We start from the raw sequence: 57,671 nt of genomic DNA, 5'->3' as shown, positions 1-57,671 counted from the left end.
AGGTAATTGTTTGATATTTAAATCTTTTACTTCATTCCCGAATCAGGAATGGGCGCCATTATGGACCAGATGATGCAGCCTGACAAGCCCCCTTTCTCGCTTTTTCATCTTAATCAGACCGACTGCTATAAATTTCTCCAAAAAGCATGTTTAACAAGCAGAATTCAGCACGTTAGAGCGAATAACAGCCCTATGTACATAGGAAACGTTTGCAGTATCATTAATTGAGAACGATTACCATTTACACTTACAAAGGATGTTGTTTTATGCCTCTACCTCGTTTCACTCGCAATATTCTGGCGACCAGCCTACTACTCGCCGCCAGTGGCACATTTGCTGCCGACACTGTTTCCACCGGCATCCCCGTTACCGATAGCATCAATACTCAGACACTGAATAAGAATCCGCAGAATGTCGTGGTTTACGATCTGGCCATGCTGGATATTCTTGATGTGCTGGGAGTAAAGGTTTCCGGCCTGCCGTTACCTAAGGAAAAAGGCAGTTATCCGGCCTATCTCAGTAAGTACGAGTCAGACAGCTACTACAACGTTGGCAATCCGTTTAAGCCCGATTTCGAGGTGCTAAAACAGCATAAGCCCGACCTGATTATCGGCGGCAGCCGCGCATTTGAGTCAACCGATAAATTACGCGCTGTCGCACCCACGCTGGATCTGACCGTGGATAATGCCCATCTGCTGAGCAGTCTTGAAGATCGCACACGTACCTTAGGCAAGCTGTTTGATAAACAGCAGCAGGCAGAGCAGGCACTGGCCTCATTTAACAAGGATATTCAAAAAAACGCGCCCGCTGGCGGAAAAAGCCGGCACCGCGATGACCGTCCTGGTGACGGGCGATAAGCTGATGGCCTATGGCTATGGCGACCACTACGGCTTTATCTTCGATCTGCTTGGCTTTAAAGAAGCGACCCAGGTCGAGGGCAAAGGCCGTTTCGGTGAGATCGTTGATGCTGCCCGCATCAAAAAAGCAGACCCGGAGTGGATCTTCGTGATCGACCGCAACAGCGCCATCGGTCAGGGACCGGCGAATGCGGAAAAACTGCTGGGCGATCCGCAGGTGCGTGCAACCAGAGCGGCAAAAGACGGCCATATTGTTTATCTGGACGCCAAAGCAATCTATTCAGCAGGTGGGTTAACCGCCTATGACCAGCAGGTTAAGCGCATTTATGGCGTACTGAGCAACAGCCAGTAATACCTCAGGGGCGGTGGAGACATCGCCCTGATATTTCGCTGGGCTTTGCAAGAAATACGACGGTTTTTAAATTCGCTGGCGCAGAAATCTGTCGGATATCAGGGAGAATTTCAGGCATAAAAAAAGACCCGTTAGGGTCTTTTTTTACTATTCCACCGCTTGCACGGCGGAACAAAATTTGGAGCGGGAAACGAGACTCGAACTCGCGACCCCGACCTTGGCAAGGTCGTGCTCTACCAACTGAGCTATTCCCGCTTAGTCGTAGCGATGTAATTTCTTCACCGGTACGGGGAGCGCATTATACGGAGATTTCCCCCCTGCGCAATCCCATCATCGTAAAAATATGGACTTTTCTTTCCGACTGCTGATAAAGCCAGCAAAAAGGTGAATTTATCAGCAAAACAGGTGAAGAATGTGGCTGGCAGCCGTTAAAAAGAATGTTCAACGCCCCACCCGCCACCGTTATTATCACAGCTGGATAAAGTGCTCGCGGTAGTAGGACAGCTCGGCTACGGATTCACGGATATCATCCATCGCCTGATGCGAACCCTGCTTTTTAAAGCCCGGCAGGATTTCAGGCTTCCAGCGACGCGCCAGCTCTTTCAGCGTGCTGACGTCCAGGTAGCGATAGTGGAAGTAGGCTTCCAGTTCAGGCATGTACTTAAACAGGAAACGGCGATCCTGGCCGATACTGTTGCCGCAAATTGGTGAGCTGTTCGCAGGCACCCACTCTTTGAGGAATTCGATGGTGGCCAGTTCGGCCGCACGATCGTCATGCTGGCTGGCCTTCACGCGTTCAACCAGTCCGCTGTTGGTGTGCGTACGCACGTTCCAGTCATCCATCAGCGCCAGCTGGGCGTCGGACTGATGTACGGCAAATACCGGCCCTTCAGCGAGAATATTCAGATTGGCATCGGTAACCAGCGTGGCAATCTCGATAATACGATCCCGTTCCGGGTCCAGGCCTGTCATTTCAAGATCAATCCAAATCAGGTTATTAGCATTCGCGGTCATAGTGCATCTCACTGTGGTCAAAGCGGCATTGTCGTTAATTAGCGTGTATGATAGACGTTTTGCCCCTCAAGGGCGAAACATGCCTGATTTGTGTGAGGAACAGTGAGTAAAAACAAACTATCCAAAGGTCAACAACGTCGCGTAAGTGCTAACCACGATCGCCGCCTGAAGCAGCGTGCCGATAAGCCCGAACCGGATGACAGCCTGTTCGGCGAGGCGCGTGATGGCGTCGCGATCAGCCGGTTTGGTATGCACGTAGACGTAGAAGATGCGGATGGTTCAGTTCACCGCTGCAACATTCGCCGCACCATCCGTTCTCTGGTTACCGGCGATCGCGTGCTGTGGCGACCGGGTGCTGAAGGTGGCGCAACGGTCAAAGGCATTGTTGAAGCCGTACACGAGCGGACGTCGGTCCTCACCCGCCCGGATTTCTACGATGGCGTCAAACCGATCGCCGCCAATATCAATCAGATCGTTATTGTTTCTGCGATTCTGCCCGAGCTGTCGCTGAATATCATCGATCGCTATCTGGTCGCCAGCGAAACACTGGACGTTGAACCGCTGCTGGTGCTGAACAAAACCGATTTGCTGGATGAAGAAGGCCGTAAATTCGTCGATGAGCAGATGGATATCTATCGCCATATTGGCTACCGGGTGCTGATGGTTTCCAGCCATGAAAAACAGGGCCTTGCCGAGCTGGAAGAAGCGCTGACCGGGCGCGTCAGCATCTTTGCCGGCCAGTCCGGCGTCGGCAAATCGAGCCTGCTTAACGCCCTCCTCGGCCTGGACCTCAGCAGCAATGAGATCCTCACCAACGACGTTTCCGACGTCTCCGGCCTTGGCCAGCACACCACCACTGCGGCTCGTCTTTATCACTTCCCACACGGCGGCGATGTGATTGACTCCCCCGGCGTTCGTGAATTCGGTTTATGGCATCTGGAACCGGAACAAATTACCCAGGGATTTGTCGAATTCCGTAAGTATCTGGGCGGCTGTAAATTCCGCGACTGCAAGCATGATACCGATCCGGGATGTGCCATCCGTGAAGCAGTAGATAACGGCGAGATCGACGAGTCGCGCTTCGTTAACTATCACCACATTCTGGAAAGCATGTCTGAAGTTCAGGCGAAAACCCGTCGAAGCTTCAACGCTGACAAAGATTGACCGTCTTTCCTTTAAGATGCTGATGGATGCAGACCGCCAGAATACGCTGCGCCATATTGCTGACTGAACGCGCCCGGACAGGCATTAGCCTTAACCGACGGGCGCTGTTACAATCCGCCCCCATTAATTTTTCGCTGTCTGATTAAGCCAGGAGGCTCACGTGTTGGATCGTATTAAACTCGGCCTGAATAATTTATTGCCTAAAAAGGCCCTGACTGAACTTGCCGGCTGGGGTGCCAGCAAACGCGGCGGATGGCTGACCAAAGCGGTCATCGACGTCTTTGTATGGTTCTACAAAGTCGATATGAAAGAGGCGCAGAAGCCGGATACCGCCAGCTATCGTACCTTTAACGACTTTTTTGTCCGTCCGCTGCGCGATGACGCACGGCCGCTGATTGCCGATCCAAACCTGCTGGTGCTGCCTGCTGATGGCGCCATCAGCCAGCTGGGCCACATTGACGGTGACCAAATCTTCCAGGCCAAAGGCCACACCTACTCGCTGGAAGGCCTGCTGGCAGGCAATGAAAAGATGACGGAGATGTTCCGCAACGGTGAGTTTGTAACGACCTACCTTGCACCGCGCGACTATCACCGCGTGCATATGCCGTGTAACGGTATCCTGCGTGAAATGATCTACGTTCCCGGCGACCTCTACTCGGTGAATCCGCTCACCGCACAGAACATCCCGAATCTGTTTGCCCGTAATGAGAGAGTCATCTGCCTGTTCGATACTGAATTTGGCCCGATGGCGCAAATTCTGGTCGGTGCCACCATCGTTGGCAGCATCGAAACCGTCTGGGCGGGCACCGTTACGCCACCGCGTGAAGGCGTGATCAAGCGCTGGAGCTTCCCGGGTGCGGATGCCGAGGGTTCCGTTGTACTCCTGAAAGGCCAGGAAATGGGCCGTTTCAAACTGGGCTCTACGGTGATTAACCTGTTTGCCGAAGGTAAAGTAAAACTGGCTGAAAGCCTGGCTGCGGAAAGTAAAGTCCGCCTGGGCGAGACGCTGGCCATCGCACTGCAAAAAGACAGTGCGGAAGACGTTCTCCATCATCCATAGCGGATTGCCATGTCACGCCTGATTCTCTCTCTTTTGTTAGGCTGGAGTCTTCTCCAGCCGCTCTATGCCGCCAGCGCACCGGATGCCGCGCAAATCAAACAGGAACTTGAACAGGCGAAGTCAGACAAAACGACTGCGAATCAGGCGGAAATTGTCGATGCCCTGCAGTCAACCCTGAACTGGCTGGACGAGCAAAAGTCCTCGCTGGATAAAACGCAGGAATATCAGCAGATCATCGATGATTTCCCCAAGCTTTCTCGTGATTTACGCCAGCAGATCGCCAGCCTGACCGACAGCAATAAACAGCTGCGCAGCAATATGAGCGCGGCCGATCTCGATCAGGAGATCCTGCAGGTCAGCAGTCAGCTGCTGGAAGAAGGTCGCCTGTCGCAGCAGGAGCAGGATCGCGCCCGTGAAATCAGCGACTCTCTGTCCCAGCTGCCGCTGCAGCAAACCGACGCCCGCCGCAGCCTGAGCGAGGTGGAGCGCCGCCTGCAGGGTCAGCCGACGGCAACCACGCCGCTGGCGCAGGCACAGCTGTCAGCACGCCAGGCGGAATCGGCGGCACAGAAAGCACGTGTTGATGAACTGGAACTGGCGCAGCTCTCCGCGAACAACCGCCAGGAACTGGCGAGAATGCGGGCGGAAGTCCACCAGCTCAAAGCCAGCCAGCTGGATGCCTATCTGCAGGATCTGCGCAATCAGCTTAACGGCCTGCGCCAGCGCGAAGCCGAAATGGCGCTGGCCCGCACCGAACAGCTGGCAGAAAACAGCGGTGATATGCCCGAGGGCATCGCCGAACAGTTCCGCGTTAACCGCGAGCTGTCCGCAGCACTGAATCAACAGGCGCAGCGGATGGACCTGGTGGCGTCGCAGCAGCGTACCGCCGCCAACCAGACGATTCAGGTCCGTCAGGCACTGAGCACGCTGCGCGAGCAGTCGCAGTGGCTGGGCATGTCCAACGTTCTCGGCGAAGCGCTGCGGGCACAGGTTTCGCGCCTGCCCGATATGCCAAAGCCGCAGCAGCTGGACAACGAAATGGCGCAGCTGCGCGTGCAGCGGCTGCACTACGAAGATCTGCTGGAGCGCCAGCAAACGCTGAAGCAGCTGCGTCAGGATGACAACAGTAATCTGACCAGCGAACAGCGCCGTATTCTGGATGCGCAGCTAAAAACCCAGCGCGAGCTGCTGACATCACTCCTTTCCGGCTGCGATAACCTGATCCTCGGCGTGACCAAGCTGAAGGTTGGCAACAGCCAGCTGGTTGATGCGCTGAATGAAGTCAAAGAAGCCACCCACCGCTACCTGTTCTGGACCGCCGACGTCAGCCCAATCAGTATCAGCTATCCGCTTGAACTGGCGCGCGATCTGCAGCGTCTGCTCTCGCTGGATACCCTGGGGCAGCTGGGCGGCGCGCTGGTAATGATGGTCACCAGCCGCGAAACGGTGATGCCGATTCTTGGCGCTATTCTGCTGGTCGGTTTCAGTATCAGCTCGCGCCGTCACTTCCGTAACTTCCTTGAGCGCGCCTCCAGCAAGGTTGGCAAAGTCACCCTCGACCACTTCAGCCTGACGCTACGCACCGTGTTCTGGTCCATTCTGGTGGCTCTGCCGCTGCCGGTACTGTGGGCCGCACTGGGTTATGGCCTACAGCACGCCTGGCCGTATCCGATTGCCGTCGCCGTCGGCGATGGCGTTACCGCCAGCGTGCCGCTGCTGTGGGCCTTTATGATCAGCGCGACCTTTGCCCGCCCGCAGGGACTGTTTATCATCCACTTCCGCTGGCCGCAAACCCGCGTGGCCCGCGCAATGCGTTTCTATACGCTCTGTATTGGCCTGGTCGTGCCGCTGATGATGGTGCTGATCGCCTTCGATAACCTTGAAGACCGCGAGTTCTCCGCTACGCTGGGCCGCCTGTGCTTTATTCTGATTTGCGGTGCGCTGAGCCTGGTCACCGTCAGCCTTAAACGCGCCGGGATACCGCTGCACCTGGATAAAGAGGGTAACGGCGAGAATTTCATTAATAACATCCTGTGGAATGCGATGATTGCCATGCCGCTGATTGCCGCACTGGCGTCTTGCATTGGTTATCTGGCAACGGCTCAGGCGCTGCTGGCAAGGCTGGAAACATCGGTGGCAATCTGGTTCCTGCTGCTGGTGATCTACCATATCATTCGCCGCTGGATGCTGATTCAACGGCGCCGTATCGCCTTCGATCGTGCCCGCCACCGCCGCGCCGAGATCCTTGCCCAGCGTGCACGCGGTGAGGAAGAAACCGCCGCGCAGCAGACCGCCGCTGACAGTATCGACGTCGAAGAGCCGGTGATCGATCTTGATGCTATCAGCGCTCAGTCGCTGCGGCTGGTACGCTCGATTCTGACGCTGATAGCACTGGTGTCGGTGATTGTGCTCTGGTCAGAGATTCATTCCGCATTTGGCTTCCTGGAAAATATCCGCCTGTGGGACGTCAATACCACGATTCAGGGCGTGGAAAGCCTGCAGCCGATAACGCTCGGTTCGGTTCTTATTGCCGTGCTGGTGCTGATTATTACCACTCAGCTGGTGCGCAATATGCCCGCTCTGCTGGAGCTGGCGTTGTTGCAGCACCTGGATCTCACACCGGGGACCGGCTACGCCATTACTACCGTTACCAAGTATCTGCTGATCCTGATCGGTGGGCTGACCGGATTCTCGATGATCGGCGTTGACTGGTCGAAACTTCAGTGGCTGGTCGCAGCGCTGGGTGTGGGACTGGGCTTTGGCCTGCAGGAGATTTTCGCCAACTTTATCTCCGGCCTGATCATCCTGTTTGAGAAACCGATTCGTATCGGCGATACCGTGACCATTCGCGATCTGACCGGCAGCATCACCCGTATTAATACCCGTGCAACCACCATTACCGACTGGGATCGCAAAGAGATCATTGTGCCGAACAAGGCGTTTATCACCGAGCAGTTTGTGAACTGGTCGCTCTCCGACTCGGTGACGCGCGTGGTGCTGACTATCCCGGCGTCGGCGGAAGCCAATAGCGAAGAGGTCACCAACGTGCTGCTACAGGCGGCTCATCGCTGTAGCTACGTGCTGGAAACACCGCAGCCGGAAGCCTTCCTGGTTGATTTGCAGCAGGGTATTCAGCTGTTTGAGCTGCGTATTCATGCCGCAGAAATGGGGCACCGTATGCCGTTGCGCCATGAGCTGCATCAGCTGATCCTGCGCGGCTATCAGGAACACGGGCTGGAGATGCCGTTCCCACCGTTCCAGGTGCGAATGGAAACGATTGGTCGTAAAACGCCAGCCAGCAACGGCGCGCCGGTGGCCAGAACCTATAAATCGGGTGGCTTATAAGCTGCAACCGCATCAGGCGTCAGGCGTCAGGCGTCAGGCGTCAGGCGTCAGCAGGTCGCGAATTAGCTGCAGTTCAGGATTTCAGATAACGATATCGAATGCGACAGATCCCGAAACGGGATCTGTCGCTGAGAAGGGTCTGCTACTTTATCAGCAGCGATCTACCGTAAAGGCAATCACGTCGCTCAGCTGTTCGGCTTTTAATGCCAGCATGATAATACGGTCAACGCCCAGCGCCACGCCGGAGCACTCCGGCAGGCCGTGCGCCAGCGCATCCAGCAGATTGTTATCGATCGGCTGTTCCGGCAAGCCCGCTGCCGCGCGCTTTTTATTATCCTGCATAAAACGCTGACGCTGTTCGCGGCTGTCGGTCAGCTCGCGGAAACCGTTCGCCAGCTCAATTCCCTTAAAGTAAACCTCGAAGCGTTCCGCCACGCGGTGATCTTCCGTGCTGATCTCCGCCAGCGAAGCCTGGGTTGCCGGGAAGTGATACACGAAGGCCGGGCGATCTTTACCAATCTCCGGCTCTACACCGAGCATAAACAGCAGCTGCAGCAGCGTATCGCGATCTTCTTCGCGGTTTGCCAGATCGCCCGCCCCAAGTTTTTCAGCCACTTCACGCAGCTGGACCTTATCGGCAGAAAGCGGATCGATCTCCAGATGGCGGATAAACGCCTGCTGATAGGAAAGGGTTTCTGCCGGCGCGCATTCCAGCACCTGCTGGAGCAGATCGTCCACCTCATTCATCAGGCGGTACATATCATAATGCGGGCGATACCACTCCAGCATGGTGAATTCGGGGTTATGGTGGCGCCCCATCTCCTCATTGCGGAAGCTGCGGCACAGCTGATAAATCGGTCCGCTGCCCGCGGCCAGCAGCCGCTTCATATGATATTCCGGGCTGGTCATCAGATAGAGATCGATGCCTGCCGATGCGCCCGGTCCCACAAAACGGGTCTGGAACGGGAACAGGTGGACGTCGGTGACCGTGGCCTGGCTCATCGCCGGGGTTTCCACTTCCAGTACGCCACGATCGGCAAAGAAACGCCGGATTTCAGCCATGATCGCCGCTCGTTTTAATAAATTAGCGATGGATGCACTCGGCTGCCAGCTGGCCGTTTCGCTCATCTTTTCTACTCCAAAGTCAGTCAGGGCAAGAAGTCTACCTGTACGTGGCGTCGCACACAATTCTACGTGAAATAAAACCGTTTCTTACGGCAAATCACCCTTTGTACGCTTTTTCTACACTACCCGCCCAAATACCCGAACACATCAAGTTAGCGCATTTTTAGCCAAAGTATACTGGGCACAGACTGGCGAAAGAACTTCGCCAACACTATGAAAATACTATAAAAAGTTAAGCAGGGAGGAACATGTGCAAATCCTGACTGTCGACATGGTCATTGTCGGTGCGGGGGGTGCCGGACTGCGCGCCGCCATTGCTGCCGCAGAAGCTAACCCGAGGCTGAAGATAGCGCTGATCTCTAAGGTCTATCCGATGCGAAGCCACACCGTTGCCGCCGAAGGGGGGGCCGCCGCCGTCACCACTTCACAGGACTGCTTTGACTCTCACTTTCACGATACGGTTGCCGGCGGCGACTGGCTCTGTGAGCAACCGGTCGTAGATTACTTTGTGGAACACTGTCCGCAGGAGATGGCCCAGCTTGAGCGTTGGGGATGTCCGTGGAGCCGTCAGCCGGATGGCTCCATTAGCGTACGCCGATTTGGCGGCATGAAGAACGAGCGCACCTGGTTTGCCGCCGACAAAACCGGCTTCCATATGCTGCACACCCTGTTCCAGACGTCGCTGCAGTATCCGCAAATTCAGCGGCTGGATGAGTATTTTGTCCTCGACCTGCTGGTCGACGACGGCGTTGCCAGCGGCCTGGTCGCGCTGAGTATGATGGAAGGTACGCTGGTTGAGGTGCGCGCGCGCTCGGTTATCCTCGCTACCGGCGGCGCGGGGCGTGTTTATCGCTACAACACTAACGGCGGTATTGTCACCGGTGACGGCATGGCGATGGCCTTCCGCCACGGCGTGCCGCTGCGCGATATGGAGTTTGTGCAGTATCACCCAACCGGCCTTCCCGGCTCCGGTATCCTGATGACCGAAGGCTGCCGCGGCGAAGGCGGTATTCTGGTGAATAAAGACGGCTATCGCTATCTGCAGGATTACGGCATGGGTCCTGAAACCCCCATCGGTCAGCCGAAAAATAAATATATGGAACTGGGACCGCGGGATAAGGTTTCTCAGGCGTTCTGGCATGAGTGGCGCAAAGGCAACACCATCGCCACCGCGCGCGGCGACGTTGTGCATCTGGATTTACGCCATCTCGGCGCGAAAAAGCTGCATGAGCGGTTGCCGTTTATCTGTGAACTCAGTAAAGCTTACGTCGGCGTCGATCCGGTCAGTGCGCCGATTCCGGTGCGCCCCACCGCTCACTACACGATGGGCGGCATCGAAACGAATGCACAGTGCGAAACCCGAATCCAGGGGCTTTTCGCCATCGGTGAATGTTCTTCCGTCGGCCTGCACGGTGCTAACCGGTTGGGTTCAAACTCGCTGGCAGAACTGGTGGTGTTTGGCCGCCTGGCGGGTGAGCAAGCTGCACAGCGCTGCGCTCAGCCGCATTCCATCTCCGATAACGCCATCAGTGCCCAGAGCAGCGACATCGAACGCCGTTTGCACGCGCTAACCCATCAGTCCGGCGGTGAAAACCTATCGGCGCTGCGTGATGAAATGGGCATGGCGATGGAAGAAGGCTGCGGTATCTATCGTACCCCGGAACTAATGCAGAAGACGATTGATAAGCTGGCCGAGCTTAAACAGCGAGTCGAAAACGTGGCGATTACCGACAGCTCCAGCGTCTTCAATACGCAGCTGCTGTACACGATTGAGCTGAAGCACGGTCTGGACGTTGCGGAATGCATGGCCCATTCGGCATTTGAGCGCAAAGAGTCTCGCGGTGCGCACCAACGGCTGGATGAAGGCTGTACCACGCGCAATGATGATAAATATCTGCAGCACAGCCTGACCTTCTTTAATCCACAGGCTGCACCTACCGTCGCCTGGGACCCGGTCACCATTACCCATCTGCCACCGGCACAGCGCGTGTACGGTGCCGCATCGGAGGATAACAGCCAGAAGGAGCCCGTAAATGAGTGATAACGCTCTGCGTAAAATCGATATTCTGCGCTACAACCCGGAAAGAGATCGGCTGCCGCGCCATGAAATATTCAACGTGCCCTGGGATGAGCAAACGTCGCTGCTGGATGCGCTGGGCTATATCAAGGACAACCTCGCTTTCGATCTGTCCTACCGCTGGTCCTGCCGAATGGCCATCTGCGGTTCCTGCGGAATGATGGTCAACGGCGTGCCGAAGCTCGCCTGTAAAATTTTCCTGCGCGACTATCCGCAGGGAATGAAAGTTGAGCCACTGGCTAATTTCCCCATCGAGCGCGACCTGATTGTAGATATGACCCATTTCATCGAAAGTCTGGAAGCCATCAAGCCGTGGATTATCGGCAACGCTGGCGATGCCGCTCAGGGTCCGGGGCGCCAGACGCCTGCGCAGATGGCGAAGTACCATCAGTTTTCCGGCTGTATTAACTGCGGTTTATGTTACGCCGCCTGCCCGCAGTTCGGGCTTAACCCGGAATTTATCGGCCCTGCGGCTATCACCCTCGCCCATCGTTACAACCTGGACAGCCGGGATCGCGGCAAAGCACTGCGCATGCCGCAGCTAAATGGAGAAAACGGCGTCTGGAGCTGTACCTTTGTCGGCTACTGCTCCGAAGTTTGTCCAAAACACGTCGATCCGGCGGCAGCGATTCAGCAGGGGAAAATAGAGAGTAGTCGGGACTTCATGATCGCCACGCTGAAACCTCATTAAGGGAGACCGATATGACGACAAAACGCAATCCTTACTGCCGCCCGGTTGAGTCCGGCTGGTGGCGCTCTCTGCCCTTCTACCGCTTCTATATGCTGCGGGAAAGCACGGCGATTCCGGCGTTGTGGTTTAGCCTGGAGCTGATTTTCGGCGTATTTGCCCTTAAGCACGGTGCGGAAAGCTGGGCGAGCTATGTGGCATTTTTACAGCATCCCGTCACGCTATTGCTTAACGTGCTGGCGCTGATCGCCGCACTGCTGCACAGCAAAACCTGGTTTGATCTGGCCCCCAAGGCGTCGATCATTATCGTTAAAGGGGAGAAGCTGCCGCCGGAACCGCTGATTAAAGGGTTATGGATCATCATGGTCATCCTCAGTCTTGCGGTACTGGCCGCAGCGCTGTGGGCGTAAGGAGCATAAATGAAAGCATTACCGCAACGTTCTGACGAACCGATCTTCTGGGGGCTGTTTGGCGCAGGAGGTATGTGGACGGCGATGTTCAGCCCGGTGCTGATCCTGCTGGTCGGTCTGCTGCTACCTGTAGGCTGGTCGCCGGAAGAAGCATTCAGCTACACGCGAATTATGGCTTTCGCGGCCTCTTTCCCCGGCCGTGTGATCCTGCTGCTGGCCATCATACTGCCGCTGTGGTGCAGCATGCATCGCCTTCATCACGGACTGCACGATCTGAAAGTGCATATTCCCGGCAGCAAATGGCTGTGCTACGGGCTGGCCGCGATATTGAGCGTAGTGGCATTAATTGGCGTGATTACGCTGTAGTGTCGGCCGCTGATGCTGATGCTGATGCTTATGCTGAGAGAGAATATCGACCTGCGGAGGCAGGTTTTGAAAGGATTGTCAGGCCAGCACCCTGTACTGGCCTGACAAGCTGATTACTGAGTACTTTTTTGAATTGCCTTACCGCCCGCCTCAACGTCTTCGCCCACGCCACGCGTGGTGTTACAGGCTGTCAAAACGGAAGAGAGAACCAGAACGGAAAGAATGGCTAAAATACTTTTCTTCATGGCAATTTCCTTTTAATCATTAATAAAGAACAGCGCTTTAAGCATAGCCGTAATTTATTCAATTGCCCTGAGGGCGCTGAGAAAAAGGAAAAGCGTGCGGATAAGGGTCCGATGAACCGAACCCTTACTGATTAAGGCTTACTTTACGCGTGAAACGTATTCGCCAGAACGGGTATCAACTTTAATCACTTCGCCAATCTGTACGAACAGAGGCACTTTCACTACCGCGCCGGTGCTCAGCGTAGCTGGCTTGCCGCCGGTACCTGCGGTATCACCCTTCAGGCCAGGATCGGTATCGGTAATTTCCAGCTCAACAAAGTTTGGTGGCTGAACGGCGATTGGACGACCGTTCCACAGAGTTACGATGCACTCCGCGTTATCCAGCAGCCATTTTGCCGCTTCGCCTACGGTCTTCTCTTCAACAGGGTGCTGTTCGAAGGTTTCCGGGTGCATGAAGTGGAAGAACTCACCGTCGTTGTACAGGTAGTTCAGGTTGGTATCTACTACGTCAGCGCCTTCAGCGGAGTCGGTAGACTTGAAGGTTTTCTCTACGCGAGTACCGGTCAGCAGGCGGCGCATTTTTACGCGCGCGAATGCCTGGCCTTTACCTGGTTTAACAAACTCGCTGGCTTCGACGGCATAAGGCTCGCCTTCGAACATGATTTTAAGACCGGGACGGAAATCGTTGCTAGAATAAGTCGCCATAAAGGCCCTCTACAATTTTATTACTGGTACTAAGCCAAAAAAATGGCACACATTGTAACCCTAAATACCCCTGCACGAGAAGATTGGTTGCATCAACTTGCCGATGTAATCACCGATCCCGATGAATTACTGCAACTTTTAGCGTTGCAGAATGACCCTGAACTCGCTTCAGGCCATGGCGCACGCCGGCTTTTCGCACTCAGGGTGCCGAGAGCGTTTGCTGCGCGCATGCACAAGGGCGATCCGCAGGACCCCCTGCTGCTACAGGTGATCACCTCGCAGCAGGAGTTTGTTGATGCGCCAGGTTACAGTACCGATCCGCTGGATGAGCAGAGCAGCGTGGTGCCGGGTCTGTTACATAAATATCGAAATCGTGCGCTGTTGCTGGTCAAAGGCGGCTGTGCCGTCAACTGCCGGTACTGCTTCCGCCGCCATTTCCCCTACGAAGATAATCAGGGTAATAAGCGCAACTGGCAGCAGGCGCTCGAGTATATCCGACAGCAGCCAGAACTGGATGAGATTATTTTCTCCGGCGGCGATCCTTTGATGGCGAAAGATCACGAACTGGACTGGTTAATCGGCGAACTGGAACGCATTCCGCATATTAAGCGTCTGCGCATTCACAGCCGTCTGCCGGTAGTCATCCCACGGCGCATTACCGAAGCGCTTTGTCAGCGCCTGGCGCAATCGCGTTTGCAAACGTTGCTGGTGAGCCATATTAACCACGCGCAGGAAATTGACGATGACCTGCGTCACGGTATGCGCATGCTGAAGCGCGCAGGAGTCACGCTGCTGAATCAAAGCGTGCTGCTACGCGGTGTGAACGATAATGCCCCTGCACTGGCAGCACTGAGTAATGCGCTGTTTGATGCTGGCATCCTGCCGTACTACCTGCACGTGCTGGATAAAGTTCAGGGCGCAGCGCATTTCTATGTTGATGACAACCGGGCCCGCGCTATCGTACGTGAACTGCTGGGTATGGTGTCGGGCTATCTGGTGCCGACGCTGGCACGAGAAATTGGTGGCGAACCGAGTAAAACTCCGCTCGATTTACAGCTGCGGCAGGAATAACTATTACGACAAGAGCAACGATTCTGCCCCCCTGTCTTCAACAAAAAGGGTGACCCTCATGGCCACCCTCTTTCACTTTCAATGTAGATCGCAATGTATCAATGCGCTTACGGGCACTTATACACCTGGCCGCTCATCTTACTGTCGAGAGGTGCGAAGCTTGACCAGATATTCTGCGTTGGGCTGGTTGCACCGTAAATCACGTTACCGCCCATTTCAGCCGCACGGTTGCGCAGGTCGTTTGCCGCACCGCGCAGCGAGCTGCCTTCTCCACCCGAGCCGGAGAACCAGTTACTTTGTGAGCCGGTAACGTTACCCAGAAGCTGGCAGCTGCTGGCTGGCTGCTGGTCGGTAAAAGTCACACGCTCACCCGCAGAACTCAGAGTATTAGAAGAGCTACAGCCCGCCAGCAGCAGTGCCGCAACGGAGAGTCCCAACAAGTTAATCCGCATTATAATCCCCATTTATTATCATCAGAGTCAGGCAGACGTAAGGTGAGCCTTAGGCATCCTTTACCTGCGAAAACAGCATCATTCAGGCTACGACGTGCGCACCTACTTATACCCTTTTCGGCAGTAAAAAAAAACAGTCATGAGGTGCCACTGCGTGGTGGATACCGGCGAGGGTTGTCAGGCCTGCGTGCATTAAAACGTCACACAAGGGTTACTACCTGTATATTCTTCGTTAGAATATGCGAGAAAAGGGGCGTTATAAGACCATAAACGCGCGACGTCAGTCAGAATAGGATGCCATGAAAAAACGCTAAGTTAGAAAAAAATCAATCAATAAAAATCCAAAAACCTCACAAAACAGCCTGATTAAAAAAACCTTTAATGAGAAACATAAAACCAAAAACACCATAAAAATAACATTTAACAGTTACACAACAGATATATTTCATGAGAATACAGAAAAACACTCAATTTAAAAACAGAAAAAAAAACCAAATACTCGCATCGCTGCGACATTAAAAACCATTCAAGGAAATTTAATTTTTAATAGATGACCTCCATACGAAATCCGTATAACATTTATCGCGTTATGAAGCAAAGACCATAACAACGAAGGATTGAATAAACAACCTGCTGCTTCAGTGGTACGTTTATTCTTATAAATCTATCCGGTAAAGGAATATACTAATGAAAAAGATGACAATTCTTGTTTCTGCTGTCGCGGCGATGGCAGCCGTCAACGTAGCGAACGCAAACTCAACGGCAACCATGAATATTACGGGTAAAATTGTTCCACCAACGTGCAATATCAGCTTCAATGGTGGAACCTCGTCATCACTGAACATGGGTGCAATCAGCCCAGGCCTACTTTCAGAAGATGAATTCAGTGCGCTACCTGAATTGAAAGCCAACCTGTCGATTAGCTGCCCGGCAGCCACCCTAGTTGGCTTTAAAGCAAAAGATGTCTCAGATGGCGCGCAAAACGTTAAAATTACGGGTATGGATGTGGAAGAGTTGTTTAGCCTTGGCAGTACAGAGAGCGGTGCCTCTATTGGCGGCTATATTGTCACAATGGAAAGCGGAACGATTGATGACTCAAACATCGGCCACTTCCTGAGCTCATTTTCCGGAAAGGAGTGGGATGACATGAATTCCGGAGCCGCCCTCGATCCCACCAGCACCGTTATGTATAGCTGGTCCAGCATAAACCAAGTCCCACAGATGGGACGTCAGCACCAAATTAATCTGGTAATCAAGCCTTACATCAATGCAATGAAGGAATTAGGTACCAGCGACACTATCGAACTGAATGGCCAGGCGACCTACGATATTGTCTATCTGTAATTGCGCCTTTTTTTAATATCAATGCGGGGAACCCACGGGTTCCCCTCTTTATTATGACCAGAGGCATTATGAACTTCCGAATTTATATTAAGACTATCTTTTCTTTGATAATCTTCTCCACAACGTTTCCTTCAAATGCAATTATGAAGCCTGAATCATCGATGCTATTTATTGAAGAAGCGAAAGGCGGCGGAAGTATGAACGTTAATAACCAGGAGGATCGTGAAGCATTGCTCTACGTGAAAGTCCTGAATTTACCTGACGATCCTCAGCCAAAACTTTTTGCTACTCAGCCTGTTATGCGTGTAGGAGCACATAAAACTCAACGCGTACGCTTCATTCTTGTTAGCAAGCAACCTCTGCAGCATGAACACCTGAAGCGGGTGGTATTTGAAGGAATCAATCCTAAAAAAAAGGGCAATGAAAATACCATCGATTTGAACATCCGCCACAATATCCCGGTCATTATTCATCCTAAAAGCCTACCCATTATTGCCGACCCGTGGAAAGAGCTTGTCTGGTCATTACAAGGGAACACGTTAACCGTTAACAATCCAGGAAAATACGTCGTCAGGCTGGCACAGGAAATCACGCTATTACCTTCTAATAAAACGGCTCTGCTGGAAAAAGCCTACATCCTGCCGGGACAGTCTTTAAAAGTGCAGGTAAAAACGCCTGAAATCCTGGCCTCAACGCAAAAAGTCAGCATTGAAACCCTGTCAAAATATGGTTATGAGACCGGGATGGTAGAAATGGATATCACTCACTAAGAGTGACGAGGAAAGGGATTTTGGCAACACGAAACGCCCAGGATGGCGTGATAAAAAAATCTGGAATTTTGACCAGTACGTTACTCCTTGCGATTGTTTTCAATTACGCCAAACCGGCTGAAGCCAGCAGTCAGAAAGAGAGCGCTGAAGAAAACTGGGACATGGTGGCACTTAAACGTCGCGGGATCATCTCTGAAGACATGGAAAACCTTGATGAATTAACTGCCATACCAAAAGGTCTGAATCTGGTTGATATCACTCTGAACGGTAAGTTTATTGGATCGTTTCAGGTTCAGGCTAATGACAAGGGGACGGTATGCTTTACTCCTGAGATGTTTGCATCCCTCGGGTTAATCCCACCCAAAGTCAGCAATGTAGCAGAATGCTACGACTGGATTGGTGAACAGCCCGATGCCAGCCTCGCCTGGCAGCCTGAGACACAGACGCTGAGTATTGTGGTGCCGCCGCAGTGGCTGCAACATAATGATCTGACGGCAGAATCTGGTGGCACGGCTGCACACGTTAATTATAACTCTTTCACCAACGTGAATACGTTTAAAAATGGCACTGAGCGCTACAGTTGGTTATCTCTTAACAGCGGCATCAATGTGTCCAACTGGCTACTGCGCAGCCAGCAGAATATTCAGGACGACCATGGAAAAATTACTGCGGCGGTTAACTCAACCTATCTGGAGCATTTTTTCGGCAGCCTGAATCGCATCGTACAGGTAGGTGAGGTGACTGCGCAAAACACGCTTTTTTCCATCGGCTTACTGAAAGGCGTGCAGTTATTTCCTGATGGCATGCGCTCGGATCGGGCTGACGCCAGCGGAGTCGAGATTGACGGTATCGCAAACACGCCTCAGGCCCGTGTCGAAGTTCGTCAATATGATCGGTTGATTTACAGCACCTTAGTACCTGCCGGGCCGTTTCATCTGACCAATATCCCCGTGCAAAATGTTAATGCAGAACTTCAAGTCACGGTGGTTGAAACCCAGGGTGAAAGCCACCAGTTTGTTGTTCCCGTTACGCAACTTGCGTCAGCGTCACAACCGGCACCGCAGGGGTACAGTGTGGCGATGGGGAAACTGAAAAACTATTCTGGCAGCAGCAATGTTCCGGCAATACTGACGATGAACCATAACTGGCGCCTGCTAAGTCGCTGGTCATTACGTTCCGGGGTACTGTTTAGCGACAACTATCAGTCCGTGGCCGCTTCCGTAAGCGGTAGCCCTGAATCAATAACGGGGCAGTCATTCCACCTGCAGGCAATGCTGGTGCAGAATCGCTATCAGCATAATCAAAGCGTCCAGCTGCGTGCTTACAGCAATCACAATCTGGGCAATAATCTGTCACTGAATTTGGGCGTAAAGAAAAATACCGCAGGCTTTTTAACGTTAGCAGAAGCCGCAAACCGCACCAGAAGTCGTAAGGATAACTATTACAGCAGAGATAATCTGGAAGTAAGCGTGGGCCTTGGCTGGACGACAGACTGGCTTGGAACGCTGTCGCTCACCCACAGTCGGTCAACAACGTATTCCGATGAAAGGGCCTGGCGTTATTACATGATCAACTGGAATCGACGTTTCAGCAATGGGCTACTGCTGACGGCCAGTGCCTCTCACGGCAGCGGAGGCACAAGGAACAATAACAGCGTGAACATTAATTTTAGCTGGCCGCTGGGTGAGAAGCGTTTCCGCCATTACTATCGCAGCTACGATCGGCGACGCCTGCTAGGCAGCAGCGTCAGCATGCCGTTGAACAGCCTGAGTGAATTGCAGCTTGCCGCAGAAGAAGAACATAGCGAACGTAACCGATCTCTGCAGGCTTCACTTTCCAACAACCTGCGCTATACCAATGTGAACTTTAATCTGCTTGTGGATAACAAGCATTATCGAAACTACAGCGTTAGCACTAGCGGCAGCGTGGTCGCCCACAAAGAGGGCATCACCTTCAGTAATAATCCCGTCCAGAGCACCTACGGCCTGATCAAACTCAGTAATCCGATTGCAGGTATCCCCGTTAACATTCCGGGGGGAACCACCTGGACAGATTGGCGCGGGATGGCAGTGATCCCCTCACTGGCAGCCTGGCACGATAACGCCATTGATATTGATGTCGACCGGCTTCCGAAAAATGCGGATGTCTCTAACGGGCACCGCACCCTTCGCCCCGCATATGGTTCGGTAAAAACTGTTAATGTCGCCATGCTGACAGGCACGCGGTTGTTAATGACGATATCGTTAGCCGACGGCCGGCTGTTGCCAAAAGGCAGTACCGTCTGGGACGATCGGAAAATTGTCACTGAGGCAGTCGATGATGGTGTGGTGTTTATAGAGAATGCAGCAAACGAGGGTCAGCTACGTATCAACGTGAGTCACTCGACCGAGCAGTGTGACGTTCAGTACCGGTTGCCGCCCGACGACGACCCGGAGAGCCTGTATCAGCAGCTCACGCTTGTCTGCAAATAGCGCACCACATAGTGTACAAAGTAAAACGCCCGGCAAGGCGAAAACCTTACCGGGCGCGGCTACTCTCCCGCACTCAGGCAGTTAAGTGGCGGAGGAATTACATCATTCCGCCCATACCACCCATGCCGCCCATGCCGCCAGCACCGCCTAAATCAGGCGCGTCGCCTTTTGGCAGGTCGGTCACCATGCACTCGGTGGTGATCATCAGGCCAGCAACAGATGCCGCGTACTGCAGAGCAGAACGGGTTACTTTGGTTGGGTCCAGGATACCGAAGTCGATCATGTCGCCGTATTCTTCAGTCTGTGCGTTGTAACCGTAGTTACCTTCGCCTGCTTTCACCGCGTTGGTGACAACAGATGGCTCTTCACCGGCGTTGGAAACGATCTGACGCAGTGGAGCTTCCATTGCGCGCAGCGCAACTTTGATACCCACGTTCTGGTCTTCGTTCTGGCCACGCAGTTCCAGCAGCTTAGAAGCCACACGAACCAGCGCCACACCACCACCAGCAACCACACCTTCTTCAACCGCAGCACGGGTAGCGTGCAGGGCATCTTCAACGCGTGCTTTCTTCTCTTTCATTTCAACTTCAGTTGCTGCGCCCACTTTCAGAACGGCAACGCCGCCTGCCAGTTTCGCTACGCGCTCCTGCAGTTTTTCACGATCGTAGTCTGAAGTGGCTTCTTCGATCTGCTGACGGATCTGAGCAACACGGCCAGAGATCGCCGCTTCGTCACCGGTACCATCGATGATGGTGCTGGTGTCTTTGTTGATCACAACGCGCTTAGCCTGACCCAGATCTTCCAGGGTGGCTTTTTCCAGTTCCATACCGATCTCTTCAGAGATCACGGTACCACCGGTCAGCACAGCGATATCCTGCAGCATCGCTTTACGACGGTCGCCGAAGCCAGGTGCTTTAACCGCAGCCACTTTCACGATGCCGCGCATGGTGTTAACAACCAGCGTTGCCAGCGCTTCGCCTTCAACATCTTCAGCAACGATCAGCAGTGGTTTACCTGCTTTCGCTACCGCTTCCAGTACTGGCAGCAGTTCACGGATGTTAGAGATCTTTTTATCAGCCAGCAGGATGAATGGAGATTCCAGCTCAACTGCACCAGTTTCTGGCTTGTTGATGAAGTACGGGGACAGGTAGCCACGGTCGAACTGCATACCTTCAACCACGTCCAGCTCGTCCTGCAGGCCGGTGCCTTCTTCAACGGTGATAACGCCTTCTTTGCCCACTTTTTCCATCGCCTGAGCAATCAGTTCGCCCACGGTTTCATCGGAGTTAGCAGAGATGGTACCAACCTGAGCGATAGCTTTAGAGTCGGAGCAAGGTACGGACAGTTTTTTCAGCTCTTCAACGGCTGCAACAACGGCTTTATCGATACCGCGCTTCAGATCCATTGGGTTCATGCCAGCGGCAACGGCTTTCAGGCCTTCGTTAACGATAGACTGAGCCAGTACGGTCGCAGTGGTGGTACCGTCACCCGCTGCATCGTTAGCTTTAGAAGCAACTTCTTTCACCATCTGAGCGCCCATGTTCTCGAACTTGTCTTCCAGTTCGATTTCACGCGCTACGGACACGCCGTCTTTGGTGATGGTCGGTGCACCAAAAGATTTATCCAGAACCACGTTACGGCCTTTCGGGCCCAGGGTAACTTTTACTGCATCTGCCAGGATATTCACGCCGCGCAGCATTTTTACGCGAGCGTCATTACCGAATTTTACGTCTTTAGCTGCCATTTTCTAATTTCCCTTAAATTCGTTAGGTTCAGTGAGTTACGCGTAAATTACGCTTCAACAATCGCCAGGATGTCGTTTTCAGAGATGATCAGAACTTCTTCGTTGTCGATCTTCTCGGTTTTTGCGCCGTAGCCTTCGTTGAAAATCACTACGTCACCAACTTTCACATCCAGCGGCTTCACTTCGCCACTTTCCAGGATACGACCGTTACCTACAGCCAGCACTTCGCCACGGGTGGATTTACCCGCTGCGGAACCGGTCAGCACGATGCCGCCTGCAGATTTAGATTCAACTTCTTTACGCTTAACAATCACACGGTCGTGCAGTGGACGAATTTTCATTGATAGCTCTCCTTTGAGAAGTCCAATCAGTCTTTTGGGATGAATGCCGGGCTTCGCGCGAAGCTGGCCTCGTGACGGAAGAGATAAGGACGGAACAACCCGCTTTCAAGGGCTGGAAATTATTTTTTTTGCTTATGTCGCCGTTCGCGTGTTTTTTGAGCAGTTGACGATAAAAAAACGGCGCGACCATCAGGTCCACGCCGCCGGGGATGACGATACAACAGGCTTAACGCCGGTCGTCGCGATCGTCATGTTCGATCAGATTATTCTCTTTACGCTCATATTCACCGTCAACGGTAAACCCGCTGCTGCCGTTAGCCCCGCCGCCGCCCCAAACGCGCAGATGCGGCATCAGTTTCAGCGTCAGGTGCTTCTGCACCGGCGGCAGCAGTAGCAGCAGCCCCAGGAAGTCAGTGAAAAATCCGGGGATCAGCAGCAGGAAGCCCGCCAGGATCAGCGAAACGCTTTTGACCATTTCGGCAGCCGGGCTTTCACCCGCATTAAGCTTCTGCTGCATTAACATAAAGTTTTTCATCCCCTGGTTTTTGACCAGCGAGATACCGATACAGGAGGTAAAAATCACCAGCAGCATGGTGAGTAAGACCCCAAGGACGTGGGCAACCTGAATAAAGAGTGAAATCTCAATCCAGACCAGCACGAAGATGACTAAGAACGGTAACCAACGCACCGTATTCTCCTCTGTAAGGGCCACCCCGCTAAAGGCAGAGCGGCAGAAAATGGCGATCCTGAAGACCGATATTATAGAAGATGGGAGCGGCCCACCCCGTTTTCAACCGTAAATGTGGAAATTCATCCATCCGCATCTTTTGCCGGAGCGATCACATATTATTGAAGATGTTTGAAATGGCACACGCTTTAAGTGATCTGGATTCAGTCTTTTAACTGGCAACAGAATATGATCGTGCCTGAGCCGTCACGAACGGATAAAATACGGCTCAGGGCGTTTAACGCCACGATAATCCCCGGTGACCTGATTCCGAGCTGGTTATTGTTGCTGACTTACGTTGTACACGGACCGTACGCAGGATCGATTCCGTGCTGACGAAACGTTCAGTACCTGTTGCCAGAGAAGGCAGGCGCTTAAATTGTGTAGATTTCCCGGCAGTTCTAACAAGAAGGTTCTCATGGCTAATAACATTCGTATCGAAGAAGATCTGTTAGGTATACGTGAAGTTCCGGCGGATGCTTACTACGGTGTTCATACTCTGCGTGCGATTGAAAACTTCTACATCAGTAACAGTAAAATCAGCGATATACCTGAATTTGTTCGCGGCATGGTGATGGTTAAAAAAGCCGCCGCGCTGGCAAATAAAGAGCTACAGACCATCCCACGCAACGTTGCTAATGCGATTGTCAGCGCCTGTGATGAGGTGCTGAACAACGGCAAATGTATGGATCAGTTCCCCATCGACGTGTATCAAGGCGGCGCGGGCACTTCGGTGAACATGAACACCAATGAGGTGCTGGCCAATATCGGTCTTGAGCTGATGGGCCACCAGAAAGGTGAGTATCAGTACCTTAACCCAAACGATCACGTTAACAAATGCCAGTCCACCAACGACGCCTATCCAACGGGCTTTCGCATTGCGGTGTACAGCTCAATCCTCAAACTGCTTGATGCGATTGCCCAGCTTAGTGAAGGTTTTCAACGCAAAGCGGTGGAATTCCAGACCATCCTGAAAATGGGCCGTACCCAGCTACAGGATGCGGTGCCGATGACCCTCGGCCAGGAATTCCATGCCTTTAACGTGCTGCTGAATGAAGAGATTAAAAGCATTCTGCGCACCGCCGAACTGCTGCTGGAAGTGAACCTGGGCGCAACGGCGATCGGCACCCGGCTGAATACGCCGGACGGCTATCAGCAGCTGGCGGTGCAAAAACTGGCCGAGGTCAGCGGGCTGCCGTGCGTACCGGCGGAAGATCTGATTGAAGCAACCTCTGACTGCGGTGCCTACGTGATGGTCCACAGCTCGCTGAAGCGTCTGGCGGTGAAGCTGTCGAAAATCTGTAACGACCTGCGTCTGCTCTCTTCCGGACCACGTGCCGGCCTGAATGAAATCAACCTGCCGGAGCTGCAGGCGGGTTCTTCTATCATGCCAGCCAAAGTTAACCCGGTGGTGCCGGAAGTCGTCAATCAGGTCTGCTTCAAGGTGATCGGCAACGATATTACCGTGACCATGGCGTCTGAAGCGGGCCAGCTGCAGCTGAACGTGATGGAGCCGGTCATTGGTCAGGCACTGTTTGAATCGGTGCATATCCTGACCAACGCCTGCTACAACCTGCTGGAAAAATGCGTCGACGGCATCACCGCCAACAAAGCGGTGTGCGAAGCCTACGTGTTTAACTCCATCGGGATCGTCACCTACCTCAACCCGTATATCGGCCACCATAACGGCGATATCGTCGGTAAGATCTGTGCCGAAACCGGCAAGAGCGTACGTGAAGTGGTGCTGGAGCGCGGTCTGCTGACCGAAAGCGAGCTGGATGATATTTTCTCTACCCAGAACCTGATGTTCCCGGTTTACAAAGCAAAACGCTACACCGATGAAAACTAACAATAAGCGATTTACCCGCTAGCCCTTTTAAGGCACGTCAGTTCAGCGAACGACGTGCCTTTTTACTTTCCACGGTCTACAAATCATTAACAACTTATTATCAGTAATTTAAGGAGCACATAGATGTTGCTACCCGAGCTTGTCGTTGTCCTGCTGGCTATCTACCTGGGTGCCCGGCTGGGCGGGATCGGTATTGGTTTTGCCGGGGGTTTAGGCGTGCTGGTACTCACCCTGGGGTTCCAGATAAAACCCGGTGCCATCCCCTTTGACGTGATTGAAATTATCATGGGGGTGATTGCCGCTATTGCCGCCATGCAGATCGCCGGCGGGATGGATTACCTCGTCAATCTGGCCGAGCGCCTGCTGCGTAAGCACCCGCGCTACATCACCTTTCTGGCACCGCTGGTCACCTACGGCATGACGCTGCTGGCGGGTACAGGCCACACGGCGTTTTCCACCCTGCCGGTGATTGCCGAGGTGGCGAAAGAGCAGGATGTGCGCCCTTCCCGTCCGTTATCAATAGCCGTAGTCGCCTCGCAAATTGCCATTACCGCTTCTCCTATCTCTGCCGCCGTGGTGTTTCTGGCCGCGCTGCTGGAGCCGAAAGGCGTCAGCTATCTCGGGCTGCTGGCGGTGGCGATTCCCTCAACGATGGCGGCTATTTTTGTCGCAGCGCTGGTGACCAACTTCCTCGGTAAGGAGCTGAAAGACGATCCGGTTTACCAGGCGCGTCTGGCGAAGGGCGAAGTCACGCTGCGCGGTGCCAGTCAGTTTGAAGAAAAGCCCGGCGCGAAGCTCTCCGTACTGCTGTTTTTAGTCGGCATCGTGGCGGTGGTGTTCTACGCCACGGCCATCAGCGACGCCGTTGGCCTGATCCAGAATCCGGTCCTGCCGCGCAACGAAGCTATCGTGGTGTTTATGCTGACCGTTGCCACGCTGATCTGCCTGACCTGCAAGGTGGACACCGGCGAGATCCTCAGCGCCAGCACCTTTAAATCCGGTATGAGCGCCTGCGTCTGCGTGATGGGCGTTGCCTGGCTGGGGGATACGTTTGTTAAAGCACACATCGGCGAGATCCAGAGCGTTGCCGGTGAGCTGCTGGACAGCTATCCGTGGATGCTGGCTATCGTGCTGTTCTTCGCCTCCACGCTGCTCTACTCCCAGGCGGCCACCACCAAGGCGCTGATGCCTGCCGCACTGATGCTCGGCGTATCGCCGGTCACGGCAGTCGCCTCCTTCGCTGCGGTGTCCGCGCTGTTCGTGCTGCCGACCTACCCGACCCTGCTTGCTGCCGTCGAGATGGACGATACCGGCTCCACGCGCATTGGCCGCTTCGTCTTCAACCACTCTTTCCTGATCCCCGGGACCCTGGCGATTATACTCTCCGTGGCGTTTGGCTTCCTGATTGGGCATTTAGTGCTGTAGCCAGACCAGCAGCGGGCCGTATGCCATCGTGTGCGGCCCGCTATCACGCTCTCAACTTCATCCTGAAAAGCCATCCCCGACTTGCCATGCTATTATCTGCGCTTGCCGTACAAGGAATAGCCGACAGCACCGCTTTCCGGTCTGTCTCAGCCCCAAATGGAGAGAGCCAACGCCCGTTATGATCCCACGAATTTTAACTTCTTTTTTACTGCTGCTGTGTACCCTGTTCAGCGTCAGTGCCAGTGCATCGCTTTTCGGCCAGGGCAGTAACAGCCAGTTTGTGCCGGTTAATCAGGCTTTTGCTTTTGACTTTAGTCAGCAGGAAAACCAGCTTAATCTCCGCTGGCAGATCAAACCCGGCTACTACCTCTATCGTCAGCAGATGCATATCAGCGTGCAGAACGCCACGCTGGCGCAGTGGAAACTGCCTGCCGGCAAACCACATGAGGATGAGTTCTACGGTAAAACCGAAATCTACCCGGAAAACCTGACGCTGCCGTTCACCATCCAGCAGGCGGGCAGCGGAGCGCAGCTCACCGTTACCTATCAGGGCTGCGCCGCCGTTGGATTCTGCTATCCACCGGAAACCCGCAGCGTGCCGTTGAGTGCCGTCTTCGGGCAGGAACCCGCGTCCGCGCCGGGCGCATCAGTCACAGCGCCACCAGTGGAAGACTCACCTGCCGTAGCCAGCAACCCGCCGCCTGCTGAAGCTTCACCTGCCGCAGCCAGTACCTCGTCCGCTATTGAAGCGTCGCCGGTTGCAGCTGATAACCAGTCAGCGGTTAAAAATCCACCTCTCGCCGCCAGCAACCCTTCAGCTGCAGCAACACCAGCGGAAGAAACATCCTCGCTGCCGTTTTCCCCGCTGTGGGCGTTACTGATTGGCATCGGCGTGGCCTTTACGCCCTGCGTCTTGCCGATGTACCCGCTGATTTCCGGCATCATTCTCGGCGGCAATCGTAAATTCAGTCTGGGCCGCCTGTTTATGCTGGCGATGATCTACGTTCAGGGCATGGCGCTGACCTATACGGTGATGGGTATTGTCGTTGCCGCCGCCGGGCTGCGTTTCCAGGCGGCGCTTCAGGCCCCGGCCGTGCTGATTGGCCTGTCGGTGCTGTTTATCGTTCTCGCCCTGTCGATGTTCGGCCTGTTCACACTACAGCTGCCTTCCGCTCTGCAAACCCGACTGACGCTGTGGAGCAATCGCCAGCAGGGCGGATCGCTACCCGGCGTATTCCTGATGGGCGCGCTGGCCGGGCTAATCTGTTCCCCCTGCACCACCGCGCCGCTGAGCGCGATCCTGCTGTATATCGCCCAGAGCGGCAATATGCTGGCGGGAGCCGGTACGCTCTACCTCTATGCGCTGGGTATGGGCCTGCCGCTGATCGCCATTACGCTGTTTGGCAACCGCCTGCTGCCGAAGAGCGGCCCGTGGATGCAAACGGTTAAAGAGGGCTTCGGTTTCGTGATCCTTGCCCTGCCGGTGTTCCTGCTGGAGCGGGTCATCGGCGATGTCTGGGGGCTGCGTCTGTGGAGCCTGCTCGGCGTCGCCTTCTTTGGCTGGGCGTTTATCAGCAGCCTGAAAAGCAGCCGGGGCTGGCTGCGCGTACTCCAGGTGATCCTGCTGGCGGCGATGCTGATTGCCGCACGCCCGCTACAGGACTGGGCGTTCGGCACTCAGGCAGCCAGTACTGAGGCCGCACACCTTAACTTCCAGCGCATCAGCAGCGCGGCACAGCTCGATCAGAAGCTTCAGGCCAGCGGTGGCAAAATCACTATGCTGGACCTGTACGCGGACTGGTGCGTGGCGTGCAAAGAGTTTGAGAAATACACCTTTAGCGATACGCAGGTGCAGTCAGCACTCGGTAAAGTGCAGCTACTGCAGGCCGATGTGACCCGCAACAGCAGTACGGACAGCGCGCTGTTGCAGCATTTGCAGGTGCTGGGGCTACCCACCATCCTGTTTTTCGATGCCGATGGTCACGAGATCCCTGGCTCACGCGTCACCGGCTTTATGAAAGCGGATGATTTCCGCCAGCATTTGCAGAAAGTGACACCATAAACAACACTAAAGTCTTATTGCGCATCCGTGGCGATGCCAGACCGGAACAGAAAAGGAGAGCCAATTGCAGCGTGAACAGGTACTCGAGCATGCCCTGAATATCCTCGAGAAATACGGATTGGCGGCAACAACCTCTCTTACCATGCTGGTCGGAGAGCTGGATTGTTCCGAAGAAGAGATCAAACGCTTCTGGCCCGATCGCGAAGCGTTGCTGTATGACGCCCTGCGCTATCACGGCGAGCAGATTGATATCTGGCGGCGCAAGCTGCTGCTGGATGATGAGCTCAGCGCCGGTCAAAAGCTGCTGGCGCGCTATCAGGTGCTGGCCGATGCGGTGAATAACCAGCGCTATCCCGGCTGCCTGTTTATTGCCGCCTGTAGCTTCTATCCGCAGGCCGACCATCCGATCCACCAGCTTGCCGAACAGCAAAAGAAAGCCTCCTGGCAGTACACCCACGAGCTGCTCGATACGCTGGGCGCGGATAACCCCACGCTGGTTGCACATCAGATGGAGTTAATTCTGGAAGGCTGCCTGTCGCGCCTGCTGGTGAAACGTCAGGTGCAGGATGTTGAAACCGCCCGCAGACTGGCCGAGGATGTTCTCGCCATTGCAATGTGCCGTAAGAACGGTGCGCTTTCCTGAGCAGCTTTTGCACCATCAGAGCAAAAAGCAGACAGTCAGCGGGGATTTAAGTATTTTTTATGACAAAGCCGTTGACGCCGAACGGCCATTACGGTTTAATGCGCCCCGTTGCCCGAATAGCTCAGTCGGTAGAGCAGGGGATTGAAAATCCCCGTGTCCCTGGTTCGATTCCGGGTTCGGGCACCAAATTTAAAGCACACTGGTTAGAAGTTAGTTTTCTAACGGGTGTCTGAATGAAGGTGGTGTTCAAAGCAACGGTGAGTGCATTTGCATCATCGAAGGTTGAATGTTTTAAACCTTCAAGAAAGGGTATCAGTTTACGCTGATGCCTTTTTTTTCGTTGGTGAAAAATAATTACCCCTGACCTCATCACGTGGTAACCATGAGTAAACTAATTCCCTCATCTCTGGTTGCTTTAAAAAAGGCCTCGCCGTGTGAGGGCTGCAAATATCTGCCGGAACGGCGGCACTCCAGTCTCGTTACAATTTCACCCACTAACAGGGGTTTATGGGTTCAATTGTCTGAAATTAGGGGAAAGGCTAAATATCTTCAGCCTTTGGCGCTTATCTCACCTTTTTGAAGATAATCAGGATAAGAGGTACACCTATTACGAAACCGTAAATCGCCGCATCAAAAACGGCATTTGTAGCTTGAGCAAGTGAATCAACAGCTTGGTAATACTCATTCAATGGAACAGGGTTTGAGACAAGGTTCTGGTTTTCTGAGAAGACCTCGAATGCTTGTGAGGCGATAAACAGACCGAGGAAGTAGCCTAAGCTAACAATGCAAATCCCTCCCCATCGGAGAATGGTTTTAGTTCTACTCGTCAATGTCATAAGAACCACCTAATACACCACCAAACGTACCACTGGAATATTGTGATAATGAATCACCGGTAGCGGCGGCTTCGGCAGCAATATGCTGAATTTTACCTTTTGGTGACTCTTGATATCGCAGTAAATTGTCCTTGTTGGGGTATATTTTTTTAAACTCTTCCGTCATTTCAATTACTGTCATTGATGAGAAGTCAGAGCTTTTTGACCCAAGATAACGCTGCAACGAGACAGGGATCGTGAAATCCTCTTCAGATTCGATAGGAATCTGCGTCGTGATGGACGTGTAGTTATGCTCGAATACTTTTGAACCAGCAAACTTGATCCCTTCAACAGAGTGAGTGGTACAGTTATTTCCCGTTACGTCGTACTCATCGATAGTGCGACCTCTTCGCTGAGTTGTTTCTTTCATCTCCGATGTTCGAATTGCTGGCTTACCTTTGTTCCAAAGATCTTCAAAGAACTGTCTCGTTTTCATCGGGTCAGCGTCATCTATTCGAAATACTCTTGCGCCCATACGGTACAGTTCCGCTCTATAGTAAACCCTCGCATCTTCACCTTGCAGAAAGTTTAAAATCCCATCACCCGTTAAATTACCTGGACCTGTTCTGCCGTAGCGACCATAAGTATAGAGATAAATAGAATTACCCTGATGAACGGATACGAAAGCGTGTCCTGCGTCGCTGGTTTCAGTCCAAATGTAAACACCGTTCAATAACGGGTTATGTTCTGGCTTACAGATGTCAGCAAAATTATTCATTTCAGGATTTGCAATTGGACCGGGGAGTACGGGAAATTCAAACGAGTGAAATTGAGCCATATTGTTTTTCGCTGGCTCTCTAGAAAATTCGTAAGTATCAAAGATGGAAGGAATAAAACGTGATTTGCAAGGACAAGAGCTACGGCTGTGCAATGTCCCGGCAATCCTTTTTCCATGTATGTCGTCGTTTTCAAGGCCTCCCACAATGCGAAATCTACCGGCATGTTTACCACAGGTAACTTGATGGCCTTCGCAGGCCATGTCTCTATCAAAGTGTTGGTGATCGGGACATCCTTCAATAATTCGACCACCGCAAACGGTTTTATCCCCCCTGAATAAGTAGTGACCAATAGCCATTCATCTTCATCCTTATGTTATTTGTAAACCCATACAGAAAGTGTAGGCTTTTGGCTGTGGTGAGTAAATGCACAAACGTAATGAACTCAGGGTATGAGCACGGTTAAGTTGAGTGTCGCTTAGTTTTCACTGTTAAGGCGGTACACGCACTTGTGATTAACGTGAAGGCCTTCGCGGCGCAGTAACTGCCAGATGCAGCGATAGCCAAAACGCCTGCGCTCACGTGCCAGCTCAAGGATGCGCACTGATAAATGCGCATCAGCTGCCGGACACTGAGAATCATAGCTGCAGGTCGACAGGGACAAACCTGTAAGCCTGCAGGCACAATGTTGCGACAGACCGGTCGCATCGCACATAAACTCGACGGCTTCCCGCTTCTGGTCTGTCGTCAGTACTTTCGCTCCGGAGCCACCTGAAGTCCCTCCCTATCCAGCATGGCTTCGGCAAGCAGCTTCTTGAGTCTGGCATTTTCTTCCTGAAGCTACTTCAGGTGTTTAACCTCGGGAACCTCCATACCGCCATACTTCTTATGCAAGGTGTAGAAGGTGGCGTCGGATTTGGCGTGCTTACGGCAGTGCTCACGGGTAGAAACCCCGGCTTCAGCCTTGCGGAGGATACTGATGATCTGTTCGTCGGAAAAATGCTTCTTCATGGGGATGCCCTCATGTGGCTTATGAAGACATTACTAACATCAGGGTGTATTAATCAACGGGGAGCAGGTCAAGATGACTCAGCGGCACGATCAACACGTTGAAGACCTAAGAGTGTAAGTATCCCCAGCACCCGAAAAAAACCGGCCCTGTTGGCGGAAGTCAGTGGTGATTTTCACGGTCTGAAGGGGAAAATCAGCAGCGCCGACGGGCTACGTCGTCGGCGCTGTAGACTATTTTCGCGCTTCGCGCAGATCGAAGCGCACCGGAAGGCTGATGCTGATCTCGGCCATGCCGACGACCATCTCCGGCGGCGGCGGCGGCACCGGCGATGCGCGCAGCGGTAGCTCGGTGGTTTCCCGATCCAGCGAGCTGACGCCGCTCGAGCGCAGCAGCTTGACCGCCAGCACCCTGCCCTGGCGATCGAGGGTAATGCTTATCTGCGCTACGCCCTGCCGCTGCTGACGCAGCGCGATCGCCGGGTAGCGCTTGTAGCGGCTGAGATGCGCCAGCAGTTCGCCGCTCCACGCCGAAGCGTTGCGGCTGGGCTGGGCAGCGACCTGGCTACGCGGGGCGGCAACGGTTTTGCCCGCCATCGGCGGCGGCGCGCTGGTATCCGGCGCGGCCGCTGCGAGGGAAGGCGGGTTCGGCGGTGCCTTTTCCACCGGACGCTTCGGGGGTTTCTGCTTCTCCACCGGGGTTTTGTCAGGCTGTGCGACGGCGGTTGTGCGGTGAATCAGGGCGTCGGGTGCCTCCGTCAGCTTCGGCGCGGCCTGCCGGGTTGGCTCGGCCTGCGCGGCGATCGCCTGCACCTGGCGCACGCCGGTCGGCCTTTTCTCGCTGTCCGGCACCGATTCGGCCTGCTCGGCAACCGCCAGCAGCAGCATCGGCTGAGCGGCAGGCAGCGGCGGCGGCGGGGCTGCACGGTAGCTCAACCACAGCAGCAGCGCGCCGTGCAGCGCCAGGGTAAGCAGCCCGGCCGCGACCCGGCGGCGCTGCCGCTGCGGTGCGGGAAGCGGGCTGGAGGGAAGGACGGAGTGAGCGATCATAAGCAGCAGTACCCGGATTGGCCGTAAAAGGTGCCCGATATGCCTGAAAACAATCGGGGGATTACCCTGAGGTCACCCGAGTGGAGAGAAACGGGCAGAACTGCGATGAATTATGGGGTTATTTATCTTAAATTGTCTTCACTGTAGTTTTATATTCTACTGAGAATATTAACACCACTCTTTTTAAGCGTATTCGTCTGTTAATGGCCGACTATGAGATGCTGATGAAGTATTTCGATAGCGAGCTGACCTGAACCGGCAGCGTGCCTGGCAGCGAGGCAATAATCCGATCGGTGTCAGCGAGCGGGAAGGCACCCGACAGCCGCAGGCCTGCGACCTGCTGACCGCAGCGGATTACGCCGCGACGGTAGCGCGCCAGCTCGGCGAGAAAGTCATCCAGTCGCATATTGTCGGCGTACAGCATTCCCTGCTGCCAGCCGGGTTCCCCGCTGACCCTGCCCACCTCGTGGAAACCGCTGAGATTCAACCGACCGCCGTAGCCCGCGTTGAGGGTGGTGCGCTGGCCATCCAGAGGCATGACGCTGAGCTGGCCGTGATAGACCGCAAGCTCGCTATAGTCGTCATGCAGCCGCAGGCTGAACCGGCTGTTGTGTGACTGTACTCTGCCCTGCGGCAGCGACAGCTGCAGCGGCATGCCGTTGCGCGGTGAGGAGACCAGCATTTCGCCCTGCAGCAGGCTGAGCTGCGGCAGGCTGACGTTCACCGCGGTCTGCGTGTTCAGCAGCAGATCGGTGCCGTCGCTCAGCGTGACCCGCTGCTGCTCGCCGATCGCCGTGCGGTAGTCGGCCTGCCACGATCGCCAGGGCAGCACCCCTGCGCCGACCGCGCCGATCAGACCAACGCCGGCCGCGCAGCGCAGCAGCCGACGGCGCTGCGGGTTGGCGACCGTCGACAGGCTGCGGTGTGCCGCTTCGCCGTTCAGCTGCGAGAACTGCGAAGAGAAGCGGCTGATATGCTGCCAGGCCCGCACGTTTTCCGGGCTGGCCGCCAGCCAGCGCTGCCAGCCGTCCTTATCCTCGCCGTTCGCCTCTTCCGACATCAGCTGCGTCAGCCACGCCACCGCCTCGCGTGCGCTCTGCGGGTCAATTTCTTCGGCCATCGCGCCTCCCTCCGCCGTCATCACGCAGAAAGCGCAAAGAAGCAGTGCAGGTTGGCACGCTGTAGGTACTGTTTCACCGAGCTGGTTGAGACACGCAGGCGTTCTGCTATGTCGCTGTAGCGCATGCCCTGCAGGTGCGCCAGCAGGAACGCTTCGCGCACGTGCGGCGGCAGCCCGTCCAGCGCCCGGTCAAGCTGCTCCAGCATTTCAATCGCCTGTTGGCGCACTTCCGGCGAGGGGATCGCCTCTTCCGGCAGCTCGGCGAGCGCCTGCAGGTAGTGCTCTTCAATCTTTTTACGGCGGTAGAAGTTGGCGACCAGGCGGCGTGCCACCGTCGCCAGGAACGGGCGAGGTTCGCGGATCGTTAACAGCTGCGGGCTGAGCAGGATGCCCATAAAGGTATCCTGTGCCAGATCTTCCGCATGGGACGCGCAGCTGACCCTGTTGCGCAGCCAGCTGCACAGCCAGCTGTGATGCTCAAGGTAGAGCTGTTCGGCAAAACCGTGGGACGCTGCGCTCTGTTTCCTCGCCATGCAAAACACCCGATAGCAATGATAGTGAAAATAACAATCATTATTATTTAGATAATGTAAATGGCGTGTCAAGTTATTGCTGAATTTTAACGCGCTTTACCGCGTTATGCGGCCACACGTGCGGTGCGGGGGCCGCAGCGGCCCCCGCTGGGAGGAAGGATTAGAAACGCTGGCTGACGCTGAACTTGAAGTTGCGCCCGACGCCGGAAACCGATTCGCCGAGGTACGGATAGTAGTTGTGGTTCAGCAGGTTATCGACGGTGACTCGCGCCTCAAGACCGCGCCAGAAGTTTGGCTCCCACGAAGCGAACAGGCCGTACAGCGCATAGCCGGAGGTTTTCGGCAGCGCCCACACCGCCGCCTGAGGATCGCCATCCACCGGCGAGCGGTCCTGCTTGCGCACGAAGTCGCCGGTTACGCCGAAGGCCAGGTTGGCACGCGGCACTTTCAGGCCGAGCATCGCGTGTGCGGTCGTCGGCGGGATTTCGGCGATCCATGTTTCATTACCCCACGGGTCGCGCGGTGAGCCGTCGCGCTTACCGCGAATCGATGACAGCGACAGGCTGCCGAACAGGCTTTCACTGTCGTAGAACGACTCAACCTCGAACCCTTCAATGGTGTAGCCCGGCAGGTTGCGATAGTTGGAGAGCGGCTGGCCGCAGCTACCCTCTTCGCACAGCACGCCGCGGCGGTAGAAGATCTCGTTCTTTCCACGGTTGCGGAACAGGGTGGTACGGATCTGCAGGCTGTCCTTGTCCAGCAGCAGGTCGTTGAAGTCAAGCACCGCGCCCAGCCGGATGCCGGTAATGCGCTCCACCTGCAGATTGCGGCTGGTGCCCGGCACGCTGGAAGCGGCAGACTGCACTTCGTACTGCTCGTCGATCACCGGCGCGCGCCAGGTGCGGCTGACGTCGGCAAACAGCGAGACGTTACGCGTCGCCTTCCAGATGGTGCCGAGGTGCGGCGACCAGCCGGTGTAGGTCACGCTGCTGTAGTCGTGGCCGGCCAGCGGATCGCTGTCGTTATAGCGCGGCGCGAGGTTCGGCCGCCCGGTGTTGGTGACGTGGTCGTAGCGCAGGCCTGGGGTGATCGTCAGGTCGCCGTAGCTCACCGCATCCTGTAGATAGACGCTACGCGTCTCCTGTTTACCCGCTGGCATATAGTAAGGCTGGAAGTAACCATAGTTGTAGCTGGCGTTGGTCGCACCGGACGGATAGTACATCAGCGTATCGCGGTCGTGCTTGTGCAGCTGCGTGCCGATCAGCAGCTTGTGCTCCAGCGGCCCGCTGTTGAACTCGCTCACGTTGCTGACGTCCAGCTGGCGGTCGGTATAGCTGACCCAGCTCTCGTTGCCCAGCGTGCCGAGATAGCTGGACTGCGAGGCGGAGTCAGGCCGCCGGTCGTGCTGTTCGGTTTTCGAATAGGCCAGCGCCACGGTCAGATTGACCAGCGGCTGTGACTCCGGGGCGAGGTTCCACTTCGCCGAGTAGTTGCTGTCCTTCTGGTCGCGGTAGACCAGAATGCGGCGCCAGGCCTCCTCATAGCCGTAGCGGTCGATGTTCGCCTGGCTCGGCGCGGCGATGTCGTCGCGTTTGGCGGCAAACGGCTGCCAGCCGTCGGATTCGGAACGCATCGCCGAGAGGGTCAGGGTCTGCGAATCTGTCAGATAGAGGTTAGTTTTCAGCAGGTAAGAGGTCTGATCGTTCTCAGAATACGCGAAGCGCGTGCCGTCCGGGCGCTTGATATTACCGCCGTCGCGGCGGCTGGCGTACAGCAGGCCGTCGGCAAATCCCTCCTCGCTGCGGCCGTACAGCGCGCCGCTGTAAATGCCCTGGCGATCGTTGGTGTGGTAGCTGTATTTCAGCATACCGCCGAGATCTTCTCCCGGACGCAGCATATCACCGGCGTCTTTGGTTTCCATCGTGATGGTGCCGCCGAAGCCGCCGTTAGCGTTCTGAATATTATGCGGCCCCTTGTCGACGCTCACTCGCTTCAGCAGCTCCGGCTCAATAAATACCGAACCCTGGCGATACTTTTCGAAGCCCTTCGGCGCGCCGTCCAGTACCACCTTAACGTCTTCCATGTCGCCCATACCCCAGATATTCAGGCTCTGCCCACCCGGACGAGGCGAACCGGCCATCGATACACCCGGCAGCTTGTCGAGCAGGCTGGCCACGTTGTCGGCCTGGATGCGGTCGATATCCTGCTGGTCAAGCGTGGATCGCCCGGCGGCGGTACTGTCGGACAGTCCGGCGACCACCGACAGCTCTGGAATGGCGAGAGCCTGTTCCGCCGCGCTGTCGACCAGCCGGAAGCCGCTGTCGGTCTGTTCAGCGCGCAGGCCGCTCCCTGCCAACAAGATATCCAGCGCCTGCTCAACGCCGTAGCTACCGCGCACACCGGCGCTGCTTTTCCCGCGGGTCTGCTCCGGGGTGAAAATCAGAATGACGCCCGCCTGGCCAGCGGCGCTGCGCAGCGCCCCCGCCAGATCCCCGGCAGGAACCGAGAAGGTCCGCGCTGCTGGCTGCTGTAGCGTAGCGGACTGCGCCAGCGCGCCAACGGGCACGACGGCGGTGGCGGCCAGAAGGCCGGTGATGGCGATAGCGAGGCGACTACGGGCAGAGGCGGCCCCCGCGCGCGTCGGGCGGACTGTATTTTTTATGGTCATTTAGCGGTTCCCTGAAGGTATTGAATCGAAAGCTCATCAAAGAGGTCACGCGAGGGAAGAAATCGGGCAGAAAAAAAAGAAAATTAGTCGGGGAACGGGCTGCGCTATCTATCCTCTTTCATTCTGAGGAGAGAGATATGCCAAAAAGAGAATCACAATGCGTAAAAATCGGAACCTGTAATTTAAATCGATAAACTCCCTGTCAAATCCCCCAGCGTCACCATCAGCATCATTGGGTCTATTGGTGAAGGCTCAAATCCTAATCTCAGGTAAAATTCCCGCGCGTCATCAGACAGCGCATGTACCATCATTCCTCTGATGCCGATGGTATCTGCTACCTGAATGACCCGTAGCCCGGCATCTCGCACTAATGCCCTGCCAACACCCTGACCGTGTAATGATTTATCCACCGCCAAACGGCCCAGCACAACGACGGGGATCGGGTCGGGCATATTACGGCGAAAACGTCCGGGAGCGGCATTCGTCATTACGGCACTGGAGGCCAATGAATAATACGCCAGCACGCTTAAGCCATCACAGCTGACGAAAGTACGTGATGCGCCAGTGACCTGATTTTTCATCGCCCGCTGTTTTAGCCAGTTATCCATAGACTCCACGCCACAACAAAATGCAGACAGCAGATGTTCGGCGTGGAGCGGCTCGGGTGCAGATATCATTCTTTCCTTTCCCATGGGGCAAGGGTTTGCATCGTTTTTCGCAGTGCGTCATTCGCCGCAGGAGCCTGATCCAATCGGGTAAGAAAAGCCTGATAAGCGTCTGGATCTGCCATGATGATCCGCCGATCGATTAACGCTTCCTCTGCGGCGGCACGAGCAGCCTCAAGAACAAAATCTGTGCGATTTTTTCCCTTGGCTTTTGCCGCACGATCGATGAGATCCCGCTCGGCGGGCTTGATGCGCAAATTCAATGTTTCGCGTTTGACAGAAGCACTGTTCGTTAAGGGCATAATGTTATCTCCACCATACTTACTGGACATTAATCATACAGCAATCGTAACGCAGATGTCATTACGGGTTATCGTAACCACAGGGCGTAGGATGCTCCTCAATCAGAATGCCACGGCAGCATTCACTGCCCCAGCAGCCCCTTAAGAAGCCCACGGCTTTCATCCAGGTCCGCCATCTGCTTTTCAATCACATCCAGCTGCTCGTGCACCTTCACCTGTAAAGCTTCACAGGGCGCACTACCCGAACTCACACAGTTCAGCAGGCTGCGAATAACCGGCAGCGTAAATCCGGCCGCATTCAGCATCAGCACCTGACGGACCGTTTCCACATCCTGTTGGGAAAAATGCCGGTAGTTTGTGTCGCTACGCGTCGGGTGCAGCAATCCAGCCTTCTCATAGTAGCGAAGCATGCGAATGCTTACGCCGGTCAGCGACGCCAGCTTACCAATCTGCATCTTCCCTCCCCTTGACTCTGACAGTGCTGTCAGAGTGTAAGCTTGCCTCTGTCGAAATAACAGGAGCAGCACGATGTTGAAGTTAATCATGTGTGTAAAAAGACGGGCGGACTTAACGGCTGAAGAATTCGATCGATACTGGCGTGAAAACCATGCCCGGCTGGTGACTAAACACGCTCAGGTACTGGGAATTCGTCGCTATATCCAGACCCTCCCTTATGCTGATGCTTCGGCACAAGAGGCACTACGGCAAACCCGAAATGCCCCTCAGGTGGATTACGATGGCTGCGCTGAGCTGTGGTGGGACGACATGGCGTCACATCTGGCGGCGCGTAAAACCGAGGAGGGATTACTGGCACTGCGGGAGCTGATTGCCGATGAACGACAGTTTGTCGATTTAACGCAATCACAGCTCTGGTACGGTGAGGAAAGGACGATCGTTTCTGAATCAGAAAAATAACGTCGCGGTTCTAAACCTTATTTTCAGCTATTCTCCCTGAAGACTGACTTCAGGGGGAAACAGACGCCGGGTCATATGCAAAAGAATTGATCTGCAAAATGAAATACACTCTCTACCTGCGGCCTGTAGGTTCGATGTTCGTCATCACGGCTATTTTCAGCCATAAATCCTCCACTTCAGAATACGATAAACATCACCCAACCCATCCGGCTGAAAAATTGAATTTCAGGTAACCCCCTGCCATCAAGAACTCTCTATTAGTCTGAAATAAAAAAATAGAATAGCCTTCCCACTTTTTCTTCACCGTGACAAACCTGCCACCAAAAGTACGTTTACCATTCGTTTAAAAAAACAGTAAATAACCACATAATAAACAAGCGTTATTTAAATTCACCCTACCCAGAAGAATACTTAGCAAAACTGTCAAGTACCTGTTAATTGTCTTCATCTATTATTTAAACATTAACAATAGACGACCCTCACAATCTCTTGCACTAAGTGGTGATTTTTTCCTATAGGATAAAGACCAAAATGGTACTAAAAAAAATAGCATGAGAGGATATGGAATGTCAGTGGGGATCTTAAAAGAGTCTAAATATGAAATATTGGCAATCTTGAGAGAAGAGTGCAGAGTTAAATCTGAAATAGACATTTATCATAAAGGAGAATTGTGGGCAGCAAATATCAAAAAGGTTGATTTCTCATGTTTTTATATTAATCCTGATGATTCGGATTTTTCATCTATTCCTGATAACGCGATGTTCTCTTTTGTATTACACAGCCAGTTAGGAAAAATTGAGTTCAGCGCTGCATTAAGCACCGAAGGTGACCGTCAAAACACCACCAATGCCATTGCTTTTTTTTTGCCTGATAGCATTAACATTTTGCAACGTCGCTTAACACAACGCGTACGCGTTAAAAACGATTCGGGTTTCTTCTGTTCGGGTCGACACAAGAGCGGTGAAAGCTATAGATGTACTATCAATGACCTTTCCGAGGGAGGATGTTCTTTTATATCTGAATCCTTCAAAAAAAAGTTTATGGATAAAGGAATGGCATTAGACAATGTAGAGATTTCACTTGCAGAATACGGTATTATTGTCACCAGTCTGAAAGTGGTTAACGTCACGCCGGTGTATCAGGATCGTTCTCATGAACGAAACGCTTTTCGCATTTCCTGTAAATTCAACTATAAAAACCCCGACACTAAAAAATACATCGAGGACACCGTATTAAAGATAACCGTCGATCAAAAACTCAAGTCCAGAAGATTTTAGTTCCAAATTATATTTAAGTTTGAATAGCATATTGTGTATTCTGGTTGTCATTGCCGTTGGCGATGACACATCAAATAAAAACTGACACCTGAAAAATAATGAGCAATACGATGCTTATCGATACGTTATCTCGTGGTGATATAGCTATTCGCTATGTTTATCAGAAAATGTTCTCACCTGAAGGAAAACTGGTTGCCGTTGAATGCCTGAGCCGCTTTGACCGAATCACTGTCTCCCCCGATGTTTTTTTTCGCAATGTAAACAATTCATTACGTGAAGATATTTTTATCGAGCAGCTGGCACAGGCAGAGCAGCACAGGGACTGGTTCCTGGATAATGCCGTGTTTCTGACTATCAATATCGACGATCATATCCTCTCGCTTCTACAGCGTCATGATATTGCGAAAAGAATTGAGCGTCTGGAACATGTGCATTTTGAGGTAGCTGAATACTCAGTCAGCTTACTGAGCCGCGCGCCGGCAAACCGTTTATTGCCGCTGAACGTTTCACTCTGGCTGGATGACTTTGGTTCTGGTCATGCCGGAATCGGTGCTATTCGCGGCTATCATTTTAATTACGTAAAAATTGACAAAGAATTCTTCTGGCATTTAATAGAAAAAGAACACGGACGCCAGCTCATGCAGGCGCTAATTACATTCCTGTCAAAAAATAATCACCGGGTGATTATCGAAGGTGTTGAGAACGAAGAACATCAACGCTGGCTAAGCGGCATGGAATGGTTTGCAATGCAGGGGTTTTACTGGCAGGAAGTCAGTATTGAACAACTGGTGCAGGAAGAGGTTATTATTTAATATGCCGGAGCAACCCGGCATCACTCTTTGATATTATTAATTATAAAGCAGTTCCAGCGTTGCCAGGCTGCTAATCGGTCCGCTGGTCACCTGCTGCGGCGAGGTGGTCACATAGCCTATATAATAGGTTAATACGCCACTGCTTGCCGATTGATCCTGCATCTTAACCTGATTCTGCTGCGGGTCGGCCGGAACAATTTTATTTTCCGCTACCAGATTGCTGCCGTCATTGGTCGCCAGAGCCAGGTAAATATGGCGCGCACCGTCGGGTAAAATATTATCCAGGTACTCGGCACTGTTGTTATTCACCGCGCTCATACCCACACCACTAATCCAGCGTACACTGACTATCGGAAGCGATATTTGACGATCTTCCCCGCCATGCGAATTCAGCTGGCACTGAGACAGTTCCAGCGTAAAAGCCTGCGGATTCATAAATGCCCCCGCTCCTCGCTGATGAACTTCAGTAAGACTGACCGGAGCCAGCCAGATATTACCGCTACCGGCATTATTACTGCCATTTAGCGCCACGCTGCATGACGTATCGCTAACTCGCCCACGAAACTCGATCCGCCCATCATCATAGAAAGGCATCTTCCCCAGGGCTGAAAAGACGATAAAACCGCAGCCCAGCAGAATCATCTGAACGATCTTTTTAAGGGCTAAATACGATAACGATTCGCTCATATCCACCTCCCGGGTTAATCGTACGTCAGGTTAAAGACCATATGAGATTCCACTTCACCGGTCGAGGTAGTCGGCAGGTACTGATAGAAACGGGCACGATACGGTAAGGTGATATAGCGCGTTTCCTGGCTCTGTAGCGTACCGATGTTGTATTTTTTATTAAACTCGATTGGCGTTCCGTCTTTCAGCACCTGAATACCGATCCCTTTTGCCGCCGAATTGCCGGTTTTTTCGTTAATCAGTGCCCCTTTGGTCGCGGTGGTATTGGTGGCCAGATTCCCGGAGAACGTCGTATTGATGTTAGCAAACCCGGAAGCGCTCAAGCCGCCGCTGCACTGCAGCTGAATATTAAAATCTCTTCCGCCCGCAGTCGTACCGACTCCGTTTAAATCGGAACGTTTAATTGCGCCCACATCAACATTCATATTAGTACCACTCAATACCGTACAGGAAGGCGAAACAATGGTGATCGCATTGGCACTCAGATAGGTGTCCAGAATGGGATTATTACCGTTCTCCCAGTCGTAGGTCGTATATTTTCCTGCCGCCAGCGTACCGCTTCCGGTGGTGGTGGCGGTTTTAATAATTTCCAGGGTGAAGCGCGACCCCTCCAGAGAATAGGTCGTGGTTCGGGTTATCGATGAGGAATAGGTATCCGGGTAGATAATATTCACCGTGGCCCCGCCGCGGCTGAAGCGCATGCCGATTCCCGGCACGTTGGTAGAAAACACCTTATTACCCAGATTGGTGCTGCCCGCCAGCGCCATCTTCGCCACAAAGCGGTTGGTGCCGGAGGTACAGGTGTAGCTTGCGCCGCCCGGCGCATTCATCGTCCAGTTTCGGGTGGCAATCACCGAACCCACCGGCAGATCGGGCGGCACCACCACCCTGCCCACCACCATATCCAGCTGTACCGTTGGCTGAGAGAGTCGGGTACAGGCTGCCCAGGCGGAGGTTGTCCCCATCATCATCAGCCCCATTAAGATAACCAGCTGCTTACTCAGCGACATACCCTTTCCTTATTGTTTTCCTGGCCCAGCTCAACGGAACACTCTCCGCCGCTCCACTTCACCACCGCGCGCCGTGCACTGGCGTCGCTGATAAACAGCATGCTGCCCTGGCCTACGACGCCAATCGCCTTGCCGTCCGCATCGTAAACGGAGGCGGCAAACGGCAGCGGCGCACGGTTTGCCTGGCGAGCCAGCAGTGTGATGTTGTTCTGAATGGACGTATTGAAGGCCACTTTCACCACGCTGTCTTCCCACGGCACCACCTGAGCCACCGTTCGCTCGAATGCAACATCGTCACTGCTGCCTTTCGGGTCAATTTCAACCGCATTGATGCGGTAGGGGCGCAGATACGGCAGAACCGCATAGCCGTTTTTATCCACGCGCGTCCCCGGTGAACCCGGCAGTTCAGCACCTGCCGCATCTTTCGCTTCGATCAGCGCCATGGTGGTGCCGGTCTCCGGCGACAGCACGATGCCGCCGCCGTGGGCAATCAGCGTCCCGCTGCCGCCCAGCCCGCTCTGGCGATAGCCCGCACCCTGACTGTAGCTGCCGTTCAGCGTGGCCAGCGGCGTACGATAGCTGCCGTTCAGCGCCACATCATGCTCGCCGCCGCTGGAGGTGGTGGTGGAAATGCCGTAGTTAAGGTTATTGCTGCTATCCAGCGAGCCGTTCACGCCAATCTGCGAGCTGCCGAAGTGCGAATTATTAAATGAGGTATTCGAGGTCAGATTTGCGGTACGCCCCTCGCCGAACCACAGCGGATAGCTGAAGTTAAGCGACACGCGGTCGTCGCGGCTGTGGCCGGAGCTGTCCGGGGTATAAACGCGCTGAGCGCCCACCGACCATGACAGGCGGCCAAACATATTGTTGTAGCTGAGCTGATACTGCTTCTCGGTGCCGGAACGGTTCCAGTAATCGGAGATACGGCCGCTAAGATAGAAGCCGCCCCAGCCGTCCGGCAGGCTCTGGTTGACGGTAAAGGTCAGGCCGTTTTTCTGCCGCCACTGGGTGTAATTGCTGTCGTAGTATTTCTCCTGATCGACCGCAAACAGCGCGTCGTTCAGGTTGTAATAACCTTTGGTGGAGTAGCGATACGCCGCCAGCACGATGCTGGTCTGGGTTTCGGTGAACATCCGGTTAAAGGTGGCGCGGTAGCTCTGGCCGTTTTCATTCAGCGTATCGCTTCTCAGCCGTGACTGGGTGATATCGAAGGAGAGCGCACCGAAACCGGTATTCATCCCGGTGCCGAGCAGGAAGGCCTGATAATCATTAAAGCCGGTAGCGCCGACATAGCCGGTAAACAGGTTATTCAGACCGTGCTGCCAGGTCGCCTGATACAGCACGGGTCGGTTGCGCAGCGAGCTGTCATCAACCTTACCGGCGGAAAGCGCATAGCGCGTCATCCCCGGGCGCAGCAGCTGCGCCACCGAGGCGTAGGGCACATTAAACACTTCTGTGCTGCCATCGGATTCTTTCACCGACACTTCCAGATCGCTGCCGTAGCCGGAAGGATAGACATCTTTTAATACAAACGGCCCCGGCGGCACGGTCGTCTGATAAATCATATTCGCGCCCTGACGGACCGTTACCAGCGCGTTACTCTGCGCCACGCCGCGGATCTCCGGCGCGTAAGAACGCATTCCGTCAGGCAGCATATTGTCGTCGGTCGCCAGATTCACACCGCGCACGCCAATGGTGTCGAAGAACTCACCGTTGGTGAAGATTTGCCCCGCGCTGACGATGGAATCGACCTGCGGCAGCGGCCGCTGTACGTAGGTCTGATTACTGCTCCAGCGCGCCTTGCCCTGCTGCTGCTGCCAGTTCAGATTCCCCACGTGCTTCAGCAGCCAGCCGTCCCAGGAGAATCCCGCATTGATGCCCAGATAGGCGCTACTGTTATCCGAACTTTCACCGGCCGAAGCGTGACTGGTCCAGGTGTTCGCCATCCAGCCCAGATTCAACGCGGTAATGCCTTTATCCCAGAATTCCGGGCTGACAAAATTTTTAAAACGCTGATCTTCATAGATTTGCGGCACGGATATTTCCAGCCGCAGAGAGGACTGAATCAGGTTATCTTTAATCGTGTCTTCGCTGTGCCACTCCGGCAAACGGCCGCAGAAGCCTTCCTGCTGGCTGAGCGTGGGGTTGAGCTTCTCGGCGGCAATACCAAACTGCGCCAGCATGGCCCGGGTGTAACAGATCCCCATTTTCCCGTCTTGATCGCGGGTGACATTGAGATCGTAGCGCCCTTTCCACTCGCCGTTGGTGTACACGTCAAGTGAGTAGGTTCCCTCGGTGATGGCGCTGGTAGAGAATCGTGACAGATCGACTTTTTCACGGCTGCCGACAATAAAACCGTCGTTAAAGGTGTAGGTCGCCCCTGGGTTTTCCTGTCCGCTGGAAACTAACGGCAAGCCGCAGAGCGCAATTGCCATCGCCGTGCGTAAACTTCCCGGGCAGAATAACTTCTGCTTCATTATTTTCACCCTTATTGAACGGCGACTTTCACAGCAACATCGGCACCATAGTCATTGATATTGTTAACAGTCAGCGTCTCGCCTTTGCTCACCGACGCGTTCAGTGCAATCACCTGGCTTGACTGTGGGGCAAGCATCACCGTTTTGCCATTGAGCGGCCTGGTGCCGTCGCGCGAAATGCGGCTGACGGTGATATAAAACGGCGTGGGGTTCGATACCGATAAGCGATTACCGCTGGCGGAGAGTGCGAGTTTCTCGGCGGCCGCATCGCGGTTGCCCAGCCCGGTCGGGCGATAGATAAACTTGAAGCGCGAACGAATCGCCAGCTGCAGGACGTTCTGCCCCTCATTTTTGCCACTGGCGACTACCGGCGGGATTTCCAGCAGGTTCAGCCACCACAGCGTCTCTTTATCTTTGGCTAAACCGGCATCGCTGCCGAGTTTGATACGCAGCGTCTGGCCGCTTTTGGCATCCACGCGGGAAATGGGCGGAGTAATAATAAACGGCGTGGTGATGGTATCCGGCGTAGCGTCGGGATTACCGTTATCCAGCCAGGTTTGCGCCAGCGCCGGGCGGTCGGCGGTGTTGGAAAGCTGCACCGTTATTTCTTTTTCATTTCCCGGATAAATAAAGCGGGTGCCGTTGACAATAATATTGTTGGCGCTGGCCGCAACACTAAAAATGGAAAAGAAAAAAAGGGCAATCGACTTCATGCTGACCTCAAAATAAAAAATAAGCGGCAGCACGTGCCGCTTTATCACTGTTTAAATCAGCCGAAAAAGGCCGTTTTAATTTCAGGCAGTAATTACTGGTAGGTAATTTCGTAAGTCGCGTAGCTGTTCACCACACCGGTGGTGACAGTAGACGGGGTGCTGGTCGCGTAGCCCACGATATAGGTGAAGCGAGCACCATCCTGTACAGCAGCAGCGTCGCCGGTTACTTTCGGCTGGGTGCTATCGCCAGGGATGATTTTGTTGGTCAGTGCGGTGGCACTGTCTGTTGCCAGAACCAGCTGAATGTTTTTAGCACCGGCGGCTTCGGTGTTCGCCAGGTAGCCCTGCTGTTTGCTGGTTGCGCCAGCCAGCAGGTTACCACCGGTCCAGTTCACGCCCAGCTTGGTCAGGTCGTCCTGCGCGGTGCCGTCAGCGGCCTGGCAGTTAGACACGTCGATGGTGAAAGATTTTGGTTTCAGCAGTGTATCAGCCGATGCACCTTTTACTTCAGTTAAGGTCACTGGAGACAGATAAACATTGGCATCGCTGCCCTGGCCATTAACGGAAACAGTACAAGAAACATCGGTCACTTTACCGAAGAAATTAACCTGACCACCACCCACATTCTGGTCAGCCGCATTAGCTGCAGACAGGCCTAAAAACGCAGTCGCCATCGCGGCGGAAAGAATTACCTTTTTCATTGCTTATCCTTGTCGGAGAGAGTTATTTATCAATTAGCCAACAGCGGTCCTGCACAAAGTCGTCGACTTTTTGCCATACGTATTTGTGCAATGGTGAATAGAAACTTCAACTGACCGGAAGCCGCAAGATTAAGGCGTCAGATAGCGAGTCTCGTTAAGGAGAGTTCGTTAATACTGTCGGCGTCAAAGAATGCTATTTCGCCGACAAATATACATTTGTTCACATCTGTCTGGAGACTGCTTTAAGAGTGGGTGGCTATTAATTTTTAATAAACAATCGCTAAAATTAATAACAAAAGTTATAAATGGACGATTTTTTAGCCAAAAAATAAGTGCATTAATGACTTTTAAGGCGAAAAACGTTAGCGCTGCGTCCGCCGCCATCGGGCAGGCGGCGCCTTAAAATAGCGGGTGAACAGGCGGGTGAACGATTGCTGGCTTTCAAAGCCGTAGCGCAGCGCAATGTCCAGAACGGTCAGTTCGGTCAGCGCCAAATCCTGCGAGGCATAATACAGTCGGCGTTCGCGAATATAACTTCCCAGGGTCTGATTCATTCGCTGACGGAAAAGGCGCTGAAAATACCATTTAGAATAACCAGAGCGGGCGGCAACATCCTGAATGTGCAGCGGCAGTCCGATATGTTCATCAATCCATGGCAGAATGTCGTCGACGGTTTCTTGCTGGAAATCCATGCTGTCCTCCTGAGTTAAAATCAGCCTGAACTCAGAGCAGGCAGCACCCTTAAGCTGCCTGCTGTGTTGTTTTATTACCGATTGAATTTGCTGGTGAGGGCACGCAGTTTATCGGCCGCAGCCATCACGAACAGGAAGAACGCAGGCACAAAGAACACCGCCAGAATTGTCCCGGTAATCATCCCACCGAATACCCCGGTGCCGATGGCGTGCTGAGTCGTCGCGCTCGCCCCGGTTGCCAGCATCAGCGGCACTACGCCGAGGGTAAAGGCCAACGAGGTCATCAGGATCGGCCGCAGGCGCATACGGGCGGCGCGCAGAGTGGCGCTGACGATATTGCCCTCTTCACGATAGAGCTGGCGGGCAAACTCAACGATTAAAATCGCATTCTTCGCCGACAGACCGATGATGGTGATCATCCCCACCTTGAAGAACACATCGTTGGACATATCGCGCAGCAGCACCGCCCCCACGGTACCCAACAGCCCCAGCGGCACCACCAGCATCACCGAAAGCGGGATGGTCCAGCTCTCATACAGTGCCGCCAGCACCAGGAATACCACCAGCATCGACAGCATCATCAGCATTGGTGCCTGCGAAGCCGACTGCAGTTCCTGCTGCGACTGCCCGGTCCACTCAACGTCAAACCCTGACGGCAGCTCCCCGGCAAGCCTCTCCATTTCGGCCATCGCATCCCCGCTTGAATAGCCCGGCGCGGCGCTACCGGCCAGACGGAAGGCGGGATAGCCCTGATAGCGAATCAGCTGTAGCGGCGAGGTTTGCCAGTCGGCCTGAACAAACTCGGACAGCGGCACCATACCGCCGCTTTTGTTGCGCACGTAGAGCGAAAGCACGTCCTTCAGATGCATACGGTACGGCGCGTCGGCCTGCACAATCACCTGCTGAATACGCCCACCGTTAGGGAAATCGTTGACGTAAGACGACCCCATCGCACCGGAGAGCGTCTGGCTGATGTCACTAAAAGTCACGCCCATCGCTTCGGCTTTCTGGCGATCGATGCGCAGGTTAATACTGGTGCCATCAGGCAGGCCATCGGGATACACATCCTGCACGACGGCACTGCCAGCCGCCGCGCCAAGCAGCATATGCAGCGCCGCCATCTGCGTTTTGTAATCGTGCCCGGCGCGATCCTCCAGCCGCAGCGTGAAGCCGGTGGAGTTACCCAGCTCGGCAATCGGCGGCGGCAGCAGGCTCATCACCGTGGCGTCAGGAACGGATGACATCGCCTCCTGCACCCAGGCTGCTTCCCCCTGTGCCGTAGCGCCAGCGCGATCGCCCCAGTCTTTCATCATGGTAAAGGCCAGCGCAGAGTTGGAGCCCGATCCGGCAAAGCTGAAACCGAGGATCGACAGGTTACGATCGACCCCAGGCCGGTCGGCGATCAGCGTCTCCAGCTTTTGCACCATGTCGCGGGTACGCTCGGTGGTCGCATCGGAAGGCAGCTGAAGCGAAGTAATGAAGTACCCCTGATCCTCTTCCGGCAGGAAAGAGGACGGCAGGACTTTAAAGCCGAAGGCCAGCACCGCGCACAGTGCCGCATACAGCAGCATCATGCGGCCGGTTTTTTTCAGCAGGCGGCCCAGCCACGACGCATAGCCGGAAGACAGCCGATCGAAGCCGCGGTTAAAGGCACTGAAAAAACGCCCTTTATGGTGTGATTCCGGGGTAATCGGCTTCAACAGGGTGGCGCAGAGCGCCGGGGTCAACGTTAACGCCAGGAACGCAGAGAACAGGATCGACACCGCCATCGACAGGGTAAACTGCCGGTAGATAATCCCTACCGAACCGCTGGCCAGCCCCATCGGGATAAATACGGCGGTCAGCACCAGCGTAATACCGATTACCGCACCGGTGATTTCACGCATTGCCTTTTCCGTCGCTTCGCGCGGCGACAGCCCTTCTTCCGCCATCAGGCGCTCGACGTTTTCCACCACCACAATCGCATCGTCGACGATAATGCCGATCGCCAGCACCATGCCAAACATCGTCAACACGTTGATAGAGAAGCCGCTCAGCATCATCACGGTGAAGGTGCCCAGCAGCGCGATAGGCGCAACGATGGCCGGAATAAAGGTATAGCGGACGTTTTGCAGGAACAGAAACATGACCAGGAATACCAGTACCATCGCCTCGATAAAGGTATGGATCACCTTTTCGATGGAGATTTTAACGAACGGCGCGGTATCAAACGGCACGGAATAGCTCATCCCCTCCGGCATGGTATTAGCCAGCTCGGCCAGCCTTGCCTGCACCGCCGCCGAGGTTTTCACCGCGTTGGCACCGGGCGACAGCTGGATCGCCGCCGCCGTAGACGGCACGCCGTTGTCACGGATAGAGAAAGAGTAAGTTTGTAATCCCAGCTCTACGCGCGCCACGTCGCCCAGCGTCACCCGTGAACCGTCGGTATTGGCCTTCAGCACGATCTGACGGAACTCCTCCGGCGTACCGAGCTGGCCGCTAACGGTCAGCGGATAGGACGAACGCTGACCGTCAACCGACGGCGAATCACCGATTCGGCCCGGTGCAATCTGCGCATTTTGCAGGCTGATGGCGTTAGTAATGTCGCTAATCGTCAGACTGTAGGAAATCAGCCGTGCGGGATCGACCCACACCCGCATCGCCTTCTCCGCGCCGAACGCCTGCACTTTCCCCACGCCCTCCACCCGGCGCAGCTCTTCCGTCAGGTTACGGGCAAAATAGTCGCTCAGATCGGCTTCGCTAAAGCGGCCCGGTGCCGAGTTCAGCCCGACGATCATCAGAAAGTTCGAGGACGCTGCCTCAACCGTCAGCCCGTTTTGCCTGACCGTCTGCGGCAGCCGCGGCTCCACCACCTTAATCTGGTTCTGCACGTCGACCTGGGCCAGCTTGATATCGGTGCCCGGCTTAAAGGTCACCGTGATCGTGCCCATTCCTGACGTATCGCTGGAGGATTCGAAGTAAAGCAGATCGTCCACGCCGGACAGTTCCCGTTCGATCAGGGAAATCACCGATTCGTTCATGGTCTGCGGCGTGGCACCGGGGTAGTTTACGGTAATCGACACGCTGGGCGGTGCCACCGACGGATACTGTGCCACCGGCAGCTGCGGAATGGCGATCAGCCCGAACAGTACGATAAACAGGGCAATAACCCAGGCAAAAATCGGGCGATTGATAAAGAATTGCGGCATCAGATTTTCCTGTACTGATTAAAACGCGGATTACGCACGGGGCTTAAGCGGAACAGCCGTTACCCGCATGCCTTCCTGCAGCTTGTCCTGGCCTTCAACAACCAGCCTTGTTCCGGCCTGCAGACCGCTTTTGACGATCTCGCCCTGGCCGCTTTCGCCCGCCAGCTCCACGCCGATTTTCCGCGCCGCGCCATCACCATCGACCGTCCAGACATAGTTGCCGTCATCAAGGCGCTGTATCGCCTGGCCGGGTATCACCAGACCGTTTTTCGCGATATGTCGGGTAATGCTGACGCGGATATACATTCCCGGCAGCAGGACGCGCGCCGGATTATCCGCCACGATGCGCAGCACCACGTCGCCGGTTTCGTTATTAACGCTCACCCCGGAGAACAGCAGCTTAGCCTGTACGTCATAGGGCTTACCGGCCTCATCCAGCAGACTGACCCGCAGCGCATTGGGGGACGGTTCATCCGCTGTCGGGCTGTCGATAATCTGGCGCAGCTCCGATGCGGGCAGACGGGCATCGACATAGACCTTTTCCGTCTGCTGAACGATAGCCATCGCCTGGGTATCCGCCGCGCTGACCAGCGCACCCTCAGTCACAAACTCCTGATCGATACGCCCGCTGACCGGGGCCTTTACCGTGGAGTACGCCAGGTCCAGCTTTTTCCGCTGTAGCGAGGCTTTGGCTTCCGCCACGCTGGCCGCCGCCTGCGCACTGTTCGCCAGTGCATCATCAAAATCCTGACGGCTGACAGCACCGCTATGCTGAATCTGGCTCAGGCGATTAGCCTTCTGCTGCAGCTGGCGGTGAGAGGCTTCAGCTCTGGCCAGTGTCGCTTCAGCCATCGCCACTTCCGCACGAAATGGCGCAGGATCGATTTGAAACAGCGGCTGACCCGCTTTGACCTCCGAGCCCTGAGCAAACAGCCGGGCGGTGACAATCCCACCGACCTGCGGCCGGATTTGTGCGGTGCGCAGGGCAACAACGCGCCCCGGCCAGCTGTGGGTCACTGACACCTCTCCCGCTTCCAGCGATGTCACCGTTACTTTGGTGGCGTCGGGCGACTGAACGGCAGTCTTATCCTCATCCTGCCCACAGCCGGCGATCGACAGGACAACAGCGGCCAGTAACAGCACCCGTCCTTTAATTTTCATAGCGGCATAATTTCCGAAAGTTATAAGAATGAAAGGCGGCAGACTAACGCGGTTTTATGCAGAATCAGTGGAGCGAATATGGAGGGAGTGTGGAGATAAAAAATAAAAATTCTGGCCTTAACAACCCCTTGCCGATGCCATATTGTGGGGTCCTATGAACACACAATTCCCAATCCTTGTCGTCGAAGACGAAGTGGAAATCGCTGAGATCGTCCAGGCGTATCTGCAACGCGATGGCTTTGACACACTCTATGCCGCCAACGGCGTCGACGCGCTTGAACTGCATGCGCGGCATAACCCCTGCCTGGTGATTCTGGATATCCGCATGCCCGGAATGAACGGCTGGCAGGTGCTCTCCGAGCTTCGTCGGCGCGGCAATACGCCGGTGCTGATGCTGACGGCCAGCGATGGCGATACCGATAAGCTCGCCGCATTGCGGATCGGTGCCGACGACTACGTAATAAAACCGTTTAATCCCGATGAGGTCGTGGCCCGCACCCACGCTATTCTCCGGCGCACGGCCTGCCAGCCGCACCCCATCGCGGCCGTCCCGCAGGTGCTAAAAACCGCCCGGCTGGCGCTCTATCCCGAGGAGTTCCGGGTGGTGAATATCAAAACCGAGGAAGAACTGGCTATCGCGCTCACCACCACCGAGTTCCGCCTGCTGGCCCACCTGATGCGTTACCCGAAAAAGGTCTTCAGCCGCCTTGAGCTGCTGGAAAACTGCCTGGCCGAGGGAGAAACCCTGGAGCGTACGGTGGACAGCCACATCAGCAAACTGCGTAAAAAGCTGGAAGAGGCCGGGATTTCAGGCATACCCGAAAGCGTGCGCGGCCTCGGCTACCGGCTGGGGGATTAGCATGAAGGGATCAGGCCTGAGTCGCCATTTAATCGTGCTGATGACGCAGGTCACCTGCTCATCAATTATTATCTCTTTCGGCGTGTATTACGTCTGGTATGGCCTGGCGCTGCTGTTTACCAATATGGAGGCGGTGGACTACGAACCGACTACCGGCGAGTGGATGCAGTTCGGCATTTCAACAGCGCTGTCGCTGGCGGTGGCGATCCTGACCGCCGTCAGATTTGCCCGCAAGGTGCTGTATCCGCTGAACTCTCTGGCCGACAGCGCGCGTAAAATCGCTGGCGGCGAACTCGGTACTCGCGCCGATGCCGGTGACCGCAGGCTGACGGAAACCGCCGCGCTGGTGGACGACTTTAATACCATGGCCGAGCGGCTGGAAACGGCCTCGGGGGAGATCACCACCTGGAATGCGGCCATCGCACACGAGCTGAGAACGCCGGTGACCATCCTGCGCGGGCGGCTACAGGGGCTGGCCGACGGCGTATTCCCACCCGACCACGCGCTGTTCGTCAATCTGGTGAAGCAGACCGAGGGCCTGGCGCGGCTGATTGAAGATCTGCGCACGCTGAGCCTGGCGGAAAGTGGTCATATGCCGCTGCACTGTGAAGACAGCGAAATCAGCCGGGAGATCTCCGCCGTGGCGGAGCTGATGCGCCCTTCGCTGGCCGAGCGCAAACTGTCGCTGGTGCTGCGGCTGGATGACATCACCCTGCACTGCGATGCTGCGCGACTTCGCCAGGCGCTGCTGGCCCTGTTGGACAATACGCGCCGCTACGCCACGCAGGGTGTCGTCATGGTGTCCTGTTTCCGCAGCCCGGAGGGTGTCACTATCGCGGTAGAGGACGAGGGGCCAGGCATCCCGGCGGAAATCGGCAGCACCCTGTTTAATACCTTCACCCGGGGCGATCAGTCGCGTTCACGGGAAAGCGGCGGCACCGGGCTGGGGCTGGCGGTGGTGCAGGCGATTGCCAAAGCCCACGGCGGAAAAGCCAGCTGCGAGACAAGCGAGCTGGGCGGCGCAGCGTTTAAGATGACGTTCCCGGATATTTAGCGATATGCCGGACGCGGGCTAGCCGCGGCCCAGCAAACGTAAAAACTGCTGTGCCAGCTGTGCGCCCAAATCGGTGCGGCTGGCGTCTTCATCGATCACCAGATTGTCCACCGCGCCGTGCATACCGTGGTACATCAGCATCGCGGTCAGACGGGGCCGATCCAATTGCCAGGCTCCCAGCGCAACCCCTTCGTTCAGCAGCGCCAGCACCTGGTCCAGCACCGCATCCCGATCCTGATTGCCGCGCGTGTGATAGTGGTGATCGTGATACAGCGCATCATGCACCGCCATGCTGTCCAGATACGCCGCCACGCAGCTCTTGCACCAGGCGTGCAGGCGGGCTATCGCATCATCCGCGGGGCAGGCATCCATCGCCAGCTGAACCCGATCGATAAACTGGCGGGTAAATCGCTCGCGCAGTGCGGCCAGCACTTCATTTTTTGACGGGAAGTAGTGATAGAACGTGCCCTTCGCCACGCCGGCATCGCGCACGATCTCACTGACCGTGGTGGCCTCAAAACCCTTAGTGATAAACAACCGCTCGGCGGCATCCATCAGCTCGTCCAGTCGAACCTCTGCCGGTTTGGTGCGCGGCTGCGGCGGTATATTTTCCTGTGGTGAATTCATTTTCGCGTCCCGTATTGCCCGGCTGCCATCGTAACCAATGTCGCTTTTCTTGACCAGAAAACCGCAAAATAGCCGCCATCAACTCATTGACCGACGGTCAGTCATTATCTATATTGAGAATCATTATCAATAAAATGACAGGATCACGGAGACGCTATGCACCGCTTACGTCGGGTTTCGCTGGTGGCAGCCATCTGCCTCGGCACCTTTATGACATCGCTGGATATCAGCATTGTTAACGTTGCGCTGCCCGCAATGCAGGCGGCACTGAATACCACGCTATCCGGGCTTCAGTGGGTGGTGGATGCCTACGCGCTCTGCCTTTCCGCCTGCATTCTCTCCTCCGGCCCGCTCAGCGCACGTTTCGGTCACAAGCGCGTGTGGCTGTGCGGCATTGCGATTTTTACCGTGGGTTCGGCCCTGTGCGCGTTTGCCGGATCGCTGCCCACTCTGCTGGCGGGGCGGGTGGTTCAGGGCATCGCCGGAGCGGCGATTATTCCGGGGGCGCTGTCGCTGTTAACTCGATCTTTTCCTGATGAATTTCAGCGTATTCGGGTCATTGGCATCTGGTCGGCGGTTAGCGCTCTGTCGCTGGTCGCCGGTCCGCTGCTCGGCGGCATCCTGGTGCATATCACCGGCTGGCAGGTGATCTTCCTGATCAACCTGCCCATCGGGATAATCACCCTGCTGCTGGGCCACTATGGCCTGCGTGAAAGCGCCTCGAAAGAGCGCCTGTCGCTGGACCCGGCCGGGCAGCTGCTGAGCGTGCTCTGGCTGGGAGCACTGACATTTGGTCTGATAGCCAGCGGCGAGCACGGCTGGCGCAGCCCGCTGAGCGCCGGTTCACTGTTCGCCGCGCTGCTGCTGTTTGCCGCATTTCTGCGGGTGGAAAAATTCGCCGTCCGCCCGCTGCTGCCGCTCGACCTGTTCCACAAGGCTGACTTTACCCTCTGCAATCTCGCTTCGGCGGTACTCGGCTTTTCCGCCTACAGCAGCGTCTTCTTTGTTTCTCTGTTTCTGCAGCAGGCGCAGGGATGGAACTCGCTGGAAACCGGCTGGCGCATGGCACCGGAATTCATTGCTATGGCGATAGTTGCGATGGCCTTTGGCCGTCTTTCGGCCCGTTTTAGTGTGCTGATGATGGCAGTGACCGGCTATGCGCTGATGGCTGTGGGTCTGCTACTGATGCCACTGCTGGACGCCGGTAGTCCGGGGCTTTTCGCGAGCCTGCTGCTGGCGATACTGGGTGCAGGGATGGGGCTGGCGATGCCCGCTACCAGTGCGCTGGTGATGCGCAGTGCGCCGACGGAACGATCCGGGATCGCCTCGGCGGTAATGAATGCGCTACGGCAGGCGGGCATGACGCTGGGTATCGCCCTGCTGGGTACGCTGATGAACCTTCATGCGCAGGCCGTACTGGCTGCCAGCCTGCGAGCGGCCCGCTTCAGCCAGCCGGAGGCGTTGGCTCACGCGGCAATCGTTGAACATCACTGGCCCGCGAGCGCGGATGGTGAAAGGCTGATGCAGGAAATGGCCCGCGCGATTGCCAGTGGCTTTGGCAGCGCGATGCTGTGGGCGGGGCTGATCAGTCTGGCGATGGCGCTAATGCTAATGCTGCTGCATCCCCGTTTCCGCCAACGATCTGCCGAACCGCCGCTCGTCTCAGATGCCGCGCGGGATTGATTCGTCATCTTCCTGAATATCGCACAGGCTACGACGCGAGTGCGCTTGCAGCTCGCATGACGAGCAGAGCGGGCGGTTATCCAACGCTCGCTCGACCGGGTTATGCCGGATGCTGGGTGCCGGTCAGCGCCGGCATGGTTTCCCGCATCATCGCCAGAAACATACGCAGGCGGGCGGGATAGTAGCGCGCGTGCGGATAGACCAGATACACCGGCAGCGCCGCCGCGTGCCACTGCGGTGCCAGATGCAGCAGTTTCCCCTCGGCAAGATCCTGCTGCACCATCCACGATGAGGCAATGCCGACCCCCATCCCCGCCAGCACCGCATTACGCAGCGCATACAGGCTATCGGTCAGCAGGCGCGGCTGAATATCAAAACGCTGCACCTCGCGGCTGGCATCGTGAGTCAGCGACACGCTGTGGCGATAAAAGGTACTCAACGCCAGCCAGGGCAGATCCTGAAGCTGCTGCGGCCGTTCCGGCAGCGAACGATCGCCGAGCAGCGTGGGGGAGGCGATGACAATACGCGGGACTTCGGCCACCAGAACCGCCACCACCGACGGTTCGGTAATCGGCCCAACGTGCACCGCGCAGTCAATGCCTTCGGCAATAAAGTCCGGCGTGCGGTCGCTGAGCATCCAGTCCACGGTCATTTTTGGATAGCGCTGCAAATAGGCCTGTAGCGGCGCGATCATCTGATCCTGGCCGAAGGCATGCGGGGCCAGCACGCGCAGCACGCCCTGCGGTTCTTCCGTCACACCACGCAGATCGTCCTCTATCCCCTGCCAGCTTTCCAACAGCGAACGCGCATGAGCGTAGCAGCGCTCACCGTCTTCGGTCAGCTTCATCACGTGGGTATTGCGCTGCAAAAGCTTCAGACCCAGCAGCTTTTCCAGCGTTTGCAGGCGGCGGCTGACGGTAGGTTGGGTGGTCGACAGGCGCAGGGCGGCCGCAGACAGGCTGCCTGCTTCAACGATGCGCACAAAGGTTTGCATCAGCTCTATACGGTCGACGCCGGGTAATATGTCTTTGCTCATACGCTCATCGTATAACAGTTCTACCTGGCAGGCGACTACCAACCGTTATCGTAACGGTGAAAAATACCTGCAACTTCTGATGAAACGAACAACGGGTAACAACCATGTCAACGCAAACACATCCATCGCATAACGAACGGCCGCTGGCGGCTTCGACCGTGCTGATGCTGGCGACCGGTGCCGGCTTCAGCGTCGCCTCGATCTACTACAGCCAGCCGATGCTGGAAATTTTATCCGGCCAGCTGCACGCCAGCGTGACCGCCAGCGGCCTGGTGCCGACCCTGACACAGATTGGCTACGCGCTGGGGATACTGCTGCTGGCCCCGCTGGGCGATCGCCACGATCGTCGCACCATTATCAGCATTAAAGGGCTGCTGCTGACCCTCGCGCTGCTGCTTAGCGCCGCCGCCGGCAATATCACCGTATTGCTGGTTGCCAGCCTGGCGGTGGGAATTGCCGCCACCATGGCGCAGGATATTGTTCCGGCTGCCGCCCATCTGGCACCGGCAGCGCAGCGCGGCAAAACCGTCGGCACGGTGATGACCGGGCTGCTGTTGGGGATCTTACTTTCGCGCGTAGTGAGTGGTGTGGTGGCGCAGTACGCAGGCTGGCGCACAATGTTTATTCTTGCCGCCGTACTGGTACTGGCGATTACGCTGATCCTCTGGCGTCGCCTGCCGCATATCGCCCCGAGCACCGCGATGAGCTACCCGGAGCTGCTGGCGTCAATGCGTCATCTGTGGCTGCGCCACGGGGAACTGCGCCGCGCAGCGCTGGCACAGGGCCTGCTGTCCGTTGGCTTCAGCGCCTTCTGGTCAACGCTGGCGGTGATGCTGCACAGCCATTACGGTCTGGGTAGCGCCACGGCGGGTGCCTTTGGCCTGGCCGGTGCCGCAGGTGCGCTGGCCGCACCGCTGGCGGGAATGCTCGCCGATCGCCACGGCCCGGCCATGGTGACCCGACTGGCCACGGCGCTGGCGACCGTATCGTTTGCCGCGCTGTTCCTGCTGCCGCTGCTGCCGGTTCCGGCTCAGCTGGCGCTGATTGTTGTCTCTGCTCTCGGCTTTGATTTTGGCGTGCAGGCCACGCTGGTGTCCCACCAGACGCTGATTTTCGGTCTGGAACCTGCGGCACGCAGTCGTCTGAACGCGCTGATGTTCACCGGGGTCTTTATCGGTATGGCCGTCGGTTCTGCGCTGGGTAGCCTGATGCTGGAACGTGCAGGCTGGCCGGGCGTGGTCGCGCTGCTGACCGTGGCCGGTGCCGGTAGTTTTGTGGTGAGAATGTGGGGGCGCAGTGCGCAGGCTCAGGACGCGATAACGGCAGCAAAATAATCGGGAAACGGATGACGTATGAACCCGTCATTCAGATCCCAATTACGCCGCGGAAAACCGCGATAAACTCAAACAGTGCGAACCCTTTTATCGGGTTCGCATTTTTATAAACGCTTAGCCAATCAGCCAATCAGCCAATCAGCCAATCAGCCAATCAGCCAATCAGCCAATCAGCCAATCAGCCAATCAGCCAATCAGCCA

At 55.3% G+C, this 57,671-nt stretch carries 51 protein-coding genes, 2 tRNA genes and 1 pseudogene; 25 read left to right on the top strand and 29 right to left on the bottom strand.

Annotated elements, in window-relative coordinates; genetic code table 11:
- Window positions 1-266: 266 nt before the first annotated feature.
- Entirely contained in the window at window positions 267-857 is a 591-nt protein-coding gene (locus OMR58_RS03255) for an ABC transporter substrate-binding protein (RefSeq protein WP_264545268.1), read from the top strand.
- Window positions 832-1,209: an ABC transporter substrate-binding protein gene (locus tag OMR58_RS03250; RefSeq protein ID WP_264545267.1), complete on the top strand. Its 378-nt coding sequence runs from the start codon at window positions 832-834 to the stop codon at window positions 1,207-1,209. Before OMR58_RS03255 ends, OMR58_RS03250 begins: the two co-directional genes overlap by 26 nt.
- A gap of 179 nt (window positions 1,210-1,388) precedes the next feature.
- Here OMR58_RS03250 and OMR58_RS03245 read toward each other — a convergent pair.
- A tRNA-Gly gene (locus OMR58_RS03245) sits at window positions 1,389-1,464 on the bottom strand.
- 213 nt (window positions 1,465-1,677) lie between these two features.
- Window positions 1,678-2,223: an oligoribonuclease gene (orn, locus tag OMR58_RS03240; RefSeq protein ID WP_105592095.1), complete on the bottom strand. Its 546-nt coding sequence runs from the start codon at window positions 2,221-2,223 to the stop codon at window positions 1,678-1,680.
- 102 nt (window positions 2,224-2,325) lie between these two features.
- Here orn and rsgA point away from each other — a divergent pair, with 102 nt between their 5' ends.
- From rsgA to mscM, 3 genes are all read left to right on the top strand, one after another.
- The gene (rsgA, locus tag OMR58_RS03235) at window positions 2,326-3,387 is read left to right on the top strand and encodes a small ribosomal subunit biogenesis GTPase RsgA (RefSeq protein WP_105592096.1); all 1,062 of its coding nucleotides are present in this window, start codon (window positions 2,326-2,328) and stop codon (window positions 3,385-3,387) included.
- A gap of 160 nt (window positions 3,388-3,547) precedes the next feature.
- On the top strand, window positions 3,548-4,447 hold the full coding sequence (gene asd / locus OMR58_RS03230; RefSeq protein WP_105592097.1) for an archaetidylserine decarboxylase: 900 nt from the start codon (window positions 3,548-3,550) through the stop codon (window positions 4,445-4,447).
- 9 nt (window positions 4,448-4,456) lie between these two features.
- Complete coding sequence (gene mscM, locus OMR58_RS03225) at window positions 4,457-7,792, top strand: miniconductance mechanosensitive channel MscM (RefSeq protein ID WP_200543339.1); 3,336 nt, start codon at window positions 4,457-4,459, stop codon at window positions 7,790-7,792.
- A 150-nt stretch (window positions 7,793-7,942) separates the two neighbouring features.
- Here mscM and epmA read toward each other — a convergent pair whose 3' ends face one another.
- Window positions 7,943-8,920 carry an elongation factor P--(R)-beta-lysine ligase gene (gene epmA / locus OMR58_RS03220; RefSeq protein ID WP_105592099.1) on the bottom strand — a complete coding sequence of 326 codons (978 nt, stop codon included), beginning with the start codon at window positions 8,918-8,920 and terminating at the stop codon, window positions 7,943-7,945.
- 268 nt (window positions 8,921-9,188) lie between these two features.
- On the opposite strand from epmA, the gene frdA reads away from it, so the two are divergent.
- Genes frdA through frdD form a run of 4 tightly spaced genes read left to right on the top strand, consistent with a single transcriptional unit; the run spans window position 9,189 to window position 12,458 of the window.
- Window positions 9,189-10,958: a fumarate reductase (quinol) flavoprotein subunit gene (frdA, locus tag OMR58_RS03215; RefSeq protein ID WP_444861297.1), complete on the top strand. Its 1,770-nt coding sequence runs from the start codon at window positions 9,189-9,191 to the stop codon at window positions 10,956-10,958.
- Window positions 10,951-11,685 carry a succinate dehydrogenase/fumarate reductase iron-sulfur subunit gene (locus OMR58_RS03210; protein WP_105592101.1) on the top strand — a complete coding sequence of 245 codons (735 nt, stop codon included), beginning with the start codon at window positions 10,951-10,953 and terminating at the stop codon, window positions 11,683-11,685. The genes frdA and OMR58_RS03210 overlap by 8 nt, the downstream gene beginning before the upstream one ends.
- A gap of 11 nt (window positions 11,686-11,696) precedes the next feature.
- Complete coding sequence (gene frdC, locus OMR58_RS03205) at window positions 11,697-12,092, top strand: fumarate reductase subunit FrdC (RefSeq protein WP_264545265.1); 396 nt, start codon at window positions 11,697-11,699, stop codon at window positions 12,090-12,092.
- Between the two features lie 9 nt (window positions 12,093-12,101).
- Entirely contained in the window at window positions 12,102-12,458 is a 357-nt protein-coding gene (frdD, locus tag OMR58_RS03200; protein ID WP_264545264.1) for a fumarate reductase subunit FrdD, read from the top strand.
- A 113-nt stretch (window positions 12,459-12,571) separates the two neighbouring features.
- On the opposite strand, the gene OMR58_RS03195 is transcribed toward frdD, so the two are convergent.
- Together OMR58_RS03195 and efp are read right to left on the bottom strand one after the other, a co-directional pair.
- Window positions 12,572-12,703 carry an entericidin A/B family lipoprotein gene (locus tag OMR58_RS03195; RefSeq protein WP_105592104.1) on the bottom strand — a complete coding sequence of 44 codons (132 nt, stop codon included), beginning with the start codon at window positions 12,701-12,703 and terminating at the stop codon, window positions 12,572-12,574.
- Between the two features lie 138 nt (window positions 12,704-12,841).
- Window positions 12,842-13,408 carry an elongation factor P gene (gene efp / locus OMR58_RS03190; protein WP_105592105.1) on the bottom strand — a complete coding sequence of 189 codons (567 nt, stop codon included), beginning with the start codon at window positions 13,406-13,408 and terminating at the stop codon, window positions 12,842-12,844.
- Window positions 13,409-13,450: 42 nt separating this feature from the next.
- On the opposite strand from efp, the gene epmB reads away from it, so the two are divergent.
- Window positions 13,451-14,479 carry an EF-P beta-lysylation protein EpmB gene (gene epmB / locus OMR58_RS03185; RefSeq protein ID WP_264545263.1) on the top strand — a complete coding sequence of 343 codons (1,029 nt, stop codon included), beginning with the start codon at window positions 13,451-13,453 and terminating at the stop codon, window positions 14,477-14,479.
- A gap of 107 nt (window positions 14,480-14,586) precedes the next feature.
- On the opposite strand, the gene OMR58_RS03180 is transcribed toward epmB, so the two are convergent.
- Entirely contained in the window at window positions 14,587-14,931 is a 345-nt protein-coding gene (locus tag OMR58_RS03180) for a DUF4156 domain-containing protein (protein ID WP_105592107.1), read from the bottom strand.
- A 687-nt stretch (window positions 14,932-15,618) separates the two neighbouring features.
- Between OMR58_RS03180 and OMR58_RS03175 the strand changes: the two genes are divergently transcribed.
- From OMR58_RS03175 to OMR58_RS03165, 3 genes are read left to right on the top strand one after another with little or no spacing between them, the layout of a single operon-like run.
- Complete coding sequence (locus OMR58_RS03175) at window positions 15,619-16,275, top strand: hypothetical protein (protein ID WP_200560581.1); 657 nt, start codon at window positions 15,619-15,621, stop codon at window positions 16,273-16,275.
- Between the two features lie 53 nt (window positions 16,276-16,328).
- Window positions 16,329-17,045, top strand: coding sequence for a fimbria/pilus chaperone family protein (locus tag OMR58_RS03170; RefSeq protein ID WP_347710561.1), 717 nt, complete (start codon window positions 16,329-16,331; stop codon window positions 17,043-17,045).
- 20 nt (window positions 17,046-17,065) lie between these two features.
- Window positions 17,066-19,516 carry a fimbria/pilus outer membrane usher protein gene (locus OMR58_RS03165; protein WP_264545262.1) on the top strand — a complete coding sequence of 817 codons (2,451 nt, stop codon included), beginning with the start codon at window positions 17,066-17,068 and terminating at the stop codon, window positions 19,514-19,516.
- Window positions 19,517-19,613: 97 nt separating this feature from the next.
- On the opposite strand, the gene groL is transcribed toward OMR58_RS03165, so the two are convergent.
- From groL to OMR58_RS03150, 3 genes are all read right to left on the bottom strand, one after another.
- Window positions 19,614-21,260 (bottom strand): chaperonin GroEL, encoded by a 1,647-nt coding sequence (groL, locus tag OMR58_RS03160; RefSeq protein ID WP_105592112.1) that lies wholly within the window; start codon window positions 21,258-21,260, stop codon window positions 19,614-19,616.
- Between the two features lie 47 nt (window positions 21,261-21,307).
- The gene (locus OMR58_RS03155) at window positions 21,308-21,601 is read right to left on the bottom strand and encodes a co-chaperone GroES (RefSeq protein ID WP_105592113.1); all 294 of its coding nucleotides are present in this window, start codon (window positions 21,599-21,601) and stop codon (window positions 21,308-21,310) included.
- A 226-nt stretch (window positions 21,602-21,827) separates the two neighbouring features.
- Window positions 21,828-22,289, bottom strand: a complete 462-nt coding sequence (locus OMR58_RS03150; protein WP_105592114.1) for an FxsA family protein — start codon at window positions 22,287-22,289, stop codon at window positions 21,828-21,830.
- A 457-nt stretch (window positions 22,290-22,746) separates the two neighbouring features.
- On the opposite strand from OMR58_RS03150, the gene aspA reads away from it, so the two are divergent.
- The 5 genes from aspA to OMR58_RS03125 all read left to right on the top strand — a co-directional run bounded on the left by aspA (window position 22,747) and on the right by OMR58_RS03125 (window position 28,493).
- Window positions 22,747-24,177: an aspartate ammonia-lyase gene (gene aspA, locus OMR58_RS03145; RefSeq protein WP_105592115.1), complete on the top strand. Its 1,431-nt coding sequence runs from the start codon at window positions 22,747-22,749 to the stop codon at window positions 24,175-24,177.
- Window positions 24,178-24,300: 123 nt separating this feature from the next.
- Window positions 24,301-25,602, top strand: coding sequence for an anaerobic C4-dicarboxylate transporter (locus tag OMR58_RS03140; RefSeq protein ID WP_264545261.1), 1,302 nt, complete (start codon window positions 24,301-24,303; stop codon window positions 25,600-25,602).
- Between the two features lie 178 nt (window positions 25,603-25,780).
- Complete coding sequence (locus OMR58_RS03135; RefSeq protein WP_264545260.1) at window positions 25,781-27,664, top strand: protein-disulfide reductase DsbD; 1,884 nt, start codon at window positions 25,781-25,783, stop codon at window positions 27,662-27,664.
- A 64-nt stretch (window positions 27,665-27,728) separates the two neighbouring features.
- Complete coding sequence (dicD, locus tag OMR58_RS03130) at window positions 27,729-28,307, top strand: division control transcriptional repressor DicD (protein ID WP_264545259.1); 579 nt, start codon at window positions 27,729-27,731, stop codon at window positions 28,305-28,307.
- Window positions 28,308-28,417: 110 nt separating this feature from the next.
- Window positions 28,418-28,493: transfer RNA gene (locus tag OMR58_RS03125), tRNA-Phe, on the top strand.
- Window positions 28,494-28,870: 377 nt separating this feature from the next.
- On the opposite strand, the gene OMR58_RS03120 is transcribed toward OMR58_RS03125, so the two are convergent.
- From OMR58_RS03120 to OMR58_RS03075, 10 genes and pseudogenes are all read right to left on the bottom strand, one after another.
- Entirely contained in the window at window positions 28,871-29,143 is a 273-nt protein-coding gene (locus OMR58_RS03120) for a hypothetical protein (RefSeq protein ID WP_200543308.1), read from the bottom strand.
- A complete protein-coding gene (locus OMR58_RS03115; protein ID WP_200543306.1) occupies window positions 29,127-30,257 on the bottom strand; it encodes a PAAR domain-containing protein in 1,131 nt (376 codons plus the stop codon). The genes OMR58_RS03120 and OMR58_RS03115 overlap by 17 nt, the downstream gene beginning before the upstream one ends.
- 134 nt (window positions 30,258-30,391) lie before the next feature.
- Window positions 30,392-30,909: pseudogene (locus OMR58_RS03110) on the bottom strand (transposase); the annotation flags it as partial.
- 231 nt (window positions 30,910-31,140) lie between these two features.
- A complete protein-coding gene (locus OMR58_RS03105; RefSeq protein ID WP_200560577.1) occupies window positions 31,141-31,956 on the bottom strand; it encodes a TonB family protein in 816 nt (271 codons plus the stop codon).
- 211 nt (window positions 31,957-32,167) lie between these two features.
- Window positions 32,168-33,076, bottom strand: coding sequence for a DUF4880 domain-containing protein (locus OMR58_RS03100; RefSeq protein ID WP_200560576.1), 909 nt, complete (start codon window positions 33,074-33,076; stop codon window positions 32,168-32,170).
- 20 nt (window positions 33,077-33,096) lie between these two features.
- Complete coding sequence (locus OMR58_RS03095; protein WP_105592123.1) at window positions 33,097-33,609, bottom strand: sigma-70 family RNA polymerase sigma factor; 513 nt, start codon at window positions 33,607-33,609, stop codon at window positions 33,097-33,099.
- A gap of 160 nt (window positions 33,610-33,769) precedes the next feature.
- Window positions 33,770-36,277, bottom strand: coding sequence for a TonB-dependent receptor (locus OMR58_RS03090; RefSeq protein ID WP_264545258.1), 2,508 nt, complete (start codon window positions 36,275-36,277; stop codon window positions 33,770-33,772).
- Between the two features lie 182 nt (window positions 36,278-36,459).
- Window positions 36,460-36,954, bottom strand: a complete 495-nt coding sequence (locus OMR58_RS03085) for a GNAT family N-acetyltransferase (RefSeq protein ID WP_105592125.1) — start codon at window positions 36,952-36,954, stop codon at window positions 36,460-36,462.
- Window positions 36,951-37,244, bottom strand: a complete 294-nt coding sequence (locus OMR58_RS03080) for a type II toxin-antitoxin system TacA family antitoxin (RefSeq protein ID WP_200560574.1) — start codon at window positions 37,242-37,244, stop codon at window positions 36,951-36,953. The genes OMR58_RS03085 and OMR58_RS03080 overlap by 4 nt, the downstream gene beginning before the upstream one ends.
- Before the next feature lie 122 nt (window positions 37,245-37,366).
- Window positions 37,367-37,699: a MerR family transcriptional regulator gene (locus OMR58_RS03075; protein ID WP_200560573.1), complete on the bottom strand. Its 333-nt coding sequence runs from the start codon at window positions 37,697-37,699 to the stop codon at window positions 37,367-37,369.
- A gap of 73 nt (window positions 37,700-37,772) precedes the next feature.
- On the opposite strand from OMR58_RS03075, the gene OMR58_RS03070 reads away from it, so the two are divergent.
- The 3 genes from OMR58_RS03070 (at window position 37,773) to OMR58_RS03060 (ending at window position 40,248) form a co-directional block, all read left to right on the top strand.
- Window positions 37,773-38,159: an EthD domain-containing protein gene (locus OMR58_RS03070; protein WP_200543292.1), complete on the top strand. Its 387-nt coding sequence runs from the start codon at window positions 37,773-37,775 to the stop codon at window positions 38,157-38,159.
- Between the two features lie 566 nt (window positions 38,160-38,725).
- Entirely contained in the window at window positions 38,726-39,436 is a 711-nt protein-coding gene (locus OMR58_RS03065) for a flagellar brake protein (RefSeq protein ID WP_200560565.1), read from the top strand.
- Between the two features lie 98 nt (window positions 39,437-39,534).
- Window positions 39,535-40,248: an EAL domain-containing protein gene (locus OMR58_RS03060; protein WP_264545257.1), complete on the top strand. Its 714-nt coding sequence runs from the start codon at window positions 39,535-39,537 to the stop codon at window positions 40,246-40,248.
- 36 nt (window positions 40,249-40,284) lie between these two features.
- Here OMR58_RS03060 and OMR58_RS03055 read toward each other — a convergent pair whose 3' ends face one another.
- From OMR58_RS03055 to OMR58_RS03020, 8 genes are all read right to left on the bottom strand, one after another.
- The gene (locus OMR58_RS03055) at window positions 40,285-40,935 is read right to left on the bottom strand and encodes a fimbrial protein (protein WP_444861294.1); all 651 of its coding nucleotides are present in this window, start codon (window positions 40,933-40,935) and stop codon (window positions 40,285-40,287) included.
- A 14-nt stretch (window positions 40,936-40,949) separates the two neighbouring features.
- The gene (locus tag OMR58_RS03050) at window positions 40,950-41,945 is read right to left on the bottom strand and encodes a fimbrial protein (protein WP_200560562.1); all 996 of its coding nucleotides are present in this window, start codon (window positions 41,943-41,945) and stop codon (window positions 40,950-40,952) included.
- Window positions 41,936-44,422, bottom strand: coding sequence for a fimbria/pilus outer membrane usher protein (locus OMR58_RS03045; protein ID WP_205065801.1), 2,487 nt, complete (start codon window positions 44,420-44,422; stop codon window positions 41,936-41,938). The genes OMR58_RS03050 and OMR58_RS03045 overlap by 10 nt, the downstream gene beginning before the upstream one ends.
- 11 nt (window positions 44,423-44,433) lie before the next feature.
- Window positions 44,434-45,135 (bottom strand): fimbrial biogenesis chaperone, encoded by a 702-nt coding sequence (locus OMR58_RS03040; RefSeq protein WP_105592325.1) that lies wholly within the window; start codon window positions 45,133-45,135, stop codon window positions 44,434-44,436.
- Window positions 45,136-45,227: 92 nt separating this feature from the next.
- Window positions 45,228-45,836 (bottom strand): fimbrial protein, encoded by a 609-nt coding sequence (locus OMR58_RS03035; RefSeq protein WP_105592134.1) that lies wholly within the window; start codon window positions 45,834-45,836, stop codon window positions 45,228-45,230.
- Between the two features lie 362 nt (window positions 45,837-46,198).
- Entirely contained in the window at window positions 46,199-46,528 is a 330-nt protein-coding gene (locus OMR58_RS03030; RefSeq protein ID WP_105592135.1) for a helix-turn-helix domain-containing protein, read from the bottom strand.
- A gap of 74 nt (window positions 46,529-46,602) precedes the next feature.
- Window positions 46,603-49,716 carry an efflux RND transporter permease subunit gene (locus OMR58_RS03025; RefSeq protein WP_264545256.1) on the bottom strand — a complete coding sequence of 1,038 codons (3,114 nt, stop codon included), beginning with the start codon at window positions 49,714-49,716 and terminating at the stop codon, window positions 46,603-46,605.
- A gap of 30 nt (window positions 49,717-49,746) precedes the next feature.
- Window positions 49,747-50,877: an efflux RND transporter periplasmic adaptor subunit gene (locus OMR58_RS03020; protein WP_264545255.1), complete on the bottom strand. Its 1,131-nt coding sequence runs from the start codon at window positions 50,875-50,877 to the stop codon at window positions 49,747-49,749.
- Between the two features lie 154 nt (window positions 50,878-51,031).
- Here OMR58_RS03020 and OMR58_RS03015 point away from each other — a divergent pair, with 154 nt between their 5' ends.
- Complete coding sequence (locus OMR58_RS03015; RefSeq protein ID WP_200560556.1) at window positions 51,032-51,736, top strand: response regulator; 705 nt, start codon at window positions 51,032-51,034, stop codon at window positions 51,734-51,736.
- Between the two features lies 1 nt (window position 51,737).
- On the top strand, window positions 51,738-52,790 hold the full coding sequence (locus OMR58_RS03010; protein WP_264545254.1) for an ATP-binding protein: 1,053 nt from the start codon (window positions 51,738-51,740) through the stop codon (window positions 52,788-52,790).
- 18 nt (window positions 52,791-52,808) lie between these two features.
- Here OMR58_RS03010 and OMR58_RS03005 read toward each other — a convergent pair whose 3' ends face one another.
- Window positions 52,809-53,417 (bottom strand): TetR/AcrR family transcriptional regulator, encoded by a 609-nt coding sequence (locus tag OMR58_RS03005; RefSeq protein ID WP_264545253.1) that lies wholly within the window; start codon window positions 53,415-53,417, stop codon window positions 52,809-52,811.
- A gap of 156 nt (window positions 53,418-53,573) precedes the next feature.
- On the opposite strand from OMR58_RS03005, the gene OMR58_RS03000 reads away from it, so the two are divergent.
- A complete protein-coding gene (locus tag OMR58_RS03000) occupies window positions 53,574-55,100 on the top strand; it encodes an MFS transporter (RefSeq protein ID WP_264545252.1) in 1,527 nt (508 codons plus the stop codon).
- Window positions 55,101-55,200: 100 nt separating this feature from the next.
- Here OMR58_RS03000 and OMR58_RS02995 read toward each other — a convergent pair whose 3' ends face one another.
- On the bottom strand, window positions 55,201-56,136 hold the full coding sequence (locus OMR58_RS02995; protein ID WP_200560552.1) for a LysR family transcriptional regulator: 936 nt from the start codon (window positions 56,134-56,136) through the stop codon (window positions 55,201-55,203).
- A 104-nt stretch (window positions 56,137-56,240) separates the two neighbouring features.
- On the opposite strand from OMR58_RS02995, the gene OMR58_RS02990 reads away from it, so the two are divergent.
- A complete protein-coding gene (locus OMR58_RS02990) occupies window positions 56,241-57,470 on the top strand; it encodes an MFS transporter (protein ID WP_200560551.1) in 1,230 nt (409 codons plus the stop codon).
- Window positions 57,471-57,671 lie beyond the last annotated feature (201 nt).

It is taken from the genome of Erwinia sp. INIA01, from assembly GCF_025947915.1.
Lineage (GTDB): Bacteria > Pseudomonadota > Gammaproteobacteria > Enterobacterales > Enterobacteriaceae > Erwinia > Erwinia coffeiphila.
This window is presented reverse-complemented; position numbering and strand designations above follow the sequence as displayed.

Excerpts from the sequence above, each read along its gene's own strand:
- OMR58_RS03255 (WP_264545268.1), top strand. The coding sequence starts at position 267 with ATGCCTCTACCTCGTTTCACTCGCAATATTCTGGCGACCAGCCTACTA.
- OMR58_RS03250 (WP_264545267.1), top strand. The coding sequence starts at position 832 with ATGACCGTCCTGGTGACGGGCGATAAGCTGATGGCCTATGGCTATGGC.
- orn (WP_105592095.1), bottom strand. The coding sequence starts at position 2,223 with ATGACCGCGAATGCTAATAACCTGATTTGGATTGATCTTGAAATGACA.
- mscM (WP_200543339.1), top strand. The coding sequence starts at position 4,457 with ATGTCACGCCTGATTCTCTCTCTTTTGTTAGGCTGGAGTCTTCTCCAG.
- epmA (WP_105592099.1), bottom strand. The coding sequence starts at position 8,920 with ATGAGCGAAACGGCCAGCTGGCAGCCGAGTGCATCCATCGCTAATTTA.
- frdA (WP_444861297.1), top strand. The coding sequence starts at position 9,189 with ATGGTCATTGTCGGTGCGGGGGGTGCCGGACTGCGCGCCGCCATTGCT.
- OMR58_RS03210 (WP_105592101.1), top strand. The coding sequence starts at position 10,951 with ATGAGTGATAACGCTCTGCGTAAAATCGATATTCTGCGCTACAACCCG.
- frdC (WP_264545265.1), top strand. The coding sequence starts at position 11,697 with ATGACGACAAAACGCAATCCTTACTGCCGCCCGGTTGAGTCCGGCTGG.
- frdD (WP_264545264.1), top strand. The coding sequence starts at position 12,102 with ATGAAAGCATTACCGCAACGTTCTGACGAACCGATCTTCTGGGGGCTG.
- OMR58_RS03195 (WP_105592104.1), bottom strand. The coding sequence starts at position 12,703 with ATGAAGAAAAGTATTTTAGCCATTCTTTCCGTTCTGGTTCTCTCTTCC.
- efp (WP_105592105.1), bottom strand. The coding sequence starts at position 13,408 with ATGGCGACTTATTCTAGCAACGATTTCCGTCCCGGTCTTAAAATCATG.
- epmB (WP_264545263.1), top strand. The coding sequence starts at position 13,451 with ATGGCACACATTGTAACCCTAAATACCCCTGCACGAGAAGATTGGTTG.
- OMR58_RS03180 (WP_105592107.1), bottom strand. The coding sequence starts at position 14,931 with ATGCGGATTAACTTGTTGGGACTCTCCGTTGCGGCACTGCTGCTGGCG.
- OMR58_RS03175 (WP_200560581.1), top strand. The coding sequence starts at position 15,619 with ATGAAAAAGATGACAATTCTTGTTTCTGCTGTCGCGGCGATGGCAGCC.
- OMR58_RS03170 (WP_347710561.1), top strand. The coding sequence starts at position 16,329 with ATGACCAGAGGCATTATGAACTTCCGAATTTATATTAAGACTATCTTT.
- groL (WP_105592112.1), bottom strand. The coding sequence starts at position 21,260 with ATGGCAGCTAAAGACGTAAAATTCGGTAATGACGCTCGCGTAAAAATG.
- OMR58_RS03155 (WP_105592113.1), bottom strand. The coding sequence starts at position 21,601 with ATGAAAATTCGTCCACTGCACGACCGTGTGATTGTTAAGCGTAAAGAA.
- aspA (WP_105592115.1), top strand. The coding sequence starts at position 22,747 with ATGGCTAATAACATTCGTATCGAAGAAGATCTGTTAGGTATACGTGAA.
- OMR58_RS03140 (WP_264545261.1), top strand. The coding sequence starts at position 24,301 with ATGTTGCTACCCGAGCTTGTCGTTGTCCTGCTGGCTATCTACCTGGGT.
- OMR58_RS03135 (WP_264545260.1), top strand. The coding sequence starts at position 25,781 with ATGATCCCACGAATTTTAACTTCTTTTTTACTGCTGCTGTGTACCCTG.
- OMR58_RS03120 (WP_200543308.1), bottom strand. The coding sequence starts at position 29,143 with ATGACATTGACGAGTAGAACTAAAACCATTCTCCGATGGGGAGGGATT.
- OMR58_RS03115 (WP_200543306.1), bottom strand. The coding sequence starts at position 30,257 with ATGGCTATTGGTCACTACTTATTCAGGGGGGATAAAACCGTTTGCGGT.
- OMR58_RS03105 (WP_200560577.1), bottom strand. The coding sequence starts at position 31,956 with ATGATCGCTCACTCCGTCCTTCCCTCCAGCCCGCTTCCCGCACCGCAG.
- OMR58_RS03100 (WP_200560576.1), bottom strand. The coding sequence starts at position 33,076 with ATGGCCGAAGAAATTGACCCGCAGAGCGCACGCGAGGCGGTGGCGTGG.
- OMR58_RS03095 (WP_105592123.1), bottom strand. The coding sequence starts at position 33,609 with ATGGCGAGGAAACAGAGCGCAGCGTCCCACGGTTTTGCCGAACAGCTC.
- OMR58_RS03090 (WP_264545258.1), bottom strand. The coding sequence starts at position 36,277 with ATGACCATAAAAAATACAGTCCGCCCGACGCGCGCGGGGGCCGCCTCT.
- OMR58_RS03085 (WP_105592125.1), bottom strand. The coding sequence starts at position 36,954 with ATGATATCTGCACCCGAGCCGCTCCACGCCGAACATCTGCTGTCTGCA.
- OMR58_RS03080 (WP_200560574.1), bottom strand. The coding sequence starts at position 37,244 with ATGCCCTTAACGAACAGTGCTTCTGTCAAACGCGAAACATTGAATTTG.
- OMR58_RS03075 (WP_200560573.1), bottom strand. The coding sequence starts at position 37,699 with ATGCAGATTGGTAAGCTGGCGTCGCTGACCGGCGTAAGCATTCGCATG.
- OMR58_RS03070 (WP_200543292.1), top strand. The coding sequence starts at position 37,773 with ATGTTGAAGTTAATCATGTGTGTAAAAAGACGGGCGGACTTAACGGCT.
- OMR58_RS03065 (WP_200560565.1), top strand. The coding sequence starts at position 38,726 with ATGTCAGTGGGGATCTTAAAAGAGTCTAAATATGAAATATTGGCAATC.
- OMR58_RS03060 (WP_264545257.1), top strand. The coding sequence starts at position 39,535 with ATGAGCAATACGATGCTTATCGATACGTTATCTCGTGGTGATATAGCT.
- OMR58_RS03055 (WP_444861294.1), bottom strand. The coding sequence starts at position 40,935 with ATGAGCGAATCGTTATCGTATTTAGCCCTTAAAAAGATCGTTCAGATG.
- OMR58_RS03050 (WP_200560562.1), bottom strand. The coding sequence starts at position 41,945 with ATGTCGCTGAGTAAGCAGCTGGTTATCTTAATGGGGCTGATGATGATG.
- OMR58_RS03045 (WP_205065801.1), bottom strand. The coding sequence starts at position 44,422 with ATGAAGCAGAAGTTATTCTGCCCGGGAAGTTTACGCACGGCGATGGCA.
- OMR58_RS03040 (WP_105592325.1), bottom strand. The coding sequence starts at position 45,135 with ATGAAGTCGATTGCCCTTTTTTTCTTTTCCATTTTTAGTGTTGCGGCC.
- OMR58_RS03035 (WP_105592134.1), bottom strand. The coding sequence starts at position 45,836 with ATGAAAAAGGTAATTCTTTCCGCCGCGATGGCGACTGCGTTTTTAGGC.
- OMR58_RS03030 (WP_105592135.1), bottom strand. The coding sequence starts at position 46,528 with ATGGATTTCCAGCAAGAAACCGTCGACGACATTCTGCCATGGATTGAT.
- OMR58_RS03025 (WP_264545256.1), bottom strand. The coding sequence starts at position 49,716 with ATGCCGCAATTCTTTATCAATCGCCCGATTTTTGCCTGGGTTATTGCC.
- OMR58_RS03020 (WP_264545255.1), bottom strand. The coding sequence starts at position 50,877 with ATGAAAATTAAAGGACGGGTGCTGTTACTGGCCGCTGTTGTCCTGTCG.
- OMR58_RS03015 (WP_200560556.1), top strand. The coding sequence starts at position 51,032 with ATGAACACACAATTCCCAATCCTTGTCGTCGAAGACGAAGTGGAAATC.
- OMR58_RS03010 (WP_264545254.1), top strand. The coding sequence starts at position 51,738 with ATGAAGGGATCAGGCCTGAGTCGCCATTTAATCGTGCTGATGACGCAG.
- OMR58_RS03005 (WP_264545253.1), bottom strand. The coding sequence starts at position 53,417 with ATGAATTCACCACAGGAAAATATACCGCCGCAGCCGCGCACCAAACCG.
- OMR58_RS03000 (WP_264545252.1), top strand. The coding sequence starts at position 53,574 with ATGCACCGCTTACGTCGGGTTTCGCTGGTGGCAGCCATCTGCCTCGGC.
- OMR58_RS02995 (WP_200560552.1), bottom strand. The coding sequence starts at position 56,136 with ATGAGCAAAGACATATTACCCGGCGTCGACCGTATAGAGCTGATGCAA.
- OMR58_RS02990 (WP_200560551.1), top strand. The coding sequence starts at position 56,241 with ATGTCAACGCAAACACATCCATCGCATAACGAACGGCCGCTGGCGGCT.